Origin of the sequence: Candidatus Cryosericum hinesii (genome assembly GCF_003570985.1) — a bacterium.
Lineage (GTDB): Bacteria > Caldisericota > Caldisericia > Cryosericales > Cryosericaceae > Cryosericum > Cryosericum hinesii.
Window position 1 is genome coordinate 1 of the sequence record NZ_QXIW01000016.1, and the last position, 57,671, is coordinate 57,671.

Sequence of the window (57,671 nt, forward strand, 5' to 3'; positions counted from 1 at the left end):
GAAACGCATCGACCTGGGAGTTACTAACATAGTTATCCACTGGCGGTTCTCAGAAAATGAGTGTGAGTTGACTCGGTCTGAAGTCAGTCCCAGAGCGAGAAAGAAGGGTCATGGTGGTCGGGTGGTGGAGATAGGGGGGCTCGAACCCCCGACCTCCTGCATGCCATGCAGGCGCTCTCCCAGCTGAGCTATATCCCCACGTCTTGGAAACGAACAGTGAAAGTATAGCGGGAAGGCCCCGGGTGTCAACCGGAGACGGTACTATTCGCGTTGCGGGCCGGTCGTGCTACTATGAGTCGATAACTGGCAACGACTGAGAGGTGAGACATGCGGGCAGTAGTGCAACGAGTGAACAGTGCGTCGGTCACCGTGGACGGCAAAGATGTTGGGCACATTGAAGCAGGGTTGCTGGTGCTGTTGGGGGTGGCTCCCGACGATGGTCCCGATGACACTGCGCTCATGGTGCGCAAGTTGAGTGGCCTGCGTATCTTCGCAGACGCAGGCGGTCTGATGAACTGCTCGGTGACAGACATCAAAGGATCCTTTCTGGTCGTTAGTCAGTTTACGCTCTATGGAGATGTGGCTCGCGGCAACAGGCCCAGCTTCACAGGTGCGGCTCCAGGGCCATATGCAGATGAGATCTATCGGGACGTATGCACAGGACTGCGGAGCCAGGGATTCGACGTTCAGAATGGGGTCTTCGGGGCGCACATGGAAGTCAGCCTGGTGAACGACGGCCCGGTCACGATCATCATCGAGACGGACACCCGCAAGAAGCGATCTCAGTAGACTTGACAGTTCCGCAAATGAGAAGCCGGAGCAATTGCTCCGGCTTCGATCAAAGCTGGTACAGACCTGACGAACTAGCGCGATGTGTTGGCGCGGGCGACAGCTGTCTCCATGATGCCAAAGGCTTCTTCAAGTTGCTCGTCGGTGATCTCGAGAGAGACGAGCATGCGGATGCAGTTGCCATAGATGCCTGAACCGGCGACGAGGACACCGTTGTGCAGGCATTCCTTGATGATCTCACCGTTCAACTGAGTAGCGGGTTCCCGTGTGGTGCGGTCCTTGACGAACTCGATGGCCTGCATGGCGCCTATGCCACGAACATCGCCAATGATCTGGTACTTTTCCTTCCAGGCATCCCAGTGGCTGCGAATGAGTTTGCCAAGAGCAATAGCGCGGTCAAGCAGGTGTTCGTCTTCGATGATGTCGATGACTTCGCTGGCCGCGCGGCATGCAACAGGATTGCCGACATAAGTGCCTCCGATGCTGCTGCCTGGCAGTTTGTCCATGATGTCTTTGCGGGCGATGACTGCTGAGAGCGGCATGCCGGCCGCCAGGGATTTGGCTGTGCAGATGATATCGGGGACGACGTTCCAGTTCTCGATAGAGAAGAATTTGCCGGTACGGCCGACGCCGGCCTGAATTTCGTCGGCGACGAGAAGGATGCCGTACTTCTTCGAGACCTCGCGCAGCATCTCGAGGAAACCATCAGTCGGGACGCGGAATCCACCCTCACCCTGAACCGGTTCGACGACGATACATGCGACCGTCGAAGGGTCGACGTACGTGGTCAGAAGCTTTTCCCACTCTTCGATCCTGATGGAGGGATGATAAGGGGTGACATAGGGCATGCGATAGACGTCTGGTGCGAAGGGGCCAAACCCACCCTTGTAGGGCTTTGCCTTGTGCGTCATAGTCATCGTGAGGAGTGTGCGTCCATGGAACGCACGGTCAAATACGACCACGCCGGTCCGGCCGGTGACATAGCGTGAGATCTTGACGGCGTTCTCGATGGCTTCGGCGCCGTTATTGAACAATGCCACCGACTTCTCGAAGTCACCGGGGGTCAGCTTTGCAAGCTTCTCGCAGACGGTGACATACGGCTCGTATGGGACGGACGTGAAATCTGTGTGCAGGAAGTGCTCGGCTTGGTCTTTGATAGCCGCGGTTACGCGTGGATGCGAATGGCCGACCGCCATGCAGCCCCAGCCACCGGTAAGGTCAATAAAGGTGTTGCCGTCGACGTCGGTTACCAGTGCCCCATGTCCCTCAGCGATCCAGGCAGGGGACAGAGCGTCACACATTGGTGCAGCGACGACCTTGGCCTCCCTCTTGGCAAGCTCGATGGATTTCGGTCCAGGGATTGCCGTCTTGAGCGATATGAATGTTCCCATGATAACCTCCCTTTCTCTCTCGATGAAAACGTCCTGATGCTTCGTTTTCCCGGGTACTCTCAGGATATGGAGATGGCGACCGTTGTCAACGAAGTCCATGCCGGTGCCCGGTCTCGAGGCCATTCCTGAGGTTTTGGATCCTCTCCTTCCAGTATCTGGGCGTTGTTCCGCTCCTGGAGAATCATGTTGTCAGCCTCCTGTTTCGGACTATCATTGGGTAGCCTCCGGCGCGCATTGGATGCCGGTCGAGCTGTTCTAGATCATGAATGAGGAGGCCTGGCCATGTTGGTACTTGGACACAGAGGGGAGCCTCGATTGGCTCCTGAGAATACGGTGGCTTCGTTTGCGTTGATACGCGACGATCTGGACCACGGCGTCGATGGTGCCGAATGCGATGTTCAGATGACGAAGGACGGAGAACTGGTTGTCATCCATGACGAGAAGGTCGACAGGACCACGGACGGTCATGGCTGGGTGAAGGATTTGACCCTGCAGGAGATCCGTAAGTTCGACGCTGGTGTTCGGTTTCCCGGACCGCTGCACCATGAGCCGATTCCTACAATGCGGGAGGTCTTCGAGGTCTTTGACAGGACGCGGGCAACGCTCAACGTCGAGCTCAAAAATTCGGAGATCGCGTACGAGGGGATGGAGGAACGCTTGCTGGAACTGGCAAGCAGGTATTCGTTGAATGTCATCTACTCTTCATTCAATATCCAGAGCATGGGAGTCATCCGGAAACTGGACGCCAAAGCACGGACTGGACTGCTGTACGCACCGTGGCTGATCAAGGCTCCAGATGTGGTGGCAGCTGCTCGTGAGCAGGGCGCCAACGCAATCCATCCTTACGTTCTCAACACATTCGACGGGCTTATTCGTGAAGTACATGAGGCTGGTCTGGCAATTGCGCCATGGACCGTCGACCTGAGCGTGCTCGTGCGCCATTTTGCAGCCTCACAGGTCGAGACCGTCATCAGCAATGACCCACGCATGGCGGCGGAGGCTGTTGCCGGAGAGAGGGAATGATGCTTGATCTGATTGTTCGCAACGCGAGGCTCCGCGCGAATGAGTCCCTGATGGACATCGGTGTCCGGGACGGTCTGTTTGAGAGCGTTCAGCCCGGGCTGTCTGCGGACGCATCTGAAACCATCGATGCGGCTGGATGTTTTGTGACGCCGCCGTTCGTTGAGTCGCACGTTCACCTCGATACGACACTCACAGCTGGCGAGCCTCATTGGAACGAGAGCGGCACGCTGTTCGAGGGGATCGAGCGCTGGTCCGAGAGGAAGGCACTGCTGACCGAGGAGGACGTCGTGCGTCGTGCCACGAAGGCTATCGAGTGGCAGGTTTCGCATGGCATCCTGCACATCCGGTCGCATGTGGACATCTGTGACCCCAAGTTGACTGCCCTGCGGGCGCTGATCGAAGTCAGGCGCGTCATGGCGCCATTTGTGGACATTCAGCTGGTGGCATTCCCGCAGGACGGAATCTTCGGGTTCGAGGGCGGAGCAGCCCTGCTCGAAGAGGCCTTGCGCCTTGGTGCGGATGCTGTCGGAGGTATTCCTCACTATGAATTGACACGTGAGGACGGTGTCGAGTCTCTGAAGATCATCTTTGCGCTGGCTGAGAAGTATGGGAAGCTGATCGACGTGCACTGCGACGAGATCGACGATGAACAATCTCGCTTTGTCGAGGTCATGTCGGCTCTGGCTCTGCGTACGGGGATGCGCGACCGGGTTACCGCAAGCCACACAACGGCCATGTACAGCTACAATGGGGCATATGCATCAAAACTCCTGAGATTCTGCGCAAAGAGTGGCATCAACTTCGTCGCGAATCCCCTGGTGAACATCCACTTGCAGGGACGTTTCGACACATATCCCAAGCGACGCGGTCTGACGCGGGTCAAGGAGATGGCGGCCATGGGCATCAATGTCAGTCTTGGTCATGACGACATTCTTGACCCCTGGTATCCAATGGGGACCGGGAGCATGCTGGACGTGGCGCATATGGCAGTGCATGTCGCCCAGATGACGGGAAGGGAAGAAATGCGCTCCGTGTTTCATATGGTAACGGATGCCGGAGCTCGTACGCTGCACATTCAGGACTCTTACGGGATTGAAGTGGGGAAACCGGCTGACCTGGTCATTCTGGATGCTCTCGACGAACTGGACGCTTTGCGACGGCAATCTGTTGCCCGATTTGTGCTGAGCAAGGGAAAGGTCGTCGCACGAACGACGCCAGCCGAAACCACCGTTCTGCTGCAGGGAACTTCGCATCCGATCGACTACCTGCGGTAGCGAGAACAATAGACAGGATTCCAGGTTGTGTAACCAGACAGCCGGCTCTTGGGTGAGCCGGCTGTCAGCATTCCGAGGCAGCGAGGGCGCTAGAGGTCCAGTGATAGCTCGAACTGCGAGACAGTCATGATCTCCACTCCCATGGCAGCCATGTCTCTGAGGTTGGACAGCTGGATCTCGTCCGTCTGGGACGCAGTGGCATCTGAGAGTACGGTCGTTGCATAGTCCAGCGAGAGAGCGTCGTTTGCTGTCGCACGGATGCAGTTGGGAGTCTGCACGCCAGTCAGGATCAATCTATGGGTGCCGAGCCGGCGCAAGAGCGCGTCAAGGTCGGTCGCGAAGAATGCCGACCATCGGGTCTTGACGATAGTGAAATCCCCGGAGGCGGGCGCAAGCTGAGGCAATTCCTCTGCTCCGGGAGTTCCGGCAACCAGAAACCCTCCCACCTCTGCGAAGAGTGTTCGCCGGCTCTGGTCAACGTCTATGCCTGTGGCCCGATGCCGGCGCGTTGCATGGATGATCGACGCATTGGCGGACCGAGCAGCTTTCAGTGCTCTCTGGAGATTCGGTACCATAGCGGGCCCACCTGCAACAAACAGCGGTGATGCCGGAGACAGAAAGTCCTGCTGCATATCGATAACAAGTATTGCCACATCAGTAATATTCACTGGTTCCTCCTCGGCAGGCCACAACTATGCGCCCAGTATATGCGTTTTGGCTCGCCACTCCACGTGAATATTATGCGTCCTTGCAGTTTTTCGTTGCGCAACTATAATTCGCTTACCGAAGAAAAGACCGAAGGAGGTGCTGCTTTGCCCCTTCAGGAAAGGAGCCGTATGATTCTCATACACGGAGGTACGATCCTCACCGTCACGGATGGTGTCATCGAGGGTGGTTCAGTGCTGCTTGGCGACGACGGCAAGATTGCCGAGGTCTTCGCGAAACACACCGATGTTGCTGGAGCCACAGTTATTGATGCCGCCGGGAAGTATGTCGTGCCCGGTTTTGTCGACGCCCACACGCATCTTGGCATCTGTAACCTTGAGGTCGGCGAGATCGGTGAAGATGAGAACGAGATGACGAACCCTTCGACGCCTGCCTGCCGTGCTCTGGATGCAGTCTATGTCTGGGATTCCGGGTTCGCTGATGCTCTGTCGGGAGGTATCACGACCGTGTTCACGGGTCCGGGCAGCGGCAATGTTATTGGCGGCCAGAGCATCACGATGAAGACGGCCGGCCACTGTATCGACGAAATGGTGATGCAGAACCCTGCTGGGCTGAAAACTGCGTCAGGAGAGAACCCCAAGCGTGTGTACAAGACCAAGAACCAGCTTCCCAGCACGCGAATGGGCACTGCCAAGGTCTTGCGCGAGGCGTTGTCAAAGGCACGTGATTACAAGGAGCGTCGTGCCGGCNNGCACTCACATCGCGCCGACGACATGATCACCATGGTGCGCATCCGCGACGAGTTTGGTATTCGCATGGTCATCGAGCATGGGACGGACAGTGTCAGGGTGCGCCATGAGCTTGCCAGGGCAGGCGTGGCAGTGATTACGGGCCCGCTCCTCGATGTTTCACCAAAGGTCGAAACGGCTTCATCGTCGTTCAACACACCACATCTTCTCCATGAGGCAGGCGTGTTGACTGCCATCATGACGGACCATCCGGTGATTCCGATCGAGTCTCTTCGGCTGGAGGCTGCTATCGCAGCGTATGAGGGCGGGGCGGGAGAACAGGAAGCGCTGGAGTTCATTACGATCAATCCGGCGAAGATCCTGGGGCTCGAGGACCGTATTGGCAGTATCGCCAAGGGAAAGGACGCGGATCTTGTCGTCTGGAACGGCCACCCCTTCAAAGCGAGCAGCGTCGCAGAGAAGACATTCGTGAACGGCAAGCTCGCGTGGGAGGTGAACGCATGATCAGGATAGCTGCTCAGCACCTGTTTGATGGACATGGAATCGTGAACGATACAATCATTACGGTCGATGGACCGCATGTCATTTCGGTGGAGACGTCGAGCCATCCTGGGGAGCGCTGTGACTATTCGGTTGCATGGGTGACCCCCGGCCTCATCGACCTCGACTCCGGTATTGGTCTCAAAGAGGAATCGCTGGGGTTCGAGGGGAACGATCTGAACGAAGCGACGGATGCCGTGATGCCGGAGATGCAGGCGATGGACGGGTTGAGTCCCTACGACACGAGCCTCGAGAAGAGTCTCATGGGAGGCGTGACGACGGCTCTGATCATGCCCGGCAGCAGCAACGTCGTGGGAGGCAGGGGTGCCGTGGTGCATATGGTCGGCGCGACCGCGAATGACATGTGTATCAAGGCTCCGTTCGGCATGAAGTTCTCGCTGGGCAACGACCCGAAGCAGACACACGGTGAGAAACGGACGCCCATGACGCGCATGGGTAATGCGTTCCTGATCCGGGACATTCTCACAAAGGCACGCGAATACCGGGAGAAGAAGAAAGAGTATAACATGAAGTACGAGGCTCTACTTCCTCTACTTGCCCGTGAAGATGTTGCGTTCATCCAGGCGTTGCGGGCAGACGACATCATGACGGCCGTGCGCCTTGCTGAGGAGTTTGGCCTTCGCTACGTCATCACTGGCGCATTTGATGCGGACCGCGTGGCCGACCAACTCAAGGAAAAAGATGTAACGATAGCGTTCGGCCCTATTATCATGTCGAGAAGCGTGGATGAGGCAAAGCGCCTGCATCCTGAGAATGCCGTTGCTCTCCTCGGGAGTGGAACGCGCACGGCCATCATCGCGGGCCATCCCAACTATCCCGCCAAGTACCTGCGGATCTCGCTGGGCCTTCTTGTCGGTCGGGGCATCTCTCCTGAACAGGCTCTCGGGTCCGTCACAAGCGTTCCAGCCGGAATCCTTGGCCTGGACGGGTATGGCGAGATATGTCCTGGGTCTGTTGCTGATCTGGCGTTGTTCAAAGCGCAGCCATGGGAGCCCGAAGGAGTTACTGAACACACGTTCATCGGTGGAACCGAGGTTTATGCTCGCTCGTGAGCCAATAAGAACAAGGGCCCCTTCTGGGGCCCTGACTTCTCTCGCGTATCTGCCGCCGACGCTAGGCTGTTGGCGGCAGATTGTTGTCTCGATAGTGGTCCATGAAGCGGTCGCGCATGCCGTACGCGTAGGTGCGGAACCGTTGCGCGTTGGTATGGAACTGATTGCCCTTGATGAGGACTGAGGCAGCAAGAGCGACGACGATGACGTAGTCGGGGTACCAGGACCTGTGGAGGACAATCCAGATGGCGATGGGGACAGCCCCGACCGCTGAGATGAACGGAGAGAAGTGTATCTTGGCCTTGATACGGGGGGCAAGCTTCCAGATAACGCCAGCGACAGCCGCAAAGGGGAGTCCCCACAGGACCGCCACCAGGTACCCCTGTAGCAGGATTCCCAAGGTTGTCGCGACACCACCTCCACCTCTGAACTGGAAGAAGACTGGCCAGTTGTGCCCGACGATGACAGCCATGAACGAGGCAATCAGGACCCAAGAGGGGATGACAATGGAACGCAGGACGAGGCTGAGCAGATAGCCCTTCATCACGTCGAGCAGCCCGACAGTAAGGCCATAGCCCCAACCGTATTGACGGACGCTCCCCGAAAGGCCGGGATTATCCTTCAGCCGAATATCTTCGTGCTTGACAACGAAGCTGAGGACAAGGCCCCAGCAAACAGAACCCCACAGGTACGATGCCACGACCAATGCCCCGTACTTGAGCCAGATGTTCATCAGGATCCTCCTGAACCGTTACTCGATGCCTGACTATGTTGCCTCTGATCCGCTTTCACTCGCAATCTGAGTTTATATCAATGTTCCGGCTTGTAAAGCAGGCTCTTGCCGGTATACTTGGCTACGCGATGCAATGCACTCGTACAGCCGTGATCATCGTTGTTTCTGGTGATGCGCCTGATATCACACCTGTCGTGGAGGCCGTATGGGTTTCTGGACTGTTTTCGTTATAGCGGTAGGGCTTTCGATGGATGCGTTCGCTGTGTCTGTGGCGAACGGGTGCCGGATGACGCGGGTGACGCTCCGCGATGCGTTGCGTCCAGGCTGGTGGTTTGGTGGGTTTCAGATGCTCATGCCCGTGTTGGGCTGGCTCGGGGGCCTCGCGCTCAGAGACCTTATCCAGAGCTTCGGCCATTGGGTTGCATTTGGTCTTCTCGTTTTCATCGGCGGCAAGATGCTTGTCGAAGCTGTACGTGGCGGAAAGCATGAGGACGAGTGTGAGGCAGAGAGGCGCAGCACGCGCGATATGCTGGTCCTTGCCATCGCTACAAGTATCGACGCTTTGGCGGTTGGCCTGAGTTTGTCGGTACTGCGAGTATCGATCTGGTGGCCGGCCCTGCTTATTGGGCTGGTGACATTTGCGTTCTCGCTGGCAGGCACTCTGCTTGGTTGCAGCATCGGAAAGCTGGTCAAGGGCAAGGCCGAGATTGTGGGTGGCCTTGTCCTTATTGGTATTGGGATCAGGATATTACTCCAGGGATTGCACTAGGACGGATCGCTGCGGAAAGAAGGGAGGCTTATATATGGCACATACGTTGTTCAATGATGAGTACAAGTATCACATCAAGGTGAAGCGGGGTGATGTTGGCAGGTACGTTCTGCTGCCCGGTGACCCCGGTCGCTGTGAAGTCATCGCCAGGTGGTTCGACGACCCGGTGAAGGTTGCGCAGAACAGGGAGTATGTCACATATACGGGAACGCTCCTGGGCGAGAAAGTCTCGGTGACGTCGACTGGAATCGGAGGCCCGTCGACCGCCATTGCAGTCGAAGAACTCGCGATGGTCGGTGCGGAGACATTTATACGCGTCGGAACGTCAGGCGCAATGCAGCCGGGAATCGGCGTTGGAGATCTGGCGATCGTTACAGCTGCGATCCGCGACGAAGGGACGACCAGGCAGTACATGCCCATCGAATTTCCGGCAGTCGCCAACATCGACGTCACGCTGGCACTCAGAGCCGCAGCCGAAAAACTGGGTTTTGTGTTTCACCTGGGTGTGTCTCAATCGAAAGACTCGTTCTACGGCGAGGTTGAGCCTGACCGCCAGCCACTGGCCGAGCAGTTGAACGCTCGTTGCAGGGCTTGGATTGCCGGTGGAGCTGTGTGCTCGGAGATGGAGGCATCCACGGTGTTTGTGGTATCGAGCATTCTTCACAAGCGTGCCGGTGGCGTCATGCTCATCGTCAACAACCAGTTTGCGGAGGGCGGACACGAATCCCATCATCCGATACTGGACCGGCTCATATCGACTGGGATCGAAGCAATCAAACTGCTCATCGAACAGGACCGTGTTGTCCTTCGCTGAGTAACGTTTCTGCACAGGGATAGACCGCAGTTCTTCCTCTGTTTTTCGCTCGGCTGGGATGTAACCGTCCCCGCTTCCACCGGTCTGTCGTGGTCCAATACCATAACTATTCCGCGCTTGTTTCGCTGAATTGAAAAAACTTCTTCAACGCTATCAACGACAGCCTGGTGACGCCGCTACGTGGCGTCAATTATCTCGAGGGCCGGTCAACCGCCTCCCAGGAACGGGATGATAAAGACGGTATCTTCCTCGTGCAGTTCGGTATTGTAGGGCGTACGCTGTCCGTTGACAAGTACGAAGCCTGCACGGTCGCGGTCAATGCCCAATGCTGCAAGCAGACCGGCGACATCTGTTCCGGTCGGCACCTGTACATCGTGCAGGTCTCCGATCTGATCGGCGACTATGGCGTGCAGTTTGAGCTTTATGAGCATCCAGTCTCCTCAGCAGTCGTAATACAGCTCGAATTCCTTGGGATGAGGCAGGCGGCGGAGTACTTCTGCCTCGTTCTTCTCTTTGTAGGAGCAGAACACTTCAACAAATGCAGGGGGGAAAACACCGTCTCGCGTCAGGAAATCGCTGCCACGCCTCAGGGCTGCGAAGGCTTCGGAAAGAGAGGTCGGAAGCACCGGAATCTTGCGGACAATTTTCTCGGACAACTTCTCGATATCGCCCGTATATGGGCCGAGATGAAGTGCTGTCGGGTCCGTTTGTTTCTCGATGCCGTCGAGGCCGGCAAGAAGCATTGCGCTGATGGCAAGATAGACATTGGTTGTAGCATCCGGGGGGCGGAATTCGATGCGCTTCTCTGGCGCCGTATCTGCATAGATGGGAATGCGAACCGCTGCGGTGCGGTTGCCCAGCGAGAAGAATGCGCGGATGGGGGCCTCGAATCCCGGAATGAGCCTCTTGTAGCTTATCGTAGAAGGGTTTGTGATGCCCAGAAGGGCCGACGCGTTATTGAGAATGCCGCCGATATAATGGACGGCGAGCGGCGAGAGGTCGTAGGGTTCTCCACCCTTCTGGTAGAACGTGGGTTGTCCTTTCCTGGTCAAATATTGATGGAAGTGCATTCCTGTTCCAGCCTGACCGGCAATCGGTTTGGGCATGAAGGTTGCCGTCATTCCCATCTGGCGCGCAAGGTTCTTGGCGAAGTACTTGATCTTCTGCGATGCGTCGCCCATGGCGCGCGGTGTGCAGGGCATAACCTCAAGCTCGATCTGGCCGGTCTCCCCGGCCTCATGATGGTGATAGCGGACGGTTACCCCGACATTCTCCAGCATCTGAACGAGCGTGCTTCGATAGTCGAAGAGCCGGTCGAGTGGCTGCTCTGCATGGTATCCTTGTCCGTGGCGGATGGCGTAGCCCTGGAGTTGTGAGTTGTCGAGCGACACCGTGCTTCCTGTCTCCGCACTTTCGATCGAGAAGAAACAGGTGGTCTCCGAGGACTTGAAATCGACATTCTGGAAGACATAGAACTCGAACTCGGGGGCAAACCAGGCCGTGTCAGCATAGCCCTTAGATTTTAGCAAAGCTTCAGCCTGCTCCGCGATGTATCGAGGGTCGAGAGCGAAACGTCGATGGGTGTGGGGCTCAAGGATGTCGCAGAAGACTGCAGCGGTAGGAACTTTGGCAAATGGGTCCAGGAATGCCGTCGACAGATCAAGACGCAGGAGCATGTCACTGCGCTCAACCGACGCGAATCCGGGAATACTGGAACCGTCGAAAGCAACGCCCTGGGTCAGGAATTCCTGGTCGACGCGGGACAGGGGAACCGTCACATGATGCAGGCCGCCGAACAGGTCCGTGAATTTCAGGTCGACCTGAACAATCTCGTGTTCCCTCGCGTAGTTCAGAAACTGCTGAAGCGTCTTCATTTCTCTACCTCCAGAGAAGCTGTAGAGCGGCCGGACTTGGTCCGCGGCCTCATACTAGCGTGCCATGAGGTTCGCCGCTATCGTATTCTGCCTGGCAACCAGGGCCCGGACGTCAATGTTCGTGAACTGGCCGTTCTCGATGAGAACCTTGCCATTGACCATGTTGAGGCTGACCTGTTTGGCGTCGCACATGACCGGTGCTGTGAAGGGGTCATGCAGTCCGCCGGCGAACTCGAGAGTGTCGAGGTCCCACATGATCAGGTCGGCAGCCTTCCCGACCTCGATGCTGCCGATGTCTGAGTCCATGCGTAACACACGGGCACCGCCCATGCTCGCCATGGCCAGAGCTTCGCGTGATGTCAGTGCGTCGGCCCCGTATCTCACCCGCTGGAGCAGCATCGCCAGGCGCACCTCACCGATGAACGAATTGGTATCGTTGCTGGAACTGCCATCGACGCCGATGCCGATGCGCATGTTTGTTTGTTTCATGACTGCCACGGGAGCGATGCCGGAGCCGAGACGCATATTGCTGGCCGGGCAATGGGCCATGCCGCACTCGTGCTCGGACAGCTTATGGATGTCGGCGTCGGATGCCCACACGACGTGAGCAAACCACGAGCGAGGGGTGAGCCAGCCGATCTCTTCCATGTAGTCGACTGGTCGGAAGCCAAATGTCTGGAGACAGAATTCTTCTTCATCCTGCGTTTCGGCAAGATGCGTGTGGAGGAGCACATCCTCTTTCTCCGCCAGAACTGCCGTCTGCTTCATCAGGTCTGTCGTAACCGAAAAAGGGGAGCATGGCGCAAGAGCAATGCGGGTCATCGGGTATCGACCGCGGTCGTGATATTGGTGGATGACGCGTTCGGACTCCACCAGGATCTCTTCATCCGTCTGTACTACGCTGTCCGGAGGAAGTCCCCCATCCTTCTTGCTCAGTGACATACTGCCGCGCGTGGGATGGAACCGAACGCCGATATCACGAGCTGCCCGTATCTCAGCGTCGATGATGGCGTTGTTGCCATACGGATACAGATAGAGATGGTCGCTCGTCGTCGTGACACCAGTCTTCAGCATTTCACAGATGCCGACCTGGGCGCTTGTGTAGACAGCTTCTTCGTCAATGTACTTCCAGTGTTCATAAAGGAACGCCAACCAGTTGAACAGCTTGGCATGTTCGACTTGGGGAACGTTCCGAAACAGCGTCTGGTAGAGGTGGTGGTGGGTATTGACAAAACCCGGCATCATCAGCATGCGTGCGCCCGAGATGGTGCGGTCTGCAGGGGTATCGAGGACTGGCGCCCCTGTGCCAATGGCCGTGATGATGTTGTCGTCGACGACAACATACGCATCCTTAAGTTCCTGCCGAATAGCATCGCCCGTCATAAGGAAGGCAATGTCAGTGATAAGCGTTCTCATGTGCAGCCTCCACTGGTCCTTTCCTATTGTACCGCCATTGAGGCCGCAATCAACGCGCGCAGCTCGCTTGCTTTCATTGCCACAGCATCTTGCTATAATCGGGGGCGGATCATATTGTCGTGACAAGGATAGGAGGTCGCATGAGGCATATTGTCGTAAGGCCCGAGAGTTGTACCGGATGCCGTTTGTGTCAGCTCACGTGCTCGGCTCAGAACTTCAAGCTCAACACACACAAGGCTGCTCACATAGGTATCGTGCCCCGTTTTCCAGAGGGCTATTTTGAGATTCATCTCTGCAACCAGTGTGGTGCCTGCCAGTCTGTATGTCCGGTTGAAGCGATTTCTGTCGATGCAAACGGAGCCTATGTGATCGACGAGTCCACGTGTATCGATTGCGGAGCTTGTGTAGACAGCTGCCCGCAGCAAGCGATCTTCAGGTCATCCGCCAGTGCGCATCCCTACATGTGCAATCTTTGTGGAGCCTGTGTGGCAAATTGTGCGGCACAAGCTCTGACCTGGGAGGAGGGCCAATGATAAATGGCTATGGTGGCTCTATTCTACGTGTCGACCTGACCACCAGGTCGATCAAACAAGAGCCCGTGACGCCCGAATTGGCTCACGATTGGCTCGGAGGTCGTGCCTGGATCGCAAAGTATATGTATGAGGAACTTCCTGCGGGCGTAGATCCGCTCAGCGCCGCAAACAAAGTGTTTGTGGCGACGGGACCTCTATCGGGTACATTGTGGCCTTCCAGTGCAAAAATCGTGTGGGGCACCAAGTCTCCACTGACTGGAGGCTACATCGACAGCAACATGGGCGGCCTGATCATGGCGGAGCTCAAGTACGCTGGCTTGGACATGATCATCCTTGAGGGCGCTTCTGAGACTCCGGTATACCTCTGTATCGAAGATGACAAGGTGGAGATACGTGACGCTTCCGGCTATTGGGGCAAGGGCTCCGTCGACACAGAGTATGCCCTGAAGCGCGATCTTGGGGAGGACTTCCAGATTGCGACTATTGGCCCTGCCGGCGAGAATCTGGTGAGGTTCGCATGCATTACACATGATGTGGGACGTCAGGCCGGCCGGGGAGGGATCGCGGCGGTCTTGGGCTCGAAGAAGCTCAAGGCAATCGCTGTGCGTGGAACGAAGCCAATCCCGGTCGCCGACATCGAAGGCCTTCAGAAACACACGACCTCTGTCATCGACTACATCAAGAATACGGCGTTCTTCCCGACCTTCTCCAAGTATGGCACGACGGATATCACCGACTGGTGTGACAGCGTCGGCGTCATCCCTGTCGACAACTTCCAGCATGCACAGTACCCCAAGAAGGACCGTATCAATGGCAAGTACATGCGAGAGCAGATATATGTACGCGACAAGGGCTGCTACGCGTGTCCTCTTGGCTGTTCCACCTACACCTATTCGAAGAAGTACGATGTCCACGTCGAGGGTCCCGAGTACGAAACGATCGGCCTGATGGGTTCCAACCTCAGCATGGACAGCATCGAGGAAATTGCCGTGCTGAACGCCGATGTCGACAATCTCGGCATGGACTCTATCTCTTCTGGATCGGCAGTAGCCTTTGCGATGGAACTGTATCAACGGGGAATCCTGACAAAGGAGGATTTCGGTGGCCTCGAGATGACTTGGGGAAACGTGGATGCTGTACGCGCATTCCTCAGGCTCATCGCTGCTCGACAGGGTATTGGAGCGACATTTGCGGAAGGAGCCCTTACTGCTGCACGCATCATCGGCAGGGATACTGAGAAGTATGTCGTTCACGTAAAAGGGCTCGACTATTCCGCCTACGACACACATGCTGCGCCGGCCATGATGCTGGCATTCATGACGTCGGACATTGGAGCCCAGCACACGAGAGCCTGGGCGATCGTCCAGGACATCAATATGGGCAGGGATTCGACCGAGGGCAAGGGCAAACTTGTGTACGACCTTCAGCACCTCCGCCCACTGATGGAGGTTTTTGGCGTCTGTCGCTTCCCATGGCTCGAGGTGAAGGTCGACTGGAAGAACTACGTCACGGCGTTGAACCTGGTCACAGGACAGCACTACACCACGGAGGAGCTGTTCGCCTTCAGTGAGAAGATATGGAACCTGACGCGAGCGTTCTGGACCCGCGAAGTGGATGGATTTGGGCGTGCCTACGACCAGCCACCAGCCAAGATGTATGAGGAGATGCCCGATGGACCTACAAAGGGCGCTCACGTGAATCAGGAGATGGTCGACGAGCTCCTGGACGGCTACTACGAGGCATATCACTGGGACAAGAACGGACTGCCGACCGCCGAGAGGCTGCGCGAGGTTGGCCTGGGCTCGGTCGCGGACGACTTGGTGAAACGGGGACGAATTCTGGATTGAGCCTTCGTGTGAAGCTGGAATTGGAAAACGCCCAGGCATATGCCTGGGCGTTCATCACATTGCGAGAGTGGAGTGTCGGTCTATTTGCGAGCCACCGCACCGAAGAAGATCTGCCAGGCAAGCGCTGACTTGGCGACGAGTGAGAGCAGGACATACACGCGTTCGCCGAAGATGTAGTCGCGCCACTTCCCAACCTTCCGGTACTGCAGAACCATGTTGATGGCGAAGCAATTGAAGAAGACGAAGATAGTGCCAAGGATGTAGTAAACGAAGGTGGGGATTGTCCCTGTTGCGCTGGCTGCAGCACTGAAGAAATACATGCAGATGACGACCCAGGGGACCAGGCCGACGATCGAGCCGAAGATGAACGATGTCCAGTTAGTCCGCGCCGTCGTCTGGTTGTGCAGTTCCATCATGAGTCCGAACAGGTTCATGGCTGCATTGAGGAAGAAGATCATGATGGCGCTGGAAAGGTCGTACATGCCGGACAATTCGGCGATGATGACGATCATGACGGACGAGCTCAATGCGTACTCATACCATCGGATGTAGTTGATGCCATGCCACAGGTTTGCCTTGTACCAGTCAAACACACCGGGAAGGATGGTCACAAAGTGGGCGATCGCCGACAGCAGGAGAAACACGGCAATTGCCGGACCCAGTCGAAAGGTGCCTAGCGTTGCCGGAGTAGGGACTGGCATTCCTCCTGGCCCGCCCGCCTTGAGGTAGTCGGTCGTGATGGGTACTGTCAGTCCCTTCCCCCAGCCGAGAATGACGATGAAGATTGCCTGTCCAAGGTGCAGAAGACCCATGAGGCTGTTGTAGATGCGCAGCCGGTTGAGGTCATACGATGAATGCTGTGATTCTCGTTTGTCTCTCCCCATTGCTTGCCTCCTAATGTTAGAAATACTAAGAATACTATTACGGTGATTATAGTAAACCATGGAATTTTTGTCAAGGGGGATGTGCAGAATTGCTTTCACTGGAATGGTGCCGAAGGAGGGAATTGAACCCACACGGGTGTTACCCCGGCAGATTTTGAGTCTGCTGCGTCTGCCAGTTCCGCCACTTCGGCACAAATCTATTATATGTGCAGGCTGAGAGCTGTCAAACTGGTGCTCACACCGCAGCAGGCTGACATCGATTCCTATGCAGAGTGACCCAGATTCGTATAATGGCTGCATGGATGACATGCCAAAGCTCGCACAGACTATCGATCAGGTCGTAGCGGGGCGAACCGAGCTGTACGAGGCCATCGTGCGCTACTACGAGGGGTTCGTTTTCTCGGTGGCTGTTCGTGTGACTTTCGATCGTGATCTGGCCTATGACGTGACACAGGATACGTTCCTGAAGCTGTACGGAAGTCTCTCCAAGTTCCGGGGGCAGTCCCGGCTTTCGTCGTACCTTTATCGCATTGCCACCAATGCCGGCATCGACGCTGCCCGCAAACGGTCCCAGTATCCTGTGAGTTCTGGCGACGCTCAAGCTGACCTGCTGACGGTCGAGGCGCCCCAGACTGCCAGCGATGGTCCAGATGTTGAAGAGGTCAAGTCCGCCCTTCACGCCGCTCTACAGAAGGTCGACCCCGTGTTCAGAGCGGCCTTTGCCCTCGTCGATCTGGATGGGCTGAGCTATGAAGATGCTGCGTTCAGGCTCGGAGTTCCCGTGGGAACCGTCAAGAGCAGAGTCTTCCGCGCCCGTGGTCAACTGCGTGAACTCCTTTCGGGAACCTTGGGACGTCGAGTGCGTCTTAGGGATGGTGACAAGTGATGACACATGACATGAGAACAGCTAACCAGACAATGAGTGACAACGAGCAGCCTCTTGAGCTGTCTGCAGAGCTGCGCAGCGAGGTAGTGGCGCTGTTTGCCCCGATGGATCGCTCACTGGCAAGTTCAGTCACGGCTGTCATTGATGTGCGCCGCTCTCGTCGTCGCTTGCTCCAGGGTCTATGGCTTGGACTCTCGCCAATCATGGCGATCGCCATCGTAGCCGTGTTATATGTTGGTGGTGCCGTCATGCAGCTTACGTTGTTGCCTGCCACATCAAGCAGTGCACTCCTCGCGCCGAAGCCGCTGTTTGGCATTGCGAACGTTGCTCCAAAGGGACTTGTCGGCTCGGAAGACGTGCCAACTCTTGCGACTGCGTGCCAAGTGCCATCTTTTCGCGTCATGCTTAAGGGCGATGTTGCCCGAAGACAGCTCCTGGCAACGTGGCTGAGAGCCAGGCATACTGACGTTGCTCTCGAGCTCGACACTGCGGTCCCAGGGCATGAGGTCGCCCTGATGCTGCAGCCTGATGAGGTCCGAGGATTCGTGGCTCTGATGGCGCTACATGGTTTCACGGGACAGGAGCCCTCGGGTCTCAGTACAGTTGCAGGATGTTCGCTGGCATCCTGGGCGTCCAGCCTGGGCACTTCATCGTTGTCCATCTGTCTTATTCCATGAACACTTGGCGCCCACGCGCCCATTCCGGATAGGGAGGCACATATGACTCAATCTCTGCGAGTACGTCGATTTCTTGTGCTGATTCTCGTCGTCGCTGTCGCGGCCATTGCTGTGACTGGGTGTGCGAAGCGTAGTGCTGTTTCGCCGGAGCCGGGCGTGCAGACATCCAATGGAGTCCTGAAGGGCTTGCCCGCAGGGACCTCTGGTACGGAATCGTCGGCGCCGGTTCCAAAGACGACAGTCGATCAGCAAGCGGCGATAGACCGGAAGATCATCTTCAACGCCAGCCTCAGCCTTGACGTGGTCGACGCAGAAAAGGCTTTCAGCGACTGTGAGATCCTTGTTGCCAAGTACGGTGGTTTCGTGGCACAGTCGTCGCTTCAGAAATCGGACACTCAGGTGCTTGCGACTGCCGTGTTGCGTGTGCCTGCGGCCAAAGCTACTCAGCTCATGAACGATCTTGCAGGACTTGGTACCGTTACGAGCCGCAGCAGTGGTTCGGATGATGTTACCTCACAATACATAGATATCCAGGCGCGACTCAAGGTTCTTCGGGCAGAAGAAGCGCAGCTGGTAGAGTTCCTGAAGAAAGCCACGAACATCAAGGACATGCTGGCAGTTCAGGAACAGCTGGGTTCGGTTCGCACGCAGATCGAACAGTATGAGGGGCAACAGCGCTACATGGACAATGCCACGTCGCTGGCCACGGTTACCGCTCAGCTCGCCCAGACGACCGAGGTCTTTGTCGCACCTCGAGGTTTTGGATCAGCGTTTGTCCAGTCCCTTGCCCGGTTTGGGCACGGACTGGCTGCCTTCTGGACGTGGCTTGGTGGCTCTGCCGTCTTCCTGGTGTTCTATGGGCTTCTCATCTGGGCACTCGCATGGATCGTCCTCAGGTTGAGGAAGCGTCACTCGCGCAAGAGCCTGCCACCACAGAACTGACGGAAACGATAGATCGCCCTACCACTAGCCGAGGCTCAGGGCCTCGGCTTTTTGTGTGCTCTTGCCCTCACTGAGAGAAAGTCATCAGGATAAGAGCATGCATCTTGCGTGCAGACTCAAGCGACCTATAGTTAAGACATGGCTAAAAGAAATCTATTCGGAACGGACGGTGTCCGGGGTGTCGTGAATACCCAAATCACGTCCAAGCTTGCCTTATTTCTGGGAGCGGCTGCATCGATTTACTTTGACGGACGTTTGTCGCGGCAGACAAATCGCACTATCGCAATTGCATGGGATCCACGTATCTCGTCGGAGATGCTTGCCGCGGCACTTGGTGCCGGTTTTATGGAGACAGGAGTCTCCGTGGACTACCTGGGAGTCCTGCCGACGCCTGGACTCGCGCTCATTCTGGCTCGCGAGACACGGTACATGGCGGGTGCCATGATCTCTGCGTCACACAATCCTCCGGAGTACAACGGGATCAAGTTCTTTGGTCCTGGCGGCCACAAGCTGGCAGACGCAGACGAGGAAGCGATCGAGGCGAACCTTGGCCTCGTCGAACTCGGCAATCCCTCGCGAGTGCATGGCGACGAAGTGGGCGGCGCTCGCAGAGTCGAGAATGCGCGCGAGGAATACATGGACTTCGTCAGGCAGAATAACCCAGGGCTCTCGCTCGAGGGGATCAGGATCGTGGTCGATGGCGCTCATGGGGCAACAAGCTATACGACACCTGCGCTCCTGCGACAGCTCGGTGCGCAGGTAATCGAGATGAACACAGACCAGGATGGCAAGCTGATCAACAAGGACTGCGGATCCACACATCCTGGCGCCGTTGGGGCGCGGGTGGTCGCCGAGAAGGCGGATCTGGGCGTTGCCCACGACGGTGATGGTGACCGGGTCATTATGGTCGACCACACCGGGCGCCGCGTGTCCGGGGATGTCATGCTATACGTTCTTGCTCTGGGATTGGCGGAAGAGGGTCGACTCACTGGAAACACGGTCGTCGGAACAGTCCTGACCAATCTTGGTCTGGAGAAAGCACTGGAACCTCATGGAATCAGGCTCGAACGCACAAACGTTGGAGACCGTTACATTCTGGACCGTCTGAATGAGGGCGGTTTCGTGCTTGGCGGTGAGGAGTCAGGACATATTATCAACATGTACCAGAATGTGACGGGCGATGGTCTGGCAACCACCCTGGCAGTGCTGGGATACCTTGTCAGGACTGGGCGCGTCCTGTCAGAGATTGTCGACGAGGTCGAGCTCTATCCTCAGATTGCCGAGAATGTCAGGGTGAAAGACAAGTCTATTGCTTCACACCCGGAGTTTGTGGCTGCGGTCGAAGCGGTGCGCATAGAATTGGGCAACGCTGCCAGACTCGTTGTGCGACCTTCGGGGACAGAACCCCTTGTGCGTATTTTTCTTGAGGGCAGGGACACTGAGCGCCTGATGGCGCTGGCATACCGACTAAAGTGTGTCCTGTTGTCAGCTGGTCGGCAAGGAGAGGTGTGACATGTGTGGAATCATCGGGTACGTTGGGCCGCGTAAAGCAGTCCCTGTCATCATTGAGGGTCTGCGTAAGCTCGAGTATCGAGGGTACGACTCCGCGGGCATGGCCATTCTCGAAAAGGGAGAGCTGGTTGTTGTCAAGAAACGTGGCAAGCTCAAGGCTCTCGAGGAGGCTATCAAGGGGAACGAGTATACAGCCACCACCGGAATAGGACACACACGATGGGCCACCCACGGCAGGGTTGAGGACAGGAATGCTCATCCACACGTGGACTGCAAGGGTACGATTGCTGTTATCCACAACGGTATCATCGAGAACTACCAGGTTCTCCGAGATGATTTGATTCAGAGAGGACACGTCTTTGTCTCCGAGACCGACACCGAGGTCATCTCTCATCTTATGGAGGAGCAGATCGACGCTGGCGCGGACCTGCTCGATGCAGCGCGGAAGACTGCTTTGCAGCTCGATGGAGCCTTCGCATTTCTCGTTCTGGCCAAAGCGTTCCCTGGCCGTATCGTGGCAATCCGCAAATTATCTCCACTGGTGCTCGGCGTTGGCGACGGGGAGATGATCCTTGGTTCGGATACCCCGGCACTTCTGGAGTACACGCACCGGATCATCCCGCTGCACGATGGGGATGTCGTCGAAATCAATGAACAGGGATATGCCTTCTACTCGCTTGAAGACGGACATGCTTTCGATCGGACACCCATGACCGTTCAGTGGAATGCTTCCGCTGCAGAGAAGCAGGGTTACAAGCATTTCATGTTGAAGGAAATCCATGAACAGCCGGTCGTTATCAGGGATACGCTGTACGGCCGCATTGATATGGACAGTGGACACGTCGAGCTTGAGGAATTCCAGAGCCAGCCGGTTCCAGACCGTATCTCGATTGTGGCGGCAGGGACGTCGTACCATGCATCGCGCGTAGGCAAGTACCTTCTGGAGGAAATGGCACGAATCCCGACCGAGGTGAGCTTCAGTAGTGAATATCGCTACCAGCGACCCATTGTTCGTCCAGGGACGATGGGGATTGCTGTCACGCAGTCAGGAGAAACGATCGACACACTTGCTGCGCTTCGGCTTCAACGTAGTCTCGGTGCCAAGGTTGTGGCCATCACAAATCGACCGGAGAGTACCGTTTCACGCGAGTCAGATGTGACATTCGTTACTCAGGCGGGTCTCGAGATCGGCGTTGCAGCCACGAAGTCGTTCATGGCCCAACTCATCGCCTTCTATCTCATAGCTCTCAATTTTGGACAGCGCAATGGAACGCTCGATGCAGAGACATCAGCGCACTACGCGTCGCAGTTGTCCAGTCTCAGCCAGAAGTGTGAACAGGTCCTCGAATACGCAGGCATTATGGAGACGATCGCACGCAAGCTCTACAAAGTTCACGACATGATCTATGTTGGGCGCGGTGTCAACTACCCCATAGCATTGGAGGGCGCGCTCAAGATGAAGGAGATCAGTTACATCCACGCTGAGGGATACGCTGCGGGAGAACTCAAGCATGGCCCCATCGCCTTGCTGGACGAAGATGTCCCTGTGGTGGGTATCCTTCCTCAGGGGGTGCTGTACGAGAAGATCTACTCGAATCTGCAAGAGTCCATCGCGCGCGATTCACCCCTGGTGGTACTGGCCGACAAGAAGGACAAGAGAGCACAGGACATCGCCACGGACTTCATCCCGATGCCATCGGTCGAAGAGTTGTTCTCTCCGGTCGTCTATTCATTGCCGCTTCAGCTGCTGGCGTACTACACGGCTGATGGCAAGGGTCTGGACGTGGACCAGCCACGGAATCTGGCCAAGAGCGTAACAGTGGAATAGCTGAGCTCTGAGACCTGTTTTGTGAGGCGCTGAGCCAAAGGCCGACCTTGTACAGGGCCGGCCTTTCTGTTATACTTGCCGACGTGCGCGCCCGTGGCCCAACTGGATAAGGCGATGGCCTCCGGAGCCGTAGATTACAGGTTCAAGTCCTGTCGGGCGCACCAGTCTTAATTTGTCTTCAACCCCTCACGGCTGTTTCATGCCGTTCACCTGCTCTCACGAAGTTCTGTCGTTGACAGCGAGCCTCCTGCTTCTGGAATTGCTTATTCGGGATCATCTAAGGCGAGAAGAGCCACGGGCAGGCAACGCCGGTCCCAGGTGGCTGTCGACTTGACTTTGTCGACTGAGAAGCCTCAGGCACTTGCCCGAGGTCTTTTGTGTGTATAATGAGGGCCGTTACTGTCGAGGCATCCAAGGAGTAGCCGTGAAGAAGCTTGTCATAGCAGAGAAGCCGAGTGTGGCCGAGCAACTTGCCGCGGTCATTGATCACTGCAAGAAGACCCGTGACTATTACGAAGGCGAACACTACATAGTTTCGTGGGCGGTGGGCCACCTTGTTGGATTGGCAGAGCCCGAAGACTATGATAAGAAGTACAAGCAATGGCTGCTTTCCTACCTGCCGATCATCCCTGAGGCGTTCAGGTTCTCCGTTCTCGAGGGTGCCGAGGAGCGCTTCAACGCACTCAAGAAGCTGATCGTCTCCAAGGAAGTGGACGAAGTCATCAATGCGTGCGATGCAGGTCGCGAGGGTGAGCTGATCTTCCGCAACATCTATGCACAGGCCGGGGGGAAGAAACCTTCGTCACGCTTGTGGCTATCCTCCTACACAGATGAAAGTATCCGTGATGGATTCAAGCGCATCCGTCCCGAATCTGGATATGATGACCTGGGCAGGGCGGCGCTGGCGCGTTCTGAGGCAGACTGGCTGGTTGGCATCAACGCCACCCGGGGACTGACGAGGCGCAATGGGTCGCTTGTCACGGTGGGGCGCGTGCAGACACCAGTTCTGGGACTCATCGCGAAGCGCGAGAAGGAAGTCCAGGCATTCATCCCCGTGCCCTATTTCGAGGTCGACGCCGAGTTCAAGGTCGTGCCGCATGGTGAACCGACTTATGCGGGGCTATGGCATCGGGGATCAGAGAGCAGACTCGCCGACCAAGCCGCCGCCGAAGCCATTGCAAAGAAGTGTTCAGGGCACAAAGGGGTGGTTGCGTCGGTTGCTCAGAAAGAGAACCGTATGCAGGTACCGTACCTGTATGATCTTGGACTGCTGCAGCGAGAAGCAAACGGCCTGAACGGTTTGAGCGCGAGCCGAACGCTCAGGGCAGCACAGTCTCTCTATGAAGAGAAACGCGCCATAACGTATCCGAGAACAGACAGCAAGTATCTGCCCAAGGCACTTCGCAAGGAAGTCGTCACGGTGCTCGGCGACCTGGGGACGGGGGAATATGCCTCGTACGTGCAACACGTGCAACACGAGGGGTGGAAGATGCGGCCCTTCGTCTTCAACGACGAGAAAGTCAGCGATCACTACGCCATCATTCCGACTGGCACGCGGCTGGACCGAAGCACGCTCTCTCATGACGAGAGTGTGGTCTATGACCTGGTTGTACGCCGATTCCTCGAACAGTTCTACCCTGAAGCCGTTCTGATGCTTACCCGTGTCGAGACTGTTGTCGAGGGTGAGACATTTGGCAGTGACGGCAGAATCGTAAAGACCTCGGGATGGCTGGAGGTCGCTCCACGTGAGGCCGACAGCAAGGATTTGCCGGACCTCAAGGAGAAGTTGAGCGTCCAGGCGTTCAGGGTTGAGAGCGAACATAAGCTGACCAAGGCTCCGCCGCGGTTTACGGACGCCTCCATTATCGCTGCCATGGAGACGGCGGGGAAATTCGTTGATGACGAGGAACTGGCTGAGGCAATGAAAGAACGTGGCCTGGGGACTCCTGCCACACGTGCAGAGATCATTGAGAAGCTTATCCGGACCGGCGTTGTCGAGCGGAAAGCTCGGAGCCTGGTCGCCACAAGGCGTGGTGTTGACCTGATTGATCTCCTTGAGGCGATCCAGTTGTCAGATCTTGTGGCTCCGGACCTTACCGGTGACTGGGAAATGAGTCTGCGCAAGATAGAGAAGGGGTCATTGGACAACGTGGAATTCCTGGACCGTATCGAGACGTTCACGCGTCAGATGATCGAGAAGATCAAGGGGTACGAAGCACCCACGCAGATCGGCATCGAGTCGGCGGAACCACTGGGTGTATGTCCCATCTGCGGCGGCAACGTGCTTGAGCACCCTTCATCGTATGTCTGCGAACACCATGGCCGCAAGAAGACGGACTGCAAGTTCAGCATTCCGAAGGTGATTCTCAGACGCCCCATCAGTCGTGAAGAGGCCTTGCAGCTTATGACCGAGAAGAGGACGGAGATGCTCGATGGATTCGTGAGCAGGCGCGGGTTCAAGTTCAGTGCGCGGCTTCTGCTCAAGCCCGACAACAAGCTGGAATGGGAGTTTGCCGAGGGGTCGGGCGGCAGTTCTGCGGCTACCGAACCCGTCGTCAATGAGGAGTCATTGGGTCGTTGTCCCGTGTGTCAGGGTTCAGTGGTAGAGACTGCGGAGCACTACCGGTGCGCTACAACCGACTGCCGTTTCCAGATGAAGAAAGTGTATGCTGGCAAGACTATTGACCGTGACATGGCCCGTAACCTGCTCGAGAAGGGCAAGACAGAGCTCATTGAGGACTTCGTGTCGAAGTACAACAGGCCTTTCTCGGCCTACCTGAAGCTTGGAGACAAGGGTAGAGTAGAGTTCGAGTTCCTGAACAAGGGACCACGGGCGAGGAGACGGCCAACCGGTCAAACAGCGAAGGCAGGAGCCTCCACAACGAAGACAACGAAGTCAATGGCTTCGACAACGAAGAAAGGGACCTCCACGAAGAAGGCAACCCCGAAGACATCTAAAGGCAAAGGTGGTGCATCATGATTCCATTCAGTGCGATTTTCAGTACCGACTTTTTCTTCAATCTTGGGTACGTGGTCCTGTCGATAGCGGGGCTGGTGCTGGCAATCTCCTACAGGCGCTCTCAGGAAGGGAAAGTGAGCCTGTTCCTCCTGCTTACGACCGCGCTGGTAGCCGCCTACTATACCATGCAGTGGCTATTGGGCAGCTTCATTTCCTTCTATGTCAGCAACTACGCAGCATCCCATCCCACCTTCCAGATGGCGGCATGGGTGAACGTGGCTCTCGTCATCCTGTTTACTACCGTGAACTACGCGTTCTTGCTGACGCTGGGACTGACCGCTTGGTTTGCAGTCGGGAAGAATCGTACAGAGAGACTTGCAATCACTCAGGGTCCCAAGGAGATGAGCTCTGAAGAGCTGACCTCCGAATCTGCCGTGGATGTCGAGCAGTCTGGGACGACCGACGACAGTGCAGCTCCAGTCGAACCGTCCGTCCCTGGGCCCGAAGCATAGTCCATGGACCGTGAGGACCTGTATCAGATCATCGTCGAGAGGACACCTTCGCGAAATCTGATCAACCACATGCTCGCCGTCGAGGCTATTATGCGTGGCCTTGCAGTGCACTTCCATGAGGACGTCGAGAAGTGGGGCTTGGCAGGCCTCGTCCATGACATCGATTATACCGAGACCAAGGACAAGCCAAACCTGCACAGTATTATCGGATCAGAGCAACTGCATCTGATGGGAGTGTCTGAGGACATCTGCTATGCGGTGCGCGTCCATAACGCGCTGCATGGCCTGACGCGTAAGAGCATGATGGACAAGGCATTGTACGCTGCGGACCCATTGTCTGGCCTCATTGTCGCGTGCGCTCTCATTCGACCGGAGAAGAAACTTGCGCTCCTTGATACTGACTTTGTCATGGTTCGCTTCAAGGAGAAGCGTTTTGCTGCTGGAGCAAACCGGGATCAGATGCTTGCCTGTCAGGAGATGGGACTCGATTTGTACAAGTTCGTTGCGATCGGCCTGAGTTCCATGAAGGAGATCGCTGCCGAAATCGGTCTCTAGATCAGACTCACCAGTCTAATTGACACTCGACGCCCGCCTCTACGGCGGGCTTTTCGTTGTACCTAATAGGGGTATACTTCATTGGTAAGTAGTCTCGTATGTTCTGTGCAATGGACACTTGCCGAAAAATCATCACAATGCGGAGGCATATCGATGTCGTTGAACGCAGAAGAGTTGTTCTCAGAACGGGCACTGGGTTTTAGGCCATCCGAGATTCGGGAGCTCCTCAAACTCGTCGACAGTCCGGAAATCATCTCATTGGCAGGAGGCATGCCGGATGGTCGTTTCTTTCCCATCGACCGAGTTATTGAGGCAAGCACGTTTGCGCTCAGGGAATACGGCAAGAAGGCACTCCAGTATGGATCTACCGAGGGTATCAAGAAGTTGCGTGTTCTGCTCATGGATCGCATGGAGAAAGAAGGCGTCAGCGGCATCGATCTGGACAATGTCATCATCTCCACCGCTTCACAGCAGGGTCTCAGCCTGGTGGCACAGGTTTTTGTAAACCCAGGCGACACCGTCATTGTAGAAGAGCCATCCTATCTCGGAGCAATCCAGGCCTGTGCAAGCATGCAGGCTGAGTTCTGCACGGTTCCGCTGGACAAGGACGGCATGCAGATGGATATTCTTGAGGACAGGCTCAAGGAACTGCAGAAGGCGCATATCCGCCCGAAGTTCGTCTACACGGTGCCCAACTTTCACAACCCTGCCGGTGTCACCATGACGCTGGAACGGCGCAAGAAGCTGATTGAGCTGGCTCACACGTATGATCTGCTCATTATCGAAGACGATCCATACGGGGAGATTCGTTTTGAGGGTGAGTCAATTCCCTCGCTGCTGGCGTTAGGCGGCAAGGATCGTATCGTAGCACTCCGCACGTTCTCGAAGATCAGTTTCCCTGGGCTTCGCCTGGGGTGGATCGTCGCCCGCGAAGACATCATGAACAAGATCATCGTTGGAAAGCAGGCGGCGGACCTTTGTTCTCCGGCCTTGACTCAATATATATCGTACGAGTTTGTCAGCCGTGGCTGGCTGGATGATTACGTCGCCGTCGTTCGGCGCGAGTATCCCAAGAAGAAGAATGCAATGATTGCCGCTCTTGAACAGTATTTCCCGGCCGGCAGCAGTTGGACTGACCCTCAGGGCGGTCTGTTTGTATGGGCAAAGGTACCGGAGGCCATCGACACTGCGGCGATGTTCCGCGAGGCGATCAGTGCCAAGGTTGCATATGTTGTGGGCATTGCCTTCTATCCTCATCGGAATGACAATTGCCATATGCGGTTGAACTTCTCGGCCGTGGATCCAGAGCACATCACCGAAGGGATCCATCGGCTGGGCGACTTGCTCAAGTCGAAGATGTAGCAACAAATCGAGACAGAAGTTTGTGAAACGACCCTTGCCATGCGTCATGTGGGCAGGGGTCGTTTGGTATCTGAGAGAGAGGTAAGAACTAGATACGGCGGAATACAGGGCAGACGTCTCGGTAGTCGCAAGAAAAGCACTTGCTGCCACGTTTTCCACGAAAATCACCCTGAAGAATCCGGTGGGCGGTTGTTGCCAGAACCTCTCGGGACTTGGCAATACAGTTTTCTGCGCCCTCATCCATCTCCGCCTTGAGGTTTTCGCGGAGATAGTAGGTCTGAAGGATGAACCGCTTGCCCTCAAACTCTTTCAGCTGACCCAGTGCCGAAGCATACAGCGCCACCTGGAACCGATGAGATGTCAGTGTTGACGCTTCTCTCGGTTTCGCGGACTTGTAGTCGACGATGCGTAGCACACGGTCGCTGATTTGGTCGATTCGGTCCACAATGCCTGTAAACGGGATGCCATCGATCTGCGTGTTGATGAGGTGCTCCACGTAGATCATCTCTGTCCATGTGGACTGGAATACCGGGAAGAATTCTGTAAGTACACGCAGGGCCTGACGCCGTTTCTTATCTTCATCACTGGGGTCGGTATACCCCTCTGTCAACCAGTTCTCGTCCAGAAGCTGGGAGAGAGAAGTGGGGAAGAGAGCTGCATCATCCCCGTACAGTTGCCCGTCTTCTCCCAGGTGGCATGAGAGCAGTCTCTCGAGAACTGCGTGGATACTCTTGCCATAGCTGAAATACCAGTGGGAAGGCTCCTGGATCTTCTGAATATACTTGAGCTCGAATTTTCTGGGGCACTCGTTGTACGTCGATACCCTCGAGTAACTCAGCGGTTCTGTAAGCGCGTTTTCCAAAGCATCTCCACCTGTTTTCGAGTCTGCTCGACGTCCATCGTGTTGTCGATGATGACGTCGGCGTACGCCAGTTTCTGAGCCAGAGGCATCTGTGCCTCAATACGGCTGATGGCTTCGTCGCGCGCAAGATGATCGCGCGTCATGAGGCGTTCCAGTTGTTCGTTCTTCGATGCTTTCACAACCCAGATCTCATCGACCAGGTTCTGCCAGCTGGCCTCGATCAGAATCGCCGCGTCCAGGACCACGACGGTTGATGTTCGGTGAAGGATTGTGATCTCATTGGCGACCAGTCTTGTCATAATGGGCACCATGATATCGTTGAGTTCCTTCAGGAGATCGGGATGTCCGAAGACAAGATTGCCGAGGAGATGGCGATTGAGTTGCTTTCCATCGAAGATACCATCGCCAAAGGAAGAACGCACTTGCTCAAGCGCCCCTTCAACGTTGTTGGCAAGGACATTCTTGCCCACTAAATCTGCGTCCAGCACTGCTGCTCCGTACTCCCGTAACATGCCGGAGATCATGCTCTTGCCAGAGGCAATGTTGCCGGTGAGTCCAACGTCGATACTCATTGGAGGTCCCGCAGGTTCGAGCCGCAAGAAAGGTGAGTCACGAGGGGGATCGAAAGGTGTATCGCTGATTCCATGGACCTCTGCATCATCCCGCGGACACGTTCGAGTTCGTCGGGTGGCGTGTCGACGACGATTTCGTCGTGTACCTGAAGGACCATGCGTGCCTTGAGAGGCTGAAGGTCCTTGCTCAGTGATATCATGGCCATCTTGATGACGTCGGCGGAGCTCCCTTGGACGACGGCGTTGAACCCTTGCCGAATGGCTTCCTGTCGCTCCATGTTGTTGCGACTGTTGATGTGCGGAACTCTCCGCAGGTGTCCAAGAATCGTCTTTACATAGCCATCGCGCTGGGCTGCCTCGACGACACGGTCACGGTAGTTCCGGATGCCGGGGAACCGCTCCATGTAGCGTTCGATATATTGTCGAGCCTCTTCGCCACCGATGCCGAGCTGTCGTGAGAGACCATATGGAGAGATGCCGTAGATGATACCGAAGTTGATAGTCTTGGCACGCTTTCGCATCTCGGGAGTCACGGCTGATTCTGGAACGTCAAAGACCTGCGAAGCCGTGTGCAGGTGAATGTCTTCGCCCTGGGCAAATGCATTGCACAGGTTCGCGTCCGCAGAAAGATGCGCAAGCATCCTCAGGTCGATCTGGGAGTAGTCTGCCGAGACAAGGACCCAGCCGTCGTGACTGGGTATGAATGCTTGTCTGATTTCGCGCCCGACCTCGGTTCTGGCTGGGATGTTCTGCAGGTTGGGGTCGATACAGCTGATACGTCCCGTCGACGTGCCGGTCTGGAGGAAGGTGGGATGAATCTTCCCGTCCGGCGCGACATATCGCACCAGCGAATCTGTATAGGTTCCCTTGATCTTGGTCAACTGACGGAGTTCCAGGATAAGCGGAATCGCCGGGTGTTCCTTCTGGATTGCTTCCAGGGATTCGACGTCGGTACTCAAGCCTGTCTTGGTTTTCTTGGTCGGAGCAAGTCCCAGCACGTCGAAGAGGAGTGTGCCCAGCTGTTTTGGAGACTGAAGGCTGTAGTCGTGTGTGCCGACGAGCTCGTACGCCTGGCGCTCCAGTTCAGCAATACGAATGCCGAGCTTCGCTCCGAAGGTTCGCAGGTAAGCGGTATCCGTGCGTATGCCTGCCATCTCCATGTCTGCGAGCACCGCTGCAAACGGAATCTCCATTTCGTTCAGGGTACTCATAAGATGCGATTCCTCGAGCGCCGCGTCGATGGGGTAGGAGACATGATAGACAAGGTCGGCCAATCCCTCGGCAGTCGAGGTGTCTCCAGCCAGTCCCCATGCGTCACCGATGCGGTCAAGACCCCAGGCTTTCTGGTCAGGATCCAGCAGGTACTGTGCAAGCATGATGTCACGAATAGGAGCAGGAGCGGCCAGGCCAAACGGTGCAAGGGTGTGACAGAGTCTCTTGTAGTCGTAGACATACGTCATGGACGCACTGTCTGAATGGAGGGCCTCGGGAAGAGAACCGAACATGGCGTCGATGTGTGTTGAGGAAGCGTTGTCCTTCGTTCGACGAGCCACCGTGAACCCCTGTCCTTCGATATCAGACACGACCGCCAGAGCGGTTCGGTCGTCATGGACGACATTCGTCGCCTGTGGAAGAACCGAAGTGGCCGTTGCTGGGCGAGCGCCGGAGTCGAAAAGATCGCCGCGATGGTCCGGTATCGGCGCCACTGCAAGCGATGGCATGCCGAGGACCTTCGATGCACGCCGGCTCAGCGTCGCAAAGGACAACATCTGGAACAGCTGGGCGCTCAGCTCAACATCGGGGGTGCTGCGGTCCAGATCAGCGATCCTGGTCGGTTCGTCCAGGTTCATCTGGATCGTGACCAGCGAGCGGTTGCGCATGACGAGATCCCGGTTCTCGGCCAGCAGGGTCCTGTAGCGTTCGGGGCCGCCATTCTCGAGCAATGCCTGTACTGAACCGAACTCCTGAACCAGTTTCAGGGCGGTCTTCTCGCCGATGCCGCGTACCCCGGGGATGTTGTCGGACGAATCCCCCTTGAGTGCTTTCACGTCGATCAGTTGGGGGGCTGTGAGGCCGAACTCCTCGAGAATTGCCGCAGGAGTATACTCTCTGATCTCCTTCACTCCCTTGACTGTAATGCGTACTGACGTGTTGCCATCTGTCAACTGGAGCAGATCGTTGTCCCCGGAATAGATGATGCAGGGGACCCCCGCCTGGCTGGCGACCTTGCTGTAGATACCGATGAAATCGTCTGCTTCGAACCCATCCTTTTCGCGCGTGACGATCCCCAGGGAACGGATGAGTTGTTTGAGGTTGACGAGCTGGCTGACGAGTTCGTCGGGCATGACCTCTCGATTGGCCTTGTACTCTTCGAACATCTCGTGGCGATAGGTCGCTGCCTTGCGGTCAAAGAAGACACCCATGTACTGTGGTTGAAGCTCCTCGATGATGGTCAGCAGCATCGTCGTGGTTCCCAGAATCGCTCCGGTGGGGACGCCGGTGGCGGTGCTGAGATGGGGCATGGCAAAAAAAGCCCGGTACAGAATCGAACTTCCATCGACAAGCACTACTCGGTTCGTCATATGCTCATTGTATCAACGTCTCGGGTCGGGCGCAACCCAGCAGCGTGAGGCACGGGTGAATATAGAGATGCAGCCGGTCTGATTGAGAGACAGGTTCGATGCCGAATCTGTCGTGAGAACCTGAACCGTCCCGGTAGAAGTATCATACGCAAATCCGGGAGAGTTGGGTGGAAGCAGCATCGTGGGGCTTGCCGCTCCGACAAGAGCGGCTGTGACGAGCGCCATTGATGGACCAGACTGACTGGCGTTTCCTGCCTGGATGGTCGCGCCACCCACCTCGACGGAGACCATCTTACCGGTATCGAGCGATGCAATAGTTTGTTGAAAGCGAGTATCGAGTCCAGGAATAGGGGTGCGGCAATATTGGGAGGGAAGGTACACGTGGCTCGGGGTGAGGAGTCCGAACAATGTATCAAGTTGGTCTGGGACATCTGCAGGGGTCCCAGCGACTACGACGACGTCCAGCGTGTTCACGCCGAGTGCTGCGAGCGCTTGGGCCGCCCGGTTGGCAGCTTTGCCGTCTGTATCGAACAGACAGAGCCACGTGCCAATGTCTCGGCTGCGGACAAGGATAACGCTGCCCTGTTCGACGACTGGGAAGGTCACACGCGTATCGAACGGGACAGCACCGAACACCCAGACGAGTAAGACCAGGATGGCCGCCACAGCCACGGGGACTCCCGCGTGGTGGCGCTGACTGAGTCTTGGCCGGTTGTCTGCAGACAGGATGACGACCCCGAACAGAATCCCGAGGGAAAGGAGCAGCAATGGTGAAGGTGCAGGGAAGTTGCGATGTGACCCGGGAAGACGAGCGAGCAATTCAAGACAGCCAAACAGGACACTTGAGGCGCCGTTGATGATTGGTGCCAGCAGTGCGCTGAGTGATGGGATCGTAAGGAGCAGCGCAGACCATGCCAGGAGGCCTATCAGCAGCAGGGAGACCGCGGGAATGGCCACAACGTTTGCCAGAAGAGCAACTGGGGCAAGGACATGAAATGCTGACACGGCAAGCGCTGCCGTGGGCAGAGACGCTCCAGTCGTCGAACAGAGGGATGAGAGGAGCCCTCGGGCAAAGCGGCCGCTGACTCGAACGAGATGGGACAGAGGCTCGCCGATGAAACAGAGACCGGCTACCGAAACCAACGAGAGCTGCAGTCCGATGTCGAAGACGGAGGCAGGATCAATTACCGTGAGAATGAGTGCGGCCCAGGAGAGCGATGCGAGTCTGCCAGTGTGTCCGCCGAACATGCGGGTCACCGTGAAAACGCACAGCATCACGAATGCTCGATCGGCACTCAGGGGGAAATCGATGAATGCCAGGTAGACGAAGGTGGCGACGAGTGGAGCTAGTGTCTTGCCGATACTTCTCTCAGAGAACATCAGACCAAGGAGCATCGACATCACGGCGAAAACCAGTGAGAGGTGAAGACCAGAAATGGCGAGCAGATGGCTGGTACCAGTGATCGAGAAGAGATGGCGGTCGACTGTTCCAAAGAGTCTGCGATGAAGAAGGAGCTCTTCGAGAAATCCGAATGCCTTATAGCTCAACAGCTGCCGCGCACGGAGTTCGATGAGGTCTCGTGCGTGTCCCGTCAATCGACCCCACCGTGCTGCAAGAGAGTGGCTGGGAAGGGCCTGGATGTCTTGTCCGAGAAACAGCGCCGGGGGTGGCGGACCGGGCCGTTCCTCTCCCGGATTGAGAGCGGGGTTGGTTGTGCCAATCTTCCCCGAGACACGTATCTGTTGACCAAATGTCGGACCAGCGCGGCGATCGGGCATCAATACCTGGACGGTCACCGGGCGGCTGAGGGGGATGCCGTTTGCCGTCATTGTTGACAGTTCAAACCCCATGCCTCCGGTACTTCGTGCAACAGAAGGCGTAAGAGCTGTGCCAGTGACAACTGACGTATCGAGACTGAGCTGCCCCGAGGCAGAAGATTGAATAACTCTCTTTGCCATGGCAAACGACGGCCAGAAGAGAGAGAGTGCGAGCACGACGCGGATAAGATTGAGCCGTGGATGTCGAGTTTGTACGACATAGACTACGCCCAGACTAGCCAGAACAGCAAAGGCGAGTATTGCCGTGACTCCTTTGGTTCCAGCCGACAGAGCCCCAGCTACGACCGTCAGGGCTACGAGCGTGACGAGTCGCAGTCTTATCACGACGGCTAAAGGGTGATGAGGGATTTCAGGTCTTCGTAGGTTTTGGTGCCGATGCCCTTGACGTTCTGAAGGTCTTCAAGTCGTTTGAACAAGCCGTGTTGCGCCCGGTAATCCAGAATGGCCTGCGCTTTCGCCGGCCCAATGCCAGGAAGCGTATCGAGATCGGCCAGTGTTCCGTGGTTGATACTGATTCGTGCATGGACGCTTGAAGAGGGCGATGTGGAAGACACTACGGTGCTGGCACCATCTGCTGACTTTACCGGGACCGTGACTTGTTCACCATCGTCCAGTTGAGCTGCCAGGTTGACCGCAATGAGATCTGCGTCGCTCGTAGCCCCTCCCGCAGCCGCCACTGCATCCCGGACAATGGAGCCTTCCGGCAGCGCGTATACGGCTGCATGGAGGACAGCACCAGTCACATACACATTGATGGAAACCGGAGCCGCAGGTACGATATCCGTCGTCGACGGATTATCGACAATCTGTGGGAGTGGTTTGGGTGCAGATTTGTAGAGACGCGAGCCGACAAACAACCCGGCGCCCATTCCCAAGGCGAGAACAGCCATGATCAGGACAATTATCTGATGCTTCGAGAGTTTCTCCATTAGAATGGAGACCCGCTACTTGTCGAGCGCACGGCCTCCCACCTCCTTCGTCGGCGTCGAAGATTTCAGCTCCTAGTGGGAGCCTCCCATGACTGCGAGAAGATCGTATAGCTCCAGGAAGTCGGTGACCATGCCCTCGGTCTGCTGAGGAACTGGAGTCTCAATGATACTGACCGGCGTTCCTGTCGGGATCATTGGGAAGGCTTTCGTCACGTCGGCATTCTGGTGGCGTACGCACCCATGCGATACGTCCTTGCCGATGCTAAATGGCTCGTCCGTTCCGTGCAACCCGTACGATGGGAGCGAAATGCCGATCCAGCGAACCCCCAGACCATTTGCCTTATCTTGAAGGTAAGGGGCGTATACCTTGCCTTCCCAGTGCCAGCTCGGGTTGGCTTGCTTCTCAGTCACCTTGTATGTGCCGACAGGAGTGGCACTGTCGCCAGTGGTTCCGGTCGCGTCCGGAAATACGAGAGTGCCAGATGCGGTTCTCAGGACCGTGATGTGGAATGATTTGTCGACGAGAACCTCAGTGGCCGTGGCGCCTCGGGCTGACGGTATGGCCACAACGACAAGAGCCACGGCAAGGGCTGCAATGCAAAAGAAACGTGAGCGACGGTAATCTTTCATAGTAACTCCCATTATAGACAGCACTGGCCTGATGGCAACGAGGCCGGAGCAGACGGATAATCACAAGGGCCCCTCTCGGGGCCCATAATGTCAAGACAGTGCTCCAACATCATAAGAATCAGTGTATCTTCTCGCCAAGTGGTGCGGGGAGAGGGAGTTGAACCCTCACGACCTTGCGATCACTAGGACCTGAACCTAGCGCGTCTGCCATTTCGCCACCCCCGCCTGAAGGGTTTGAGACTAGCGCTCCAGAATGACCGGGATGACGATAGGCCGCCGGCGCGTCTTGTCGTATATATATTTAGCCAGGAATTTGCGTAAGTCAAGCTGCAAATCAGGCGTGGTGCCTGCATCCTTGCTGCGATGGGTTACGAGGTAGGTCTTCATCTCGCGAGTCAGGTCGGTCAGGATCTGGTCGTCGTCGGTCACAACACCCTTCGTCACGAGTTCCGGACCGGCAAGGATCTTTCCTGTCATGCGGTCGATGCTCACGACTGAGACGAGAATGCCGTCCTTGGACAGGCGCGCGCGGTCGGTGAGGATAGGACTATCGGGCAACCCCAAGGCGAGACCGTCGATCAGCAGCCCTTCGGCGGGTATGCGCTTGAGGGCGGTCAGGTGTTCGCTGTCAACAGTGAAACACTGGCCGTTTTCGAGGATGAACACATGTGAGCCGGGAATGCCGACGCTCTCGGCGAGGCGCTTGTTCCAGAGAAGATGCCGATACTCCCCGTGAACAGGCACGAAGAACTTGGGACGCGTCAGTGAGAGCATCAGCTTGAGGTCACCTTGGGCGCCATGGCCGGACACGTGAACCTTGTCCTCGCGGCGGTAGAACACATTGGCGCCTCGGCGGAACAGGTTGTCGACCGTCCGAGCCACCATCTCCTCATTACCGGGGATAGGATCGGCAGACAAGACCACGGTGTCGCCTTTTGTGATCTTCACAAAGTCGTGTTCGCCACGAGCAAGACGTGACAGACCGCTCATGGGCTCGCCCTGAGTTCCGGTCGTGACAATAAGCAGCTTGTCCTTGGGGACGTTTCCCATCTCATCTTGCTGGATGAACACGTTTTCCGGCATCTCCATGATCTTGACCTTGCGGGCTACCTTGACGGAGCTGATGATGCTCCGACCGTCCACGAAGATCTTGCGACCCTGAGGAGCTACAGCATCCATGATTTGTTGAATCCGGTGGATGTTGCTGGAGAACGTACTGAAGATGATACGGCCTTTGGATTCGTGGACAATGGTGTCGAATGTCGACCGCAGGTCGCGTTCTGAACCCGCGAAGCCCGACTCCTCGGCGTTCGTCGAGTCAGACAGAAGCAGGAGTATCCCCTCGCGCCCAAGAGCGCTGAACTTCTGAAGGTCGATGGGCTTGTCGTCGACTGGAGTCTGATCGATCTTGTAGTCGCCCGTGTGAAGGATGATTCCCTCAGTCGTGCGGATAGCAACGGCCATGCTCTCGGGCACCGAATGGGTGACGCGAACGAACTCGACATCCATGTTGCCTATCCTGATGCGGTCGCCTGCCTGCACTGCCCTGGTTTCGTAGGGCTTCATCCGGCCAGGGATGACGTCATCGATGATTCCGAGGGCGAACTTGCTGGCATAGATGGGTGCGCGGACATGCTCCAGCGTGTAGCCGAGTGCTCCGATGTGATCCATATGCGAATGAGTGATAAGGATTCCGCGGATCTTGTCCTTGATCTGGTCGAGGTAGTCCATGTTGGGAATGACGTAGTCGATCCCCTGCATGTCGTATTCGGGGAACTTGAACCCCGCGTCAACAATTACTGCGTCGTCATTGACCTCATAGACGGTCATATTCTTGCCAATCTCCCCGAGACCTCCAAGGGGAGTAATGCGGATGATGTCGTGATGTCGTGATGTGTGTTCGGTGTGTTGCGATTGTGTCTTAGTCATAGCTATAGTGTACCCACTTTGTTAGCGTTGAAAAGCAATGCATTGTGGAGAGTCGTGTCAACCGTCAGACTCCTCGCTATTCTGCGTCGTCTCAGGGAGTGTCTCAGATTCTTCAGGGAACGTGGAACGGACCGGGCGGCGCCTGAGAATCACTGAGGCGATGATCCCCAATATGATGATCGTGATGTCCGTCCACTGGTTAGGGGTCAAGCCGAGCATGTGGACGGGAATGTAGCGGAAGAATTCTACGACGAAACTCGTGGCGCCATAGAGGTACAGATACCAGATGAAGACTTGGCCATCATAGTGTTTGTGTTTTCGGACGACCCAGAACAGAATGGCAAACACGAGAAAGCCGGAAGCGGAGTTGAACAGCTGAGCCGGCCAGACCTTCTGATTGAGAATATCGGACTCGGACACGGGGTTGGTGAAGATGACGCCTAGCCACGATGTCGTGGCTGTTCCGTTGCAGCAGCCATTGAGCCAGCAACCGATCTTGCCAATACCGAAGGACAGGGCAAGCAGGGGCGCCACGATGTCAGCCATCTGCCAGAATCTCATCCGGCGACGCCGAATCAGCCAGTTGGCAGAGACGACACCGCCAAGGATGCCTCCAAAATAGGAGAGGCCTCCTTCCCAGATCGCAAGAATGTGGAGGGGGTGAGCGAAATACCATAGGATAGTCGGAGACGTCATGATCCAGCCGATACGAGCCCCCAAAATGCCGCCGATAACTGCGACGATGGCCATGTCCAAGACGTCATCGGTGTTGAGGCCCTGGTGTCGTGACTCGATGTATATGACGGTGATACTTATGGCGATCGAGACAGCGATCATGATACCATACCAGCGGATAGTGAGGCCTCCAATGACAAAAGCTATGGGATGCATCGATTTCTCCTTTGTTGGTTTGTGAGCGTTCCGCATCAGGATTATAGTGCTAAATGCTGGATGTGCCAGTCCATTTTGTCTCGATTCCTGATGCTGCAATACGCTATTGGATGAGAAGGGAACAAAGGAGGAGATACTTACGCGCTCGCATTGGAGTTCGGGGTTTGGCAATTGTGAACGATAGCACAACCATCTTTGCGACATTGAAGCTCAGAGACGTCAACGTGTTCAATCGACGAATCTGTTACGGACGTATATGGTGCAGATTCAAACCTTCGCGTTGCGTTGACCGCTCTGCGGTGCTATAACCTCAATCATGGAAGATACGCAACGCATATTTCAGGGATTTGAACCGTCGAGTCTGGACGAGTTTGTGGGTCAGACTTCGGTTGCAGGGTCTGGCACGCCGCTTCGAAAGTTCATTGGTGACCACGTGCCGTTCAGCGCGATCATATGGGGACCTCCGGGGTGTGGGAAGACGACGTTTGCGCGGCTGCTGGCGGCACAGTTGAGCGAGGAGTTGGAGTACGTGTCCGCTGTCTCGGCGGGCGTGCCTGAGTTACGTCAGATTGTAGCTCGCCACGCGGGGCATCCTTTCCTCCTGGTCGTAGACGAAGTTCACCGATTCAACCGGGTTCAGCAGGACTTCCTTCTGCCCATGCTGGAAAACCGGCTGATGACATTTGTCGGCCTGACAACGGAGAGCCCCTACGCTGCATTGTCGCCTGCCTTGCGCTCGAGGATCTTCATGTTGCGATTTGCGCCCCTGACCACGCCCGAGATCGCCCATATTCTCGCTCAGGGATGTGAGAAAGCGGGGATTCAGGTGGGTGGGACCGTGTTGAATCGCATTGCGGCCTTCAGTTCCGGGGACGCGCGCGTCGCTATCAATGCTCTGGTATGGCTATACCAGTCAGGAAGCCTTGTAGAGGGAGTAGACCTGACCGAGCTTCTTAAGGAGGTTCCAGTAGCCAAGAACTTCGAGCAGGAGCACTATGACCTTGCCTCGGCATTCATCAAGTCGATGCGCGGATCTGATCCGGACGCTGCGCTGTACTACATGGCGCGCATGATTGACGCAGGAGACGACCCTCTCTTCGTGGCTCGGCGCATGATCATCTTCGCGGCAGAGGATATCGGCCTGGCGAATCCCTTTGCTGTTGTAATGGCGACAGCAGCGTACGATGCAGTGCATGCGGTGGGGTTGCCGGAAGCGATGCTCAACCTGACAGAAGCCGTCATTTATCTTGCGGGAAGCCGCAAGAACAATTCGGTACTGGGTGCCATGCGCCGTGCACGGGAACTTGCGCAACAGACGAAGAACGTTGATACGCCGATTCAGCTCAAGAACAGCCGCACCGGGCAAGCAATGTACAAGTATCCGCACAGTTTTCCTGGCAACTGGGTGGCTCAGGAGTACTTCCCTGATGAGGTGCATGACCGAGCCATCTATCTACCCACTGGAGCGGGGTACGAACATGTGATCATCGGGTATTTGAAATCGCTTCGTGCGAAAAAGCCGGAATAGGTACAGGGGAGTCCGACATGCAGAAAGGGTACTGGGAGGAAGGCAGCAAGCTCCAATTCGATGGAATCGTGACTGCAACCGTGGAGACGGAGCGCGGCCTTGTCGTCCGGTTCGAGAAAACATACTTTTATCCGGAGTGCGGTGGGCAACTCGCTGACGGAGGAACAGTCGGTGACATAACCATCCTTGACGCTCAACAGGATGAAGCCGGTCCATATGTTGTACTACCTCTGGGATCCTCTGCTGACGTCGGTCTGCATCTGCTCTGCGTTGTCGACGCCGAGAGACGGGGCCGTCACACGCAGCTGCATTCGGCTCAGCACATTCTAAGCAGGTTGCTGGATGACAGGGGCATTCGGACGCTGTCCTTTCACATGACCGAAGAGGAAGCCAGTATAGAGGTCGAGGCCACAGCGGTCAGCGGCAGTGTCCTGACAGAGATCGAAGACGCCGTAGAACGAGCCATCTGGCGGTGTCTACCGGTCGAGACGTTGTTCGTGGACGTGGCGGACATCGCTGCGTACGATGTGCGCAAGGTACCCGAACTTGCAGGTGGACCGCTCCGCCTTGTCCGGATTGGGGATCTGGACACCAATCCGTGTGGCGGGACCCACGTTGCGTCGACCGGCGAGATCGGTGCGTTTGCCATCATACGAAGTGACAAAGTGCGTGGCAATACTCGTCTCTACTTTGTTGCAGGGCGGACAGCGACGGCATATTACAGGCAAAACGACGCTGTGCTTCGGGAAATCGAACAGCAGCTGACATGTGGGCTTGGCGATATCTCGGCTTCGATTGCGAGGTTGCAGCAGCGCGACCATGACGCAGCCAGGCAGGTCAAGGGTCTGCTGGCGATGGCTGCGGATGAGCTTGCTCACCAGGCTCTGGACGAGATCGCCTCACATGGTGTTGCCGTGATGGTTCTCGATGGGGTCCCCACCGAGCTCGCCCGCATGGTGACAGCCAAGTTGACTTCGGCTTCGGGTCCACTATGCATTCTCGTCTACCCCGGCGGCGGCACTGATGGGCAGTTCGTCTGCTCGGTGCCGACCGGCGGTGAGGCACTGCTGGCAACTTTCAGTGCACGGATGAAGGAGACCTTCGGTGCCAAATCGGGCGGTGCAGGAAGAGTCATTCAGGGAAAGGTTGACACACGCATGACTCTGGATCAGCTGAAACCTCTTCTGGTGACAGAATGAGCGTTGCCGGCGGGCAAACGGCAGGTCATTGATTGCATTAGCGTTCCAACTACACTGCTCGAAAAGGAGATGAATATGGGATCAATCATGGAAGCATCATTGTTTACTCGTAAGATCGAGGCTGAAATCGTCAAGGAGGTCGAGCGCCTGAAGTCAGAGGGACACAACCCTTCGCTCAGCGTGATTGTTGTTGGGAACAGCCCGTCGACAATGGTCTACTTCAAAAATATGTCGCACAAGGGCGTGGAACTTGGGTTCTATGTTGAGCTCCGAAAGATCGATGAGTCAATCGGAGCTGCCGAGGTGCTTGATCTCATCCACAGGTTGAACGAATCGAAGGACGTCGACGGCATCCTGGTTGGGCTTCCCTTGCCAAAAGAATATGATGTGGATTCGATCTTGCACGGCATCAGTCCCGACAAGGACGTTGATGCTTTCCACCCCTTCAACATGGGGCAGTTAATGATTGGTAAGCCTCGTTTTGTCCCGGCCACCGCAAGATCGATCATTTCCCTCTTGGAGAACTATGGCGTTCGCATCCAGGGCAAGAGCGCAGTCGTCGTCGGTCGCAGCAACATTGTGGGAAAGCCAGTCGCCTCCCTGCTGCTGCAGCGTGACGCTACTGTCACGGTGTGTCACTCCAAGACCGTCGACCTTGCCAAGTACACGCGTGAAGCAGATATCCTGGTCGTCTCGATGGGGAGACCCAGGGCGATTACGGCTGACTATGTCAAGGAAGGCGCTGTCGTCATCGACGTAGGCATCAATGACGTCAATGGGAAAATTGTGGGTGATGTCGATTTCGAGGGCGTTCGCCCGAAGGCATCGCTGATAACACCGGTGCCTGGTGGAGTCGGTGTACTGACGACTCTTATGCTGTTTGACAATGTCCTGAAGGCGGCCCGGTTGAACAGCGACAAGCACTGAGTCGGCGAGAACTGCCTACCAGTCGTAGACGCTTCCGGCGTCCACCTCCGTGAGCGACCCGTCAGGGTTCTTGAGGAGGAGGGCGCCGGTTCTTGACAGCCCGGTCACCCGGCCCGACTCGCGCTGATCGTTGAATTCCACCGTGACGAGTTCGTCCCGCAGGGCGAGATTGGCGTCCATCCATGAACTGAAGGTATCAAAGCCACGCAGAATGAGCGAACTTATGTCCAGTTCCACCATGTTCAGGATACTTGCACAGAGGTGCTGTACGTCGATGGTGCACCCCAGTTCTCCTCTCAGCGAAGTCACACGCAGCAACTGATCCGGGGTTACGACGTTGTTGACGTTAAGACCGATACCTATCAGCAGAGTTGCCATTCCGGACTGAACGAGCGTTTCAGCAAGGATACCGCAGACCTTGCGACGTTTGACAAGCAGGTCATTAGGCCATTTGACGAGTGCGCGAACGCCGGTCTCAGTCAACACGACGCTTGCCACGGCGTGTGCTGCCACCATTGCAGCCTGACGAACTGTCTCAGGCGACGGTACGGCCAGGGCCAGCGTAAGCCACAAGCCTCCTTGTGGCGAATCCCAGCTCTTGCCACGTCGCCCTCGTCCCGCCGACTGTGTTTCGGCAATGATGGCGAATGGCAGCAAATGACCATCAAGTGCGATCTGGCGTGCAGCGTCCTGCGTCGACGCTATGTTCGAATAGGTGACGAGTTCCATGGATCCTCGCGGATGGTGTCCAGGAGTTCACCGACGTGACGCGGCGCATCCGTGATGAAGATGCGTGCTCCACGGTCGACGAGACGGGTCAGCACGCATGCTCTCGTACTCACGGAAAGCATAGCGATGTCCTGTTGTCGCACAAGGACGGCATCCAGCCGAGGAAGACCGACCGGAACCAGGGCTCCAGAGATTGTGTCGGAAGGGCCGTGGTGAAGCACGACCGTTACGAAAAGCCTTTCAGTGCCAACACCACCTGACACGAGTTCCTCAATGAGGTCTGCTGCCCCTTCGTCGGTGCACAGAGCCAGGACTGGTCCATCGGTGCCGGACAGCGCGTAGCCTTGTTGAACAATGACAGGCATTGGAGGCGCCAGAGTGATGGGCTGACTGTTCGGGACCCATGCTGCGATGGGGCACCCAGCAGTACCGACAAGTTTTTGAGCCACGCCCTGTACCATGGAGTTGTTGGAGCCTGTGACCACAAGAAAGTCCGATCGCTCCTCGAGGAGATTCCACGCGAGAGCAACGGCGTTGGCCACGTAATCGTGGACTCCCGGCGGTCGGAAGTCGCAGTCGACCAGGCCTCCGATGGCTACATCGGCACCTGTGCCAAACCAGCTCCTGGCAGGACGGGCGGCTGCAAGTCCTGCAAACAGCTGCAACCGCTTTGCAAGTTCTGACAGCTCGAACGGTTGCTGTTTCAGGATGTCGACTAGTCGAGTGTACTGGGCAAGTGTTCCCATCACGATGCAGTCCACACGTCCTGCTTCCATGCGCAGAGCCCCCGATGGAACGGCAACCTCACCTCCCTTGGCCAGCATCTCCTGTTTCAGGATGTTGGCAGCCTGTGGGAGTAGACCATTCACTCGTATCACAAGGAATACCGCTTTGGCTGCCATGATATCGGCTCCCAAAGAGTAGCATTCCAGACCATTCAGAAGATCATGAGCCTGCTGAGCCGTTGACATATGCAAGAGTGAGAGTTCCACGGTCGCTCCTTTCCGTCGCGGCCGATCTCTTTCAACCGTGGCTCATAAATTGTATTCTCCTGCCTCGAGACTACAATATTAACAAGTCACGGGTCTATTCTGCAAGTCGGGAGGAATGGAATGAAGAAGCGCCTGTCAGTTCTGCTCAGTGTGATTCTCATACTGGGTCTGGTGTTCGCGAGCTTCCCGTTCAAGGTAGCCATGGCTGCCACGACCGTGAAGATAACCTTGCTCGAGACAAGTGACGTTCATGGGGTCATCTACCCGTATGATTACTTCAAGGACGCGCCCGCGAACGGCGGGTTCGCGAAACTGTCGACGCTGGTCAAGGGTGTCAGGGCTGACAACCCGAATACTCTTCTCCTGGATAACGGCGACAATCAGCAGGGTACACCGCTGACATACTATTTCAACAAGGTCGACACGACTGGGCCAAACCCGGTGATCGCAGCCATGAACATCATGGGGTACGATGCGATGACACTTGGTAACCATGAATTCAATTATGGACTCTCCATCGTCGACAAGGCCCGGTCCGAGTCCAAGTTTCCATGGCTTTCGGCCAATATTTACAAGGAAGATGGCACGAACTACTTCACGCCGTACATCGTCAAGACAGTTGCCGGTGTCAAGGTCGGCATTCTGGGGCTGACGACCAAGAACATCCCGAACTGGGAAGTGCCTGCGAATATCAAGGGCCTGGTCTTCAAGGATACGGTCGAAGAGGCCCAGAAGTGGGTCAAGATTCTCAAGGACACCGAGAAGGTCGACTTGGTCGTGCTCTTGGCACACGAGGGGTTTGAGAAGGACATCGACACCGGCAAGGATCTCGGTACTTCAATTGAGAACCAGGCCTATGCCATTGCGACGGCGGTCCCTGGCATCGACGTCATGTTGACCGGACATACCCACCTGTCTATCCCGGGCAAGACGCTCAACGGTGTTCTTGTCATGCAGCCAAAGAACGCAGGCGTCGAGATCTGCAAGGCAGACATTACCATGGAGCAGACTGCCACTGGGTGGAAGGTTGCCACGAAAACCGGAACCAATCTCCCTGTGACTGCCGACACTGTGGCTGATCAGGCCATTCTGGACGCGACCAAGACTCAGCATGAGACAGCGGTCAGCTATATGAAGCAGCCGATTGGCGAAGCGACGGGGGATTTCCCCGGTGCCACGTCTCGGACTGGGGACAGTGCCATCATGGACCTGATTCAGAAGGTCCAGATGAAGTACGCGAACACCGATCTCTCGCTCGCAGCCATGCTGCCTGATCCCGCCCCCAGTTTCAAGAAGGGCCCACTGACGGTCCGCGATATGTATTCACTCTACATCTACGAGAATACGCTGTTTGCCATCACAGTGACCGGACAGCAGATCAAGGATGAACTTGAGTGGTCTGCGAAGTACTTCAACACGTACACGTATAACAAGACAGCCACTACTCTGGTCAACTCCAGCGTGGTGGGCTACAACTATGACATGCTGCAGGGAGCCGACTACGTTATCGATACCACGAAACCGGCGGGTCAACGCATCAGCGGCTTGATCTATCATGGCAAGCCCATGGATATGACTGCAACGTATACGCTGGCTCTCAACAACTACCGGGCTGGCGGTGGCGGATTCCTTGGGTTCAAGGGCTCACCGATTGTCTACCAGTCCAGTGACGAGATTCGCAACCTGATGATCCAGTATGTTAAAGATACTGGGAAGATCGATGCAACAGTCGACAACAACTGGAGCCTCGTGCCGGACTATCTCAACTCACAGTATCGTGCAGCTATCGATACACTCAACAGACAGAGCGCGCTCAGCGAATTCCCCACAGGGGCGTTTGTCCCTGATTCCACAGCGACTCGAGGGGATCTCGCCGCGATTATTACCGGCTCCTACACCGCGATGGACAGTCGCAATCATGCGAGTTCGTTCGTCGACGTAGCCAGTAACGGCTGGTATGCTCGAGCGATCGGGACGGTTCAGGCTCGCAAACTGATGAACGGTACATCTGCCAGGACGTTCGCGCCCGATGCTCCAGCCACGACTGAACAGGCAGTCACTGCACTCATGAGAGCAAGTGGATACGGAAATGATGCTTCCAAGTATGATCTGTGTGCACAGCCTCTCGACAAGGTTCCAAACCTGTTCCGCAATACTGACGGCACGTGGAAATGGGAAGCCTTGGCAGCAGATACGAAGAAGAATAACGGAGCGACCATCAACATGCGTTCCGGCCAGTCTCTTGGTGGCGTGGAGATGTACGCTATAGCTCTTCCCGTAGTCCCTGGTATGGTTGTCAACGGCTATCCTACTGGCGGCGATCTCAAGGCATTTACGATGAAGAACGCGAAGTGGCTGCTGGACCGCACTGGATATGCTCTTGGCACGTGGTACAACAAGGGCAAGACCTATATCGACGTGAGTACGACAATCCCTTGGCGGGACTACGCAGTCACGCTGGGCAAGGAATACGACCAGATATCGATTTTTGACCTGGCCAACTTTGAGGAGATCCCTACCGGCGGTACGAGTGGCAAGTCCGGCAGGAAACCCAACATGAACCTCATCATCTCGGACTGGGCACTGCCATACGTTGCGTTTGCTGAATCGAAGGGATTCATCACGGCCGAGCAGGCCACTGCCCCGAAGCATCAGCTCACGAGGGGTGAACTGGCAGACATGGTCGTGAAGATGCGGTTCCCGACGGTGGTTATTCTGCAGACCAACGATTTCCATGGCAACCTGGTGCCAGCGATCGATGCCAACAAGAACAGCGTAGCGGGGGCGGCTCGTGAGGCTACCATCATCAACAGCATGCGCAGCACATTTGGCAAGGATCATGTTTTGCTCGTGGACGCTGGCGACGCAATCCAGGGCGCCACGATAGCGAACATGTTCCAGGGCAAGAACGTGATAGAGGTCTACAACGCGATGGGCTACGACGTGGCAACACTCGGCAACCATGAGTGGGACTACGGCCAGCAGGTCCTGAAGGATCGGATTTCAGAGGCCAAATTCGACTATGTGAATGCCAACGTGACCGGCGTCAATCTGGGCTGGAAGTCGAATGTCATCAAGAATGTGGCCGGGATCAACATCGGGCTGTTCGGTGTCATAACGTCCGACCTTCCGACTATCGTTGCGCCGTCAAGTTTGACCGGTGTCGGTGTCGCGGATCCAATAGCGACCGCGCAGAACCAGATTGTCGACCTGAAGGGACAGGGAGCACAGTACATCGTTGCTCTGAGCCACTGCGGGTACGAGAATGGCGGCGCTCCGCTGGACCCCGCTATCGCGGCAGGTGCCCCTGGCATTAACCTGATCATTGGTGGTCACTCTCATACTGTCCTGAAGGTAGAGGTCATGGTTGGCAAGACCATGATAACTCAGACCGGCACTGCCGGCGCGTACGTTGGCAAGGAGGTCATCGATTTCACGACGTATCAGGGGAAGATCATCAGGCAGAACGTCTCGTATGAACTTGTACCAACTGTAACTTCTGTTCCTGAAGACCCGGCCATCAAGGCTATCGTCGACGGCTATAACAACCAGTTGAAGAGCAAACTGAGTGTCGTCGTCGGCAAGGCTCTCGTAGCACTTGACGGCGAGCGCGCGGACGTTCGTACGAAGGAAACCAACCTCGGCAACTACGTCACCGACTGGATGCGCATCTCCACGGGTGCGGACATAGCGTTCGAGGACGGCGGCAGTATTCGTGTCAGCGTTCCTGCCGGAGACGTCACAGTAGGCAGCATTTATGACGTGCTCCCGTTCGACAACTTCCTAGAAGTCCTCGAGATCAAGGGTTCCACGCTCAAGACCGCCCTCGAGAATTCTGTCAGTGCCTATCCCGCCCAAGCCGGTGCGTTCGCTCAGGTGTCCGGATTCAGCTTCACGTTTGATCCGTCCAAACCAAAGGGTTCGCGCGTCGTCAGCATCACCAGGGACGGTAAGCCGATGGACATGGACGCCACGTACAAGCTCTGCGTTCAGGATTACACAGCGCTCGGGGGGGATGGATATGCCATGCTCAAGGGGGAAAAGATCGTCTACAAGTCCAGCGAATGGAATCGGGACGGTCTTGTCAACTACATCAAGGCAAACCCCGAGATCAACCCGACGGTCGAGGGTCGAATCACCGTCGTCACTCCATAACAGATTATCGACTGATTCGTCAAGGGGGCCGGCAACTGCCGGCCCCCTTGTGTTTGACCGGTGTTGCACATCTGTCGAAAGAGGAGACAATCCATCCATGAACACAGTGAAGACAATGACACATGAACAGCAGGAACGTCTTCGATCGGCTCTGACCGCGGGTGGTGGCATCGAGGACTCGGAGTTGCCTGCGGGGACGTACTTCCTGGCGAGGAGCGAGGGTTCGGCCGTGACTGCCTATCGAAGCGGCAAGGTCCTGTTTCAGGGGCACGATTGCGACAGACAGATTCGGCTCGCGGAAGGAATTCTGGCTCACGTCGGATCAGAGAACAAGGGTCTCAAATTCCCGATCGTCGGAGGAGATGAATCCGGCAAGGGGGATCTATTCGGTCCACTTGTCGTTGCTGCGTTTGGGGTTCGCAACGAGTCAGAGAGACGAGAGGTCGTGCGCGTCGGAGCACGCGACTGCAAGCTCATGACAGATGGTGAAGTGCGTACCGTCGCCAGAAGATTGGGCGGTGTCGGCGTATCGGGCGTTCGTATCCTTATGCCCGATGAGTACAACGCACAGTATGCTCGCGTGCGCAACGTCAATATCCTGCTCAACGAAATCTACGCAGGGTTGCTGCTCGAATTGGCGACTGCGTGCAAGGCTCAGACAGTGATCCTTGACAAGTACGGTGGACGGGCGATGGCGCTCTGGAAAACTCCGCAAAGCTTTCGCTTCGTGGTGGAGACTCATGCGGAACGGTATCCTGAAGTAGCCGCCGCTTCCGTTCTTGCCAGGGCGGCATTTCTCGACGGTCTCGAGCGGACAGCAAGGGACAGCGGGATTACACGGCTTCCCAAAGGAGCTTCGATGGAAGCCCAGGCGTTCATGCGGCGCCTGGCCTCAGACAAGGGCAAGAACGTGCTTCGATCGATCGCAAAGGTGAATTTCGCTCCCGTGAAGGAGTGCCTCGAAAGTCTGTTCTAGACGAGGCCAGTGATTATCATCTGGTTGACAACACGACCCGGCGACGTAGTATATATGCTGATTTCCGCAGTGAAACCTTCAGACGAGGAGACGTCTCATGTTTAAACCCGTACTGCCTGCCGACAAGGTTGTCGAGCAGGAGGTGGCCACCATCCAGTTCTGGGAAACCAGTCATGTCTTCGAGAGGTCGCTCGAACTAAGCAAGGACAAGGAGCGCTTCGTGTTTTTCGAAGGGCCACCGACCGCTAATGGGAGACCTGGCGTGCATCATGGCCTGGCCCGGGTTTTCAAGGACACGGTCCTGAGATACAAGGCAGGTACGGGTTACTACGTTCCTCGCAAGGGTGGTTGGGACTGTCAGGGACTGCCGGTAGAGATCGAGGTCGAGAAACGGCTTCACATCAGTGGCAAGCAGCAGATCGAGGAATATGGGGTCGAAGCGTTCGTGCGGGAGTGCAAGAGCAGCGTTTTCACGTATAAAGCAGAGTGGGAGAAGATGACCAGCCGCATCGGTTTCTGGCTGGATACCGAACATGCGTACGCGACCTATACCAACGACTACATCGAATCGGTGTGGCATATCCTGAAAACCTTCTACGACAAGGGGTTGCTGTACCAGGGACACAAGGTCGTGCCCTACTGTCCGCGCTGTGGGACGGCTCTCTCGATGCACGAGGTCGCGCAAGGCTACAAGAAGGTCACCGAGGAGACAGTTTTCGTCAAGTTCACGCTGGCGTCAGAGGGACTGAAGGGTGTCAAGGCGCTGGTCTGGACGACGACGCCATGGACTCTGCCGAGCAACGTCGCGCTTGCAGTCAACCCGAACGTCCAGTACTCGGTCGTCGAACTGGAAGGTGAACGGTATCTGCTGGCGTCTGCGCGGCTGGCCGCCGTGTTTGGCCATGACGCGGAGCACGTGACGCTCGTGCGCACATATCTCGGAAGTGAGCTTGCGGGGGTTCGATATGAGCGACTCTACGACTATGCCAGTCTCGAGCCTGATGAGGCGGCGCGTGGTTGGCGCATTGTCACCGCAGACTACGTAACGACGTCGGACGGCACAGGCATCGTTCATCTGGCGCCTGCGTTTGGTGAAGATGATCTCAACGTTGGACTCAAGGAAGGACTCCCGTTTGTCCAGCTTGTAGACCTCGCCGGCAAGTTTACGGCTGAAGTGACACCATGGGCCGGCAAGGACGCCAAGGGAAGCGACCCGGATATCCGGCGTCAGCTCAAGGCCGACGGGAAGCTGTTCAAGACGGAGAGGATCGAACACGACTATCCCTTCTGCTGGCGATGCGACACACCTCTTCTCTACTACGCCAAGGACTCGTGGTTCGTCCGCACTACGGAGTTCAAGGACCAGATGGTTGCGAACAATCAGGAGATCACCTGGTACCCCGACCACATCAAGGACGGGCGATTTGGCAACTGGCTGGAGAACATCAAGGACTGGGCACTATCCCGCGAACGCTACTGGGGAACTCCATTGCCCATCTGGGTCTGCGATTCCTGTGGACACCAGCATGCGGTAGGTTCCATTGCTGAACTCAACGAGATGGCTGTTAACCCGGATCCCGAGGTCGAGCTGCATCGCCCCTATGTGGACAAGATCGAACTGCGGTGTCCGGTATGCGGTAGCACTATGCACCGTGTCCCAGAAGTCATCGACGTCTGGTTCGACTCTGGTTCGATGCCGTATGCACAGTGGCACTATCCATTTGAGAACCAGGACGAGTTCGCAAAGATGTATCCAGCTGACTTCATCTCTGAAGGAATCGATCAGACGCGTGGGTGGTTCTACACGCTTCACGCTATCTCGACTGCCCTCAACGACAGACCGGCATTCAAGCGGTGCATGGTGCTCGAACTGATTCTGGACGAGAAGGGCCACAAGATGAGCAAGCATCTCGGTAATGTCATCGACCCATGGACTATTCTCGACAAACAGGGGGCGGATGCGTTCCGATGGTCTCTCTACACGAGCACTCCGCCCTGGTACCCGAGGCGATTCGGACCGAATGTGGTTGCCGACGCTCTCAAGAACTTCATCATCCCGCTTCGTAACGTCTACAGTTTCTTCGTGCTGTACGCGAATATTGATCACTTCGATCCGAATGTGGCCCAGCTGCCGTTTGACAAGCGGCCGGAGCTGGACCGGTGGCTTCTGAGTCGGTTCCAGGTGCTCGTTCGGGACGTGCGTGCAGACATGGAGGCGTATGACATCAATCCGGCGACGAAGCGCATCCAGGCTTTTGTCGAGGAGTTGAGCAACTGGTACGTGCGACTGAGCAGGCGGCGTTTCTGGCGAAGTGAAAACGATACCGACAAACTGTCGGCGTACGAGACGCTCTACAGGGTCCTGGTCGACCTAGCCAGACTACTGACACCGTTCACGCCCTTCATGTCGGAGGAGATCTACCAGAACCTGGTTCGGTCGGACAACAGTGAAGCCTCGCTTTCCGTGCACTTCCTCGACCTGCCGGAATTTGACAGATCCATGTTTGACCCACAGCTGCCAGGCGCGATGCAGGTGGTCATGGACGTCGTGTCGCTGGGAAGGTCAGCCAGGAAGCAGGCGGGCGTCAAGACCAGGCAGCCATTGGGCGCAGTGACCGTTTACGTCCATGACGGGCTGGCTCACGAGGCGCTGATTTCGCATGCCGATATCATCCGCGATGAACTGAACGTCAAGTCTATTGTCGAAGCGAGTCACGTTGCGGATATTGCGGAGTTCACACTCCGGCCTAACCTGCCCGTACTCGGCAGGAGGGCCGGAACATCGATCCCCGCCATCCAGAGGGCACTGGCCACAGATGCAGAGAGAGTCTATGTTGAGCTTGAGACCACTGGCCAAGCTTCTTTGGATCTGGACGGAACGGCATTCCTGCTGACGAAGGATGACGTCATCAGCGCGGTCTCAGGGAAAGGTGGATTGTTTGCAGCGTCGGCGGCGAACATTGTCGTAGCGGTCGATCCTGCCGTCACACCGGAGTTGCGAGCTGAGTGGTACGTGCGCGAGGTCGAGCACTTTGTTCAGGGACAGCGCAAGGACAAAGGCTATCAGGTGACGGATCGTATACGACTTGCTTTGACGTGTACCGATGCTGCAGTCACGGCCGCACTTACCGCTGCGGCGCAGGACGTGGCCCGGGAAGTCCTCGCAAACGAGGTAACGGTGGTCACTGGCCCGGTCGAGGACAGCGCCGAGGCCCTGGAACTTGAAGGTTCGAAAGTAGCGTGTCGACTGGAACAGTAAGGGCGTTCCGGCAGTAGCAACGCATTCACTTTCCTGGTAGAGTCTCCTGTCTTCAGCAGGAACTCTGCCGGGGATCTATTTTCATCGAGAACAACTCGGTTATGGTTGGTTGGTCACCACACACTCGGCACTGATGGTCACGTTCAAGTGGCACGAGCTCGAAGCGATTGTCCTCTCCATCCATGAGCAGCAGCTTGCCGGCCAGCCAGTCTCCACAACCCACAATGTACTTGAGCACGTTCTGTGCAACGATGGAACCGATGATGCCGGGAGTGGTGCCGAGAATGCCGCGAGCTCTCTCCTCGCGTGCCATCGCAGCAGTAGGAGACTTTGGGTACAGGCAACGGAAACAGGCTGTCGTTCGCGGGATGACCGTGAATGCCATTCCGTGGAGGTTGCTTACCGCACCGACAAACAGCGGCTTGCCAAAAAGAACAGCAGCGTCGGAAACGAGATATCGCGTGCTGTAGTTGTCTGTGGCATCGACGACCATGTCGTAGGCGCTGAAAAGAGCATAGGCGTTGTCTGGATCCAGTCGACTGGGATAGGCCTCGACATGTATTTCCGGGTTCAGAGCCACCAACCGTTCCTTTGCGACAAGAGCCTTGGGTTGGCCGATGTCTCCCGTGGAATAGAGCACCTGCCGATTCAAATTGGACAAGCTCACGGTGTCTCCGTCGACCATTCCTATCGTACCCACTCCAGCGGCAGCGAGGCACAGCAGGATCGGGGAGCCGAGTCCTCCGGCTCCCACGACCAGAACAGACGCTTTTGCCAGCTTCCCCTGTCCCCGAGGGCCGACCTGTTTCATCCATAGTTGACGTTCATAGCGACCTCCGTCGGGAACCCCGCACGACGACGCCCGCACGTGTTTCGATGAAGTCATGTTGTTGCCTCCTCCGATACAAAGAGTGCATGCAGTCCGAACGGTAGTGCGCAGGGAAGCCATGCGCGCGCTTGTTCGGTCATTGTTGCAGCATCCAGAATCAGGGCAAATGAACGTTTTGCCAGAACATCGAGCACGATAGCCAGTAGCCAGCCTTCTCCTTCTGGGCCGTCCGTGGTCGCGGGAACAAAAATGGGAGCACCGGGGAAACAGTTGTCGGACGACCAGGCGATGAATCGGCCGGTCGTCACGTCGGAACGGCACAACCGGTCGATCGGCTCGCCTGTTCTCGTTGGCCCCGCCGCGAACAGGATGGTGTGTGGGCGCATTGAGAATCTGACGTCTATTGTGCAGAACTCTCCTGGTGGGCACCTCAGTGGTGAGCAAAGGACTCGCTTGTGCTCCAGGTCGATGATGAGGCGGGTCGCCAGCGGAGCGGGAAAGTCGCCTGCAGGAACCTCTCCATGGTCGAAAGCCAGAGAGTCGAGGATGCTCGGATCCGGGTAGGCCGCAAGATCGACGATGATCTGATCTCCGTCGTCCCAGGCATTGATATGGTGAAGTGCGAACAGTGGGCGTGTGGAAAGTGTCGCCTTCAATGCACCGGTCCTCCGGTCGACGACCAGGACCCTGCTTCCTTGTCCCGCATCCCAGACATAATTTCGCAGATATGGACGTCTGGATGAACTCAGCGAGCGCGGATATGCCGTGAAGGGCCCTTCGATGAGAATGACCCATCGTGGCGTCACACTGAAGGAGTGCATGTATCCAAGGCGCGAAGACGGGATAGCACAGAGGCGTCGCGTTCTTCCTTCAGGACTGGTGACTGTAATGACGTATCCAGCAGGATCCCTATTGCAGAGCGACAGGTCGAAGCGCTCTCCGGTGAGCTGGTCGAAGACGGGGTGTGGCGAGGAGGCACAGCATCTGTGCAGGTGTGCCCATCGCCTTGTGCGTATTGTCGCCAGCGTTGCGGGATCGATCAAGATGCTCTGTGGCGTATCGCCGAGAGCCTCGAGCTCGTGTCTCCAATGAGTGATGTTCATGTTGGCGTTGTCGTCGGAAAGATGACTGCACCGGTGGATGGACTGGGAGTCGAAACCGCCAGCCGGCACGGCGTCTTTCGTCAGAGCCCGACGATACCAGGAACTTGCAAGAAAGCGGTTGCTGCAGGTGGCGCCGTGTGATCCAAAAGTTACTGATGAGAGGAAGGCAAAGCCATCCAGCCAATGTCCAACACAGTGACCCCCAATCTGGAACCTGCCAGGGCCGATTCTGTACATGGTGCCGACAAGGCCGGGAGGAACAATTCCCGTAACGCTGAGGGGTACGCTGGACACTTCATCGAGAAGCGAAGTGAAACCAATGCTGTATCTGGGAGCAGATCCTGGGTTCATGGCCGCTCGATAGCACGGAGAAATGTGCGAAATGACGATAACTCCAGCATCTGTCTAATGCTGGCGGAGAGGGTGGGATTTGAACCCACGAACGAGGGAACCCCGTCACCTGCTTTCGAGGCAGGCGCTTTCAACCGCTCAGCCACCTCTCCGTTTGGACCTGATACGTGCAAAGAACTGCTGCAGGACAGCTTCGGCATCAGCGCGCAACAAACCAGAAACCACCTCCGGAGCATATCCAAAGATAGGCCGTGTAAGCATGTTGCCATTGCTGCCGACTGCTCCATTGTCGAAATCGTACGCTGAGAAAACCACCCGCTGTACCCTCGCAAGAGCTATTGCGCCAGCACACATCGGACACGGCTCGAGAGTAACGTACAGGACGCATCCGTCCAAACGCCAATCTTGCAGACGCTCGGCACTGGAGCGCAACGCGAGCATCTCGGCATGTGCCGTTGGGTCCTTGGCGCTCTCTCGCGTGTTATGTGCAGAAGCAAGCAATTCACCAGCCCTTGTAACAACACATCCCACAGGGATCTCTCCTTCATCAAGGGCACGCCTGGCCTCATCAAGCGCAAGAAGCATGCAATCAACATCAGTGAGAGCCATGTCAGGACTGGTGCGCCCGACAGGAATCGAACCTGTAACCTACGGTTCCGTAGACCGTCACTCTATCCAGTTGAGCTACGGGCGCGCAACGATGATTGTATTCCATTTCCCCCGGTTGGCAAGAAGAACAGTGAGGATTGCTGAGCAACGTGGCAGTAGTGACGCGCACAAATCTGTTATAATCTACCTGCCGATGGAAACAAGAGCTGAGGTTTGTGTCATAGGTGGTGGTGCAGCCGGGATGCTGGCGGCATTGTCTGCCGCAAGGCACCTCAAAGCCTGTGGCCACGGTGGCTCAGTCCTCATCCTGGAACGGAATCGGGTGCTGGGCAGGAAGCTGGCCATCACGGGCAAGGGCAGGGCAAACGTGACCAATGCGCGTTCACTGGACGAGTTTGTCCAGGCCTTCGGTCCTTCCGGCCGATTCCTCTACCCGGCTTTCGAGTCCTTTTTCTCCGATGACCTTGTCGCTTTCTTTGCCGAAGCCGGCCTGCAACTCAAGACGGAGCGGGGTGGTCGAGTGTTCCCTGTGACGGACAAGGCGCAGGACGTTGTCCAGGCTTTCGGGCTGCTGCTCGTGCGAGACGGTGTTGATATCCTCTACTCGGCTCGGGTCCGAAGTATCGATGCCGGGTCCGAGGGTTGGACGATCGGTTTGGAGTCTGGCGGGTTGTTGCACTGCCGGGCCGTGGTCATTGCCACAGGTGGAAAATCGTATCCTGGTACAGGGTCGACAGGAGACGGATATGAGCTTCTTGAGCACGTGGGTCATCACCCGGGTCGCCTGCTGCCTGGCCTGGTTTCCCTGCACTGTCCCGAGAAGTGGCTGAGAGAACTTGCAGGGGTCTCGCTCGAGGGTGTCGCCGTGGAGGCGTGGGTTGGCCCTAGGTTATTGGCTCGAAGGCAGGGGGAAGTCATGATAACGGACCGAGGGATTGGAGGTCCGGCCGTCCTGTCGCTGAGTCTGGCCGTCACCCCTGCTCTAGCCGAGAGCCAGGCTGTCGTTCTGTGCTTGGACATGCGGCCCGAGAAGACGTTGGACCAGGAGCTTCATGACATCGAAGCTTGCGGAAATGCCAATGAAATCCTGATGAATGTCTCGAGGTTTCTTCCGAAGCGGATGGCGCTTGAGCTGATGCGTATGTGGGGCATTGAGGGGAAGGGCAGCACACCGTTACCCAGGAAAACCCTTGCAGCAATCGCCCGATCAATCAAGGGAGTGGAGCTGAAATGCACAGGGGCCGACCCTCTCGCCTCCGCGATCATCACACAGGGGGGAGTGCCTCTGCGAGAGGTTGACCCGCGATCCATGGGATCGAGACTCGTTCCCGGATTGTTCATTGCAGGCGAGCTTCTGGACCTGCAGGCTGTCACCGGTGGCTATAATCTGCAGGCAGCTTTCTCGACAGGATTTCTCGCCGGAAGGTGTGCGGCCGAATACGTTGCCAAATCACCAAATGACAGTAAACTTTAAGGGTTAAAGAGGTGACAACGACATGACTGAAATCGGAACGACCAAGGTAAAGCGCGGTTTGGCAGAGATGTTCAAGGGTGGCGTTATCATGGACGTCACGACGGTCGACCAGGCGAAGATTGCCGAAGAAGCCGGTGCAGTGTCAGTGATGGCACTCGAACGGATTCCGGCCGATATTCGCAGGGAAGGCGGCGTCGCAAGGGCGGCTGATCCAGGGCTTGTCGAGCAGATCATGGACGCTGTCTCGATTCCTGTCATGGCCAAGGTACGAATCGGGCACATCTCTGAAGCACGGATACTGGAGTATATGGGCATCGACTTTATTGACGAGAGCGAAGTGCTGACTCCCGCTGATGTCACCTACCATATCGATAAGTGGCAGTTCAAGATCCCCTTTGTATGCGGAGCACGCAATCTGGGAGAGGCGTTGCGGCGTATTGGCGAGGGAGCTGCGATGATAAGGACGAAGGGCGAGCCGGGCACCGGAGACGTCTCTGAGGCGGTCACCCACATGCGAGCGGTCATGAACGAGGTTCGCAAGGTGCAATCGATGCTTGAGGATGAACTGGTGGTCGAAGCAAAGGACCTCGGGGTCAATGTTGAGCTACTGCGTGAAGTGCGCAAGCTGGGGCGTCTTCCCGTGGTCAACTTTGCAGCGGGGGGCATTGCCACCCCTGCCGACGCCGCACTCATGATGACGCTTGGTGCCGATGGTGTTTTTGTGGGTTCTGGCATTTTCAAGAGTTCAGACCCACTTCCGAGAGCAAAAGCCATCGTGGCGGCAACGACCTACTGGGAAGATCCCAAGGTGCTCTTCGAGGTAAGCAAGGGCTTGAAGACAGGTATGCCAGGCATAGATGCACGCACGCTTGTCGAGCTGGATAAGATGCAGGTGAGGGATAACTAGACGTGGTCATTGGCGTCCTCGCTCTTCAGGGCGATTTTCGAGAACATGCAAACATGGTGCAGTTCCTCGGGGTGGAGGTCCGTCTCGTCCGTCTCCCCGACGAAGTCGATTTGGTAGATGGGCTGATCATTCCGGGAGGCGAGAGCACGACCATGGGGAAGCTTATGGTCAAGTACGGAGTGGATCGAGCTATCGTCGACCGTTTCAACGCAGGGAGACTGACGATCTATGGCACATGCGCAGGAATGATCGTTTTGGCCCGGGATATTGAGGGAAGCCAGGCACAGCCTCATCTGGGACTTCTGGATGTGACTGTTCAGCGGAATGCGTTTGGGCGCCAGAAAGAGTCGAGCGAGGAAGATCTGGAAGTCCAGGGGCTGGACACACCATTGCATGCGCTGTTCATTCGGGCGCCGGTGATCGTCCGGACAGGACCTTCTGTAGAGGTACTGGCAAGGGTAACACAGGGGCCGGTCTATGTACAGCAGGGAAGGCTCCTTGCTTCTTCGTTCCATCCGGAGCTTGGAAGCGATACGAGGATACATGAACATTTTCTGCGATTGACAGAGCATAGCTCAAATCAGGAGGTCTAGATGTCCGGGCATTCCAAGTGGCACAATATTCAGGCCAAAAAGGGTGTAGAAGACGCCAAGCGTGGTCGTGCTTTCACCAAGATCACTCGTGAGATCATTATCGCGGCGAAGGCAGGTGGAGGAAGTACCGAAACGAACACGCGGTTGAGGGCAGCTGTAGAAAAGGCCAAGTCAGCAGGTATGCCCAATGACAACGTC

The 57,671-nt window shown here is 56.5% G+C and carries 48 protein-coding genes and 6 tRNA genes (1 of these 54 running past the window's edge); 29 read left to right on the forward strand and 25 right to left on the reverse strand.

Annotated elements, in window-relative coordinates:
- Positions 1-122: 122 nt before the first annotated feature.
- Positions 123-198, reverse strand: a tRNA-Ala gene (locus tag SMC3_RS02645).
- Between the two features lie 129 nt (positions 199-327).
- Between SMC3_RS02645 and dtd the strand changes: the two genes are divergently transcribed.
- Entirely contained in the window at positions 328-789 is a 462-nt protein-coding gene (gene dtd / locus SMC3_RS02650; RefSeq protein WP_119087220.1) for a D-aminoacyl-tRNA deacylase, read from the forward strand.
- 74 nt (positions 790-863) lie between these two features.
- Here dtd and SMC3_RS02655 read toward each other — a convergent pair whose 3' ends face one another.
- Complete coding sequence (locus SMC3_RS02655; protein WP_119087232.1) at positions 864-2,180, reverse strand: aspartate aminotransferase family protein; 1,317 nt, start codon at positions 2,178-2,180, stop codon at positions 864-866.
- Between the two features lie 282 nt (positions 2,181-2,462).
- On the opposite strand from SMC3_RS02655, the gene SMC3_RS02660 reads away from it, so the two are divergent.
- Positions 2,463-3,203, forward strand: a complete 741-nt coding sequence (locus SMC3_RS02660) for a glycerophosphodiester phosphodiesterase family protein (RefSeq protein WP_119087221.1) — start codon at positions 2,463-2,465, stop codon at positions 3,201-3,203.
- Complete coding sequence (codA, locus tag SMC3_RS02665; protein ID WP_207799641.1) at positions 3,200-4,477, forward strand: cytosine deaminase; 1,278 nt, start codon at positions 3,200-3,202, stop codon at positions 4,475-4,477. The genes SMC3_RS02660 and codA overlap by 4 nt, the downstream gene beginning before the upstream one ends.
- An 89-nt stretch (positions 4,478-4,566) precedes the next feature.
- Here codA and SMC3_RS02670 read toward each other — a convergent pair whose 3' ends face one another.
- Positions 4,567-5,145: a cysteine hydrolase family protein gene (locus SMC3_RS02670; RefSeq protein WP_119087222.1), complete on the reverse strand. Its 579-nt coding sequence runs from the start codon at positions 5,143-5,145 to the stop codon at positions 4,567-4,569.
- Between the two features lie 168 nt (positions 5,146-5,313).
- On the opposite strand from SMC3_RS02670, the gene SMC3_RS02675 reads away from it, so the two are divergent.
- Both SMC3_RS02675 and SMC3_RS02680 read left to right on the forward strand, forming a co-directional pair.
- Positions 5,314-6,396 carry an amidohydrolase gene (locus SMC3_RS02675; protein ID WP_119089786.1) on the forward strand — a complete coding sequence of 361 codons (1,083 nt, stop codon included), beginning with the start codon at positions 5,314-5,316 and terminating at the stop codon, positions 6,394-6,396.
- Positions 6,393-7,505 carry an amidohydrolase family protein gene (locus SMC3_RS02680; RefSeq protein WP_119087224.1) on the forward strand — a complete coding sequence of 371 codons (1,113 nt, stop codon included), beginning with the start codon at positions 6,393-6,395 and terminating at the stop codon, positions 7,503-7,505. The genes SMC3_RS02675 and SMC3_RS02680 overlap by 4 nt, the downstream gene beginning before the upstream one ends.
- A 61-nt stretch (positions 7,506-7,566) precedes the next feature.
- On the opposite strand, the gene SMC3_RS02685 is transcribed toward SMC3_RS02680, so the two are convergent.
- A complete protein-coding gene (locus tag SMC3_RS02685) occupies positions 7,567-8,238 on the reverse strand; it encodes a glycerol-3-phosphate acyltransferase (RefSeq protein WP_119087225.1) in 672 nt (223 codons plus the stop codon).
- Positions 8,239-8,443: 205 nt separating this feature from the next.
- On the opposite strand from SMC3_RS02685, the gene SMC3_RS02690 reads away from it, so the two are divergent.
- A complete protein-coding gene (locus SMC3_RS02690) occupies positions 8,444-9,007 on the forward strand; it encodes a manganese efflux pump MntP family protein (protein ID WP_119087226.1) in 564 nt (187 codons plus the stop codon).
- Positions 9,008-9,041: 34 nt separating this feature from the next.
- Complete coding sequence (udp, locus tag SMC3_RS02695) at positions 9,042-9,821, forward strand: uridine phosphorylase (RefSeq protein ID WP_119087227.1); 780 nt, start codon at positions 9,042-9,044, stop codon at positions 9,819-9,821.
- A 206-nt stretch (positions 9,822-10,027) separates the two neighbouring features.
- Here the strand turns inward: udp and SMC3_RS02700 are convergent, their stop codons facing one another.
- Genes SMC3_RS02700 through SMC3_RS02710 form a run of 3 tightly spaced genes read right to left on the reverse strand, consistent with a single transcriptional unit; the run spans position 10,028 to position 13,111 of the window.
- Positions 10,028-10,252, reverse strand: a complete 225-nt coding sequence (locus SMC3_RS02700; RefSeq protein ID WP_119087228.1) for a MoaD/ThiS family protein — start codon at positions 10,250-10,252, stop codon at positions 10,028-10,030.
- 9 nt (positions 10,253-10,261) lie between these two features.
- Positions 10,262-11,695, reverse strand: coding sequence for a type I glutamate--ammonia ligase (glnA, locus tag SMC3_RS02705; RefSeq protein ID WP_119087229.1), 1,434 nt, complete (start codon positions 11,693-11,695; stop codon positions 10,262-10,264).
- A 54-nt stretch (positions 11,696-11,749) separates the two neighbouring features.
- Entirely contained in the window at positions 11,750-13,111 is a 1,362-nt protein-coding gene (locus SMC3_RS02710) for an 8-oxoguanine deaminase (RefSeq protein ID WP_119087230.1), read from the reverse strand.
- 140 nt (positions 13,112-13,251) lie between these two features.
- Between SMC3_RS02710 and SMC3_RS02715 the strand changes: the two genes are divergently transcribed.
- Together SMC3_RS02715 and SMC3_RS02720 are read left to right on the forward strand one after the other, a co-directional pair.
- Positions 13,252-13,644, forward strand: coding sequence for a 4Fe-4S binding protein (locus SMC3_RS02715; protein WP_119087231.1), 393 nt, complete (start codon positions 13,252-13,254; stop codon positions 13,642-13,644).
- On the forward strand, positions 13,641-15,491 hold the full coding sequence (locus SMC3_RS02720) for an aldehyde ferredoxin oxidoreductase family protein (protein ID WP_119089787.1): 1,851 nt from the start codon (positions 13,641-13,643) through the stop codon (positions 15,489-15,491). The genes SMC3_RS02715 and SMC3_RS02720 overlap by 4 nt, the downstream gene beginning before the upstream one ends.
- An 80-nt stretch (positions 15,492-15,571) precedes the next feature.
- Here SMC3_RS02720 and heR read toward each other — a convergent pair whose 3' ends face one another.
- Entirely contained in the window at positions 15,572-16,375 is an 804-nt protein-coding gene (gene heR, locus SMC3_RS02725; RefSeq protein ID WP_119087235.1) for a heliorhodopsin HeR, read from the reverse strand.
- Between the two features lie 104 nt (positions 16,376-16,479).
- Positions 16,480-16,566: transfer RNA gene (locus SMC3_RS02730), tRNA-Leu, on the reverse strand.
- Positions 16,567-16,682: 116 nt separating this feature from the next.
- On the opposite strand from SMC3_RS02730, the gene SMC3_RS02735 reads away from it, so the two are divergent.
- From SMC3_RS02735 to SMC3_RS02780, 10 genes are all read left to right on the forward strand, one after another.
- On the forward strand, positions 16,683-17,261 hold the full coding sequence (locus SMC3_RS02735; protein ID WP_207799642.1) for an RNA polymerase sigma factor: 579 nt from the start codon (positions 16,683-16,685) through the stop codon (positions 17,259-17,261).
- 11 nt (positions 17,262-17,272) lie between these two features.
- Positions 17,273-17,938: a hypothetical protein gene (locus tag SMC3_RS02740; RefSeq protein ID WP_126850777.1), complete on the forward strand. Its 666-nt coding sequence runs from the start codon at positions 17,273-17,275 to the stop codon at positions 17,936-17,938.
- 42 nt (positions 17,939-17,980) lie between these two features.
- Positions 17,981-18,880, forward strand: a complete 900-nt coding sequence (locus SMC3_RS02745) for a DUF4349 domain-containing protein (protein WP_119089790.1) — start codon at positions 17,981-17,983, stop codon at positions 18,878-18,880.
- 138 nt (positions 18,881-19,018) lie between these two features.
- Positions 19,019-20,392, forward strand: a complete 1,374-nt coding sequence (gene glmM / locus SMC3_RS02750) for a phosphoglucosamine mutase (RefSeq protein WP_119089791.1) — start codon at positions 19,019-19,021, stop codon at positions 20,390-20,392.
- Position 20,393: 1 nt separating this feature from the next.
- Entirely contained in the window at positions 20,394-22,220 is a 1,827-nt protein-coding gene (glmS, locus tag SMC3_RS02755; RefSeq protein ID WP_119089792.1) for a glutamine--fructose-6-phosphate transaminase (isomerizing), read from the forward strand.
- Positions 22,221-22,307: 87 nt separating this feature from the next.
- A tRNA-Arg gene (locus SMC3_RS02760) sits at positions 22,308-22,384 on the forward strand.
- 260 nt (positions 22,385-22,644) lie between these two features.
- On the forward strand, positions 22,645-25,200 hold the full coding sequence (locus tag SMC3_RS02765) for a DNA topoisomerase 3 (protein WP_126850778.1): 2,556 nt from the start codon (positions 22,645-22,647) through the stop codon (positions 25,198-25,200).
- A complete protein-coding gene (locus SMC3_RS02770) occupies positions 25,197-25,691 on the forward strand; it encodes a hypothetical protein (RefSeq protein ID WP_119087240.1) in 495 nt (164 codons plus the stop codon). Before SMC3_RS02765 ends, SMC3_RS02770 begins: the two co-directional genes overlap by 4 nt.
- A gap of 3 nt (positions 25,692-25,694) precedes the next feature.
- Positions 25,695-26,246: an HD domain-containing protein gene (locus tag SMC3_RS02775; protein WP_119087241.1), complete on the forward strand. Its 552-nt coding sequence runs from the start codon at positions 25,695-25,697 to the stop codon at positions 26,244-26,246.
- Positions 26,247-26,399: 153 nt separating this feature from the next.
- A complete protein-coding gene (locus SMC3_RS02780; protein ID WP_119087242.1) occupies positions 26,400-27,608 on the forward strand; it encodes a PLP-dependent aminotransferase family protein in 1,209 nt (402 codons plus the stop codon).
- A gap of 88 nt (positions 27,609-27,696) precedes the next feature.
- Here the strand turns inward: SMC3_RS02780 and SMC3_RS02785 are convergent, their stop codons facing one another.
- The 9 genes from SMC3_RS02785 to lgt all read right to left on the reverse strand — a co-directional run bounded on the left by SMC3_RS02785 (position 27,697) and on the right by lgt (position 37,842).
- The gene (locus SMC3_RS02785) at positions 27,697-28,470 is read right to left on the reverse strand and encodes a RecB family exonuclease (protein ID WP_119087243.1); all 774 of its coding nucleotides are present in this window, start codon (positions 28,468-28,470) and stop codon (positions 27,697-27,699) included.
- A complete protein-coding gene (gene coaE, locus SMC3_RS02790) occupies positions 28,443-29,042 on the reverse strand; it encodes a dephospho-CoA kinase (RefSeq protein ID WP_119087244.1) in 600 nt (199 codons plus the stop codon). Before coaE ends, SMC3_RS02785 begins: the two co-directional genes overlap by 28 nt.
- Entirely contained in the window at positions 29,039-31,624 is a 2,586-nt protein-coding gene (polA, locus tag SMC3_RS02795; protein ID WP_119089794.1) for a DNA polymerase I, read from the reverse strand. Before polA ends, coaE begins: the two co-directional genes overlap by 4 nt.
- Before the next feature lie 12 nt (positions 31,625-31,636).
- Positions 31,637-33,787 carry a ComEC/Rec2 family competence protein gene (locus SMC3_RS02800; RefSeq protein WP_119087247.1) on the reverse strand — a complete coding sequence of 717 codons (2,151 nt, stop codon included), beginning with the start codon at positions 33,785-33,787 and terminating at the stop codon, positions 31,637-31,639.
- 5 nt (positions 33,788-33,792) lie between these two features.
- The gene (locus SMC3_RS09690; RefSeq protein WP_119087248.1) at positions 33,793-34,392 is read right to left on the reverse strand and encodes a helix-hairpin-helix domain-containing protein; all 600 of its coding nucleotides are present in this window, start codon (positions 34,390-34,392) and stop codon (positions 33,793-33,795) included.
- 72 nt (positions 34,393-34,464) lie between these two features.
- On the reverse strand, positions 34,465-35,022 hold the full coding sequence (locus SMC3_RS02810; RefSeq protein WP_165846526.1) for a L,D-transpeptidase: 558 nt from the start codon (positions 35,020-35,022) through the stop codon (positions 34,465-34,467).
- Positions 35,023-35,161: 139 nt separating this feature from the next.
- Positions 35,162-35,247: transfer RNA gene (locus tag SMC3_RS02815), tRNA-Leu, on the reverse strand.
- Between the two features lie 15 nt (positions 35,248-35,262).
- Complete coding sequence (locus SMC3_RS02820) at positions 35,263-36,951, reverse strand: ribonuclease J (protein WP_119089795.1); 1,689 nt, start codon at positions 36,949-36,951, stop codon at positions 35,263-35,265.
- A 57-nt stretch (positions 36,952-37,008) separates the two neighbouring features.
- On the reverse strand, positions 37,009-37,842 hold the full coding sequence (lgt, locus tag SMC3_RS02825; RefSeq protein ID WP_165846527.1) for a prolipoprotein diacylglyceryl transferase: 834 nt from the start codon (positions 37,840-37,842) through the stop codon (positions 37,009-37,011).
- A 316-nt stretch (positions 37,843-38,158) separates the two neighbouring features.
- On the opposite strand from lgt, the gene SMC3_RS02830 reads away from it, so the two are divergent.
- The 3 genes from SMC3_RS02830 to SMC3_RS02840 all read left to right on the forward strand — a co-directional run bounded on the left by SMC3_RS02830 (position 38,159) and on the right by SMC3_RS02840 (position 41,496).
- Positions 38,159-39,370 (forward strand): replication-associated recombination protein A, encoded by a 1,212-nt coding sequence (locus SMC3_RS02830; protein ID WP_119087253.1) that lies wholly within the window; start codon positions 38,159-38,161, stop codon positions 39,368-39,370.
- A 17-nt stretch (positions 39,371-39,387) separates the two neighbouring features.
- A complete protein-coding gene (locus SMC3_RS02835) occupies positions 39,388-40,569 on the forward strand; it encodes a hypothetical protein (RefSeq protein ID WP_119087254.1) in 1,182 nt (393 codons plus the stop codon).
- Between the two features lie 75 nt (positions 40,570-40,644).
- Positions 40,645-41,496 carry a bifunctional 5,10-methylenetetrahydrofolate dehydrogenase/5,10-methenyltetrahydrofolate cyclohydrolase gene (locus SMC3_RS02840; protein ID WP_119087255.1) on the forward strand — a complete coding sequence of 284 codons (852 nt, stop codon included), beginning with the start codon at positions 40,645-40,647 and terminating at the stop codon, positions 41,494-41,496.
- 15 nt (positions 41,497-41,511) lie between these two features.
- Here the strand turns inward: SMC3_RS02840 and SMC3_RS02845 are convergent, their stop codons facing one another.
- On the reverse strand, positions 41,512-42,225 hold the full coding sequence (locus SMC3_RS02845; protein WP_119087256.1) for a biotin--[acetyl-CoA-carboxylase] ligase: 714 nt from the start codon (positions 42,223-42,225) through the stop codon (positions 41,512-41,514).
- Positions 42,198-43,217 (reverse strand): hypothetical protein, encoded by a 1,020-nt coding sequence (locus SMC3_RS02850; protein ID WP_119087257.1) that lies wholly within the window; start codon positions 43,215-43,217, stop codon positions 42,198-42,200. Before SMC3_RS02850 ends, SMC3_RS02845 begins: the two co-directional genes overlap by 28 nt.
- A 120-nt stretch (positions 43,218-43,337) precedes the next feature.
- Here SMC3_RS02850 and SMC3_RS02855 point away from each other — a divergent pair, with 120 nt between their 5' ends.
- From SMC3_RS02855 to ileS, 3 genes are all read left to right on the forward strand, one after another.
- Positions 43,338-47,372, forward strand: coding sequence for a 5'-nucleotidase C-terminal domain-containing protein (locus tag SMC3_RS02855; RefSeq protein ID WP_119089796.1), 4,035 nt, complete (start codon positions 43,338-43,340; stop codon positions 47,370-47,372).
- Between the two features lie 97 nt (positions 47,373-47,469).
- Complete coding sequence (locus SMC3_RS02860) at positions 47,470-48,348, forward strand: DUF3378 domain-containing protein (protein ID WP_165846528.1); 879 nt, start codon at positions 47,470-47,472, stop codon at positions 48,346-48,348.
- A 97-nt stretch (positions 48,349-48,445) separates the two neighbouring features.
- A complete protein-coding gene (gene ileS, locus SMC3_RS02865; RefSeq protein ID WP_119089798.1) occupies positions 48,446-51,607 on the forward strand; it encodes an isoleucine--tRNA ligase in 3,162 nt (1,053 codons plus the stop codon).
- Between the two features lie 52 nt (positions 51,608-51,659).
- On the opposite strand, the gene SMC3_RS02870 is transcribed toward ileS, so the two are convergent.
- The 5 genes from SMC3_RS02870 to SMC3_RS02890 form a co-directional block, all read right to left on the reverse strand.
- On the reverse strand, positions 51,660-52,493 hold the full coding sequence (locus SMC3_RS02870; protein ID WP_119089799.1) for a HesA/MoeB/ThiF family protein: 834 nt from the start codon (positions 52,491-52,493) through the stop codon (positions 51,660-51,662).
- Complete coding sequence (locus tag SMC3_RS02875) at positions 52,490-53,890, reverse strand: carotenoid oxygenase family protein (RefSeq protein ID WP_119089800.1); 1,401 nt, start codon at positions 53,888-53,890, stop codon at positions 52,490-52,492. Before SMC3_RS02875 ends, SMC3_RS02870 begins: the two co-directional genes overlap by 4 nt.
- Before the next feature lie 61 nt (positions 53,891-53,951).
- A tRNA-Ser gene (locus SMC3_RS02880) sits at positions 53,952-54,042 on the reverse strand.
- A complete protein-coding gene (locus SMC3_RS02885) occupies positions 54,029-54,499 on the reverse strand; it encodes a nucleoside deaminase (protein ID WP_243622479.1) in 471 nt (156 codons plus the stop codon). Before SMC3_RS02885 ends, SMC3_RS02880 begins: the two co-directional genes overlap by 14 nt.
- Before the next feature lie 8 nt (positions 54,500-54,507).
- Positions 54,508-54,584 (reverse strand) — tRNA-Arg (locus tag SMC3_RS02890).
- A gap of 45 nt (positions 54,585-54,629) precedes the next feature.
- Here SMC3_RS02890 and SMC3_RS02895 point away from each other — a divergent pair.
- The 4 genes in view from SMC3_RS02895 to SMC3_RS02910 are tightly spaced (at most 22 nt apart) and all read left to right on the forward strand, a layout consistent with a single transcriptional unit that may run on beyond the window.
- Entirely contained in the window at positions 54,630-55,973 is a 1,344-nt protein-coding gene (locus tag SMC3_RS02895; RefSeq protein ID WP_207799644.1) for an NAD(P)/FAD-dependent oxidoreductase, read from the forward strand.
- A gap of 22 nt (positions 55,974-55,995) precedes the next feature.
- The gene (gene pdxS, locus SMC3_RS02900) at positions 55,996-56,880 is read left to right on the forward strand and encodes a pyridoxal 5'-phosphate synthase lyase subunit PdxS (protein WP_119089802.1); all 885 of its coding nucleotides are present in this window, start codon (positions 55,996-55,998) and stop codon (positions 56,878-56,880) included.
- A 2-nt stretch (positions 56,881-56,882) separates the two neighbouring features.
- Positions 56,883-57,473: a pyridoxal 5'-phosphate synthase glutaminase subunit PdxT gene (gene pdxT / locus SMC3_RS02905; RefSeq protein ID WP_119089803.1), complete on the forward strand. Its 591-nt coding sequence runs from the start codon at positions 56,883-56,885 to the stop codon at positions 57,471-57,473.
- Positions 57,474-57,671, forward strand: partial view of a YebC/PmpR family DNA-binding transcriptional regulator gene (locus tag SMC3_RS02910; RefSeq protein WP_119089804.1) — the 5' end (the start) only. The gene runs 558 nt beyond the window's last position; only the first 198 of its 756 coding nucleotides appear in the window; its start codon is at positions 57,474-57,476; its stop codon lies beyond the right edge, outside the window. It begins immediately after the preceding gene.

What these genes read in the sequence shown, in the direction of transcription:
- SMC3_RS02875 (WP_119089800.1), bottom strand. Translation starts at nt 53,890, where the DNA reads ATGAACCCAGGATCTGCTCCCAGATACAGCATTGGTTTCACTTCGCTT.
- glmS (WP_119089792.1), top strand. Translation starts at nt 20,394, where the DNA reads ATGTGTGGAATCATCGGGTACGTTGGGCCGCGTAAAGCAGTCCCTGTC.
- SMC3_RS02830 (WP_119087253.1), top strand. Translation starts at nt 38,159, where the DNA reads ATGGAAGATACGCAACGCATATTTCAGGGATTTGAACCGTCGAGTCTG.
- SMC3_RS02840 (WP_119087255.1), top strand. Translation starts at nt 40,645, where the DNA reads ATGGGATCAATCATGGAAGCATCATTGTTTACTCGTAAGATCGAGGCT.
- SMC3_RS02745 (WP_119089790.1), top strand. Translation starts at nt 17,981, where the DNA reads ATGACTCAATCTCTGCGAGTACGTCGATTTCTTGTGCTGATTCTCGTC.
- SMC3_RS09690 (WP_119087248.1), bottom strand. Translation starts at nt 34,392, where the DNA reads ATGGAGAAACTCTCGAAGCATCAGATAATTGTCCTGATCATGGCTGTT.
- pdxS (WP_119089802.1), top strand. Translation starts at nt 55,996, where the DNA reads ATGACTGAAATCGGAACGACCAAGGTAAAGCGCGGTTTGGCAGAGATG.
- dtd (WP_119087220.1), top strand. Translation starts at nt 328, where the DNA reads ATGCGGGCAGTAGTGCAACGAGTGAACAGTGCGTCGGTCACCGTGGAC.
- SMC3_RS02820 (WP_119089795.1), bottom strand. Translation starts at nt 36,951, where the DNA reads ATGACTAAGACACAATCGCAACACACCGAACACACATCACGACATCAC.
- coaE (WP_119087244.1), bottom strand. Translation starts at nt 29,042, where the DNA reads ATGAGTATCGACGTTGGACTCACCGGCAACATTGCCTCTGGCAAGAGC.
- SMC3_RS02835 (WP_119087254.1), top strand. Translation starts at nt 39,388, where the DNA reads ATGCAGAAAGGGTACTGGGAGGAAGGCAGCAAGCTCCAATTCGATGGA.
- lgt (WP_165846527.1), bottom strand. Translation starts at nt 37,842, where the DNA reads ATGCATCCCATAGCTTTTGTCATTGGAGGCCTCACTATCCGCTGGTAT.
- SMC3_RS02660 (WP_119087221.1), top strand. Translation starts at nt 2,463, where the DNA reads ATGTTGGTACTTGGACACAGAGGGGAGCCTCGATTGGCTCCTGAGAAT.
- codA (WP_207799641.1), top strand. Translation starts at nt 3,200, where the DNA reads ATGATGCTTGATCTGATTGTTCGCAACGCGAGGCTCCGCGCGAATGAG.
- SMC3_RS02700 (WP_119087228.1), bottom strand. Translation starts at nt 10,252, where the DNA reads ATGCTCATAAAGCTCAAACTGCACGCCATAGTCGCCGATCAGATCGGA.
- SMC3_RS02680 (WP_119087224.1), top strand. Translation starts at nt 6,393, where the DNA reads ATGATCAGGATAGCTGCTCAGCACCTGTTTGATGGACATGGAATCGTG.
- SMC3_RS02775 (WP_119087241.1), top strand. Translation starts at nt 25,695, where the DNA reads ATGGACCGTGAGGACCTGTATCAGATCATCGTCGAGAGGACACCTTCG.
- SMC3_RS02860 (WP_165846528.1), top strand. Translation starts at nt 47,470, where the DNA reads ATGAACACAGTGAAGACAATGACACATGAACAGCAGGAACGTCTTCGA.
- SMC3_RS02770 (WP_119087240.1), top strand. Translation starts at nt 25,197, where the DNA reads ATGATTCCATTCAGTGCGATTTTCAGTACCGACTTTTTCTTCAATCTT.
- SMC3_RS02845 (WP_119087256.1), bottom strand. Translation starts at nt 42,225, where the DNA reads ATGGAACTCGTCACCTATTCGAACATAGCGTCGACGCAGGACGCTGCA.
- SMC3_RS02740 (WP_126850777.1), top strand. Translation starts at nt 17,273, where the DNA reads ATGAGAACAGCTAACCAGACAATGAGTGACAACGAGCAGCCTCTTGAG.
- glnA (WP_119087229.1), bottom strand. Translation starts at nt 11,695, where the DNA reads ATGAAGACGCTTCAGCAGTTTCTGAACTACGCGAGGGAACACGAGATT.
- heR (WP_119087235.1), bottom strand. Translation starts at nt 16,375, where the DNA reads ATGGGGAGAGACAAACGAGAATCACAGCATTCATCGTATGACCTCAAC.
- SMC3_RS02735 (WP_207799642.1), top strand. Translation starts at nt 16,683, where the DNA reads ATGCCAAAGCTCGCACAGACTATCGATCAGGTCGTAGCGGGGCGAACC.
- SMC3_RS02855 (WP_119089796.1), top strand. Translation starts at nt 43,338, where the DNA reads ATGAAGAAGCGCCTGTCAGTTCTGCTCAGTGTGATTCTCATACTGGGT.
- udp (WP_119087227.1), top strand. Translation starts at nt 9,042, where the DNA reads ATGGCACATACGTTGTTCAATGATGAGTACAAGTATCACATCAAGGTG.
- SMC3_RS02810 (WP_165846526.1), bottom strand. Translation starts at nt 35,022, where the DNA reads ATGAAAGATTACCGTCGCTCACGTTTCTTTTGCATTGCAGCCCTTGCC.
- SMC3_RS02685 (WP_119087225.1), bottom strand. Translation starts at nt 8,238, where the DNA reads ATGAACATCTGGCTCAAGTACGGGGCATTGGTCGTGGCATCGTACCTG.
- SMC3_RS02655 (WP_119087232.1), bottom strand. Translation starts at nt 2,180, where the DNA reads ATGGGAACATTCATATCGCTCAAGACGGCAATCCCTGGACCGAAATCC.
- SMC3_RS02870 (WP_119089799.1), bottom strand. Translation starts at nt 52,493, where the DNA reads ATGACTTCATCGAAACACGTGCGGGCGTCGTCGTGCGGGGTTCCCGAC.
- SMC3_RS02710 (WP_119087230.1), bottom strand. Translation starts at nt 13,111, where the DNA reads ATGAGAACGCTTATCACTGACATTGCCTTCCTTATGACGGGCGATGCT.
- SMC3_RS02715 (WP_119087231.1), top strand. Translation starts at nt 13,252, where the DNA reads ATGAGGCATATTGTCGTAAGGCCCGAGAGTTGTACCGGATGCCGTTTG.
- ileS (WP_119089798.1), top strand. Translation starts at nt 48,446, where the DNA reads ATGTTTAAACCCGTACTGCCTGCCGACAAGGTTGTCGAGCAGGAGGTG.
- SMC3_RS02780 (WP_119087242.1), top strand. Translation starts at nt 26,400, where the DNA reads ATGTCGTTGAACGCAGAAGAGTTGTTCTCAGAACGGGCACTGGGTTTT.
- polA (WP_119089794.1), bottom strand. Translation starts at nt 31,624, where the DNA reads ATGACGAACCGAGTAGTGCTTGTCGATGGAAGTTCGATTCTGTACCGG.
- SMC3_RS02885 (WP_243622479.1), bottom strand. Translation starts at nt 54,499, where the DNA reads ATGGCTCTCACTGATGTTGATTGCATGCTTCTTGCGCTTGATGAGGCC.
- SMC3_RS02720 (WP_119089787.1), top strand. Translation starts at nt 13,641, where the DNA reads ATGATAAATGGCTATGGTGGCTCTATTCTACGTGTCGACCTGACCACC.
- glmM (WP_119089791.1), top strand. Translation starts at nt 19,019, where the DNA reads ATGGCTAAAAGAAATCTATTCGGAACGGACGGTGTCCGGGGTGTCGTG.
- SMC3_RS02690 (WP_119087226.1), top strand. Translation starts at nt 8,444, where the DNA reads ATGGGTTTCTGGACTGTTTTCGTTATAGCGGTAGGGCTTTCGATGGAT.